Source organism: Streptomyces cirratus (genome assembly GCF_014650775.1).
Lineage (GTDB): Bacteria > Actinomycetota > Actinomycetes > Streptomycetales > Streptomycetaceae > Streptomyces > Streptomyces cirratus.
On record NZ_BMVP01000020.1, the window covers coordinates 1 to 55,272 of the forward strand.

Genomic DNA, 55,272 nt, shown 5'->3' on the forward strand with positions numbered 1-55,272 from the left:
CACCCCACCCATGCCCAGCCAACGCGCCAACTACCCCACCGGTTACGGGACAACCTCTAGGGACACAGTTCCAGGGTGACGTGCGGGGACAGCGCGCGCAGGAAGTCGGGGGCGTCGAACATCTGGCCCGCGGAAGCGACGCCGACCGCGTGGGTGCGACCGTCGAGGACGCGGGCGAGGGCTTCCACGACGAGGGGCGCGGTAACGGCGTAGATGTCCTGCCCGCGTGCGACGGCGCGCCGTACTGTCTCGCCCGATCGCACGACGGCGTCGATGAGGAAGGTCTGGTCGGACCGGCCGCTCCCGTCGGCCGCGGCCGGCGCGGGCGTGTCGGGCGATGCGACGTCGCGGGCCGCCTCGGCCGTCATGTACGTGGTCACGTCCGGGATGGACAGATGGCTGGGAATGGTCACCACGTCAGCCATGGTGAACTCCCCGATCACCGGACGCGACCCCATCGGCTCGGGGAAGGACCACTCCAGCATGGGCGGGGCATCGGTGCGGCGTTCCCACTGGCCGCCGGTGTACCGGAGGCGGTGGTCGCCGCGCCGCTCCCGGGAGACCGCGCCGGACAGGCGGGTGCCGGCGGTGGGGTGCCAGTGGCTCAGTCCGTAGGCGACGTCCGCCGAGTCGGCCTCGGTCCAGTCGCCCATCGCCGCTGTTGCCAGCAGGTCGCCCAGACCGCCGAAGAAGGCCATCGCCGGGACGATCAGCGCTCCCGCTTCGCGTGCCCGGTCGGCGAAGTGAGCGAAGGTGTCGAGGTTGGCCTCGATCTCGGCCGCGACGTCCAGGTACGGAATCCGGGCCCTCAAGGCGGCCTCGATGACGGGGGCCGTCGTGAACGCGAACGGCCCGGCGCAGTTGATCACGGCAGACGTACCGGCCAGGGCGCGGTCCAGTGCGCCCGGGTCGTCGGCCGACGCCACACGGGCCTCCAGGCCGGCCTCATGCGCCAGCGCCTTCAGCTTGTCCGCGTCACGGCCGCTCAGCACGGGGGTGTACCCGCGCTTGAGCAGTTCCGCCACGACGAACCGTCCGGTGTGCCCGTACGCGCCGAAAACCGCCACCTGCCGGTCAGACCCCATGAGTTGCTCCCCCGTACTCGGCTGATCTGCGGTTGCTCCGCTGTGATCCGTTGTGGACATCCTGTCGACCAACAGCACCACCCACGAGCGTCTGAAACGACATGCGTCATACACTTTCGGACATGCATACCGTCGCGCTGGCCGTCACCGACGGCATGCTGCATTTCGAACTCGCCTTGGCCATTGAGGTGTTCGGCTCGGACCTGACCCACATCGTGGACCCCTGGTACGACTTCTCCCTCTGCGGACCGGGCTCCGTGCGGATCGACCGCTACCGATTGGAAATGGACCACGGACTCGACCACCTTCCGCATGCCGACACCGTGATCGTTCCCGGCTGGGCCGACACGGACGTTGACCCGCCCGTGGAACTCATCGACGCGGTGCGCGCGGCCCACGCGGCGGGCGCACGCGTGGTCTCGCTGTGCACGGGGGCATTCGTCCTGGCCGCCGCCGGCCTGCTGAACGGCAAACGCGCCACCACGCACTGGGCGCACGCCGGGGAACTCGCCCGCCGCCACCCCGACGTCACGGTGGATCCGGACGTCCTCTACGTCGACAACGGCGACGTGCTCACCTCCGCCGGCAAGGCCGCCGCCATGGACCTGTGCCTGCACCTCGTCCGCCTCGACCACGGCTCGGCGAACGCCAACAAGATCGCCCGTCGGTTGGTCGTTCCACCACACCGCGACGGCGGGCAGGCCCAGTTCATCTCCACCCCGGTTCCCGACCCCGGCAACCATCCCCTCGCCGAGCTCTTCCCCTGGGCCCTCCAACGCCTGGGCGAGCCGCTCACCGTGGAAGACCTGGCCCGGCAGGCGCGGATGAGCTCGCGTCACCTGAGCCGCCACTTCAAATCACTCACCGGCACCACCCCGCTGCAGTGGCTCCACACCCAACGCATCCGCCACGCCCAGGAACTCCTCGAGACCACCGACGACACCATCGACACCATCGCCACGGCCACCGGCATGGGCACTTCCACCACCCTGCGCCGACACTTCCACCGGACGGTAGGCGTCCCCCCGGACACCTACCGCCGCACCTTCCGGTCCCACACCTGTGCCACGTACCGAGCAACTTGACCCACTCAGTAGTTAGCTGCCATATTACATTTCATGAATGACGAGGACGCGAGGGCTGGTGCTACACCCACGCTCGATCAGGCACGGAAGCAGATCGCGCGGTACGGGCTTGACGCCGACCCGCAGGCGGTACTCGTCGCCGTGCGCCTGATGGCGGCCGGGGCGCGCCTGGACCGGGCTTCGGAAGTGCACTTCTCGCGGTCGGGGCTGTCGACCGGACGCTACCGCCTGCTGGTGGACCTGGAGGACAGCGACGGCGAGAAGTCGCCGTCACACCTGGCGAGGAGCCTCGGCGTCTCGCGCGCTACGGTGACCGGCCTTGTCATCGGACTGGAGCGCGAGGGCCTGGTTGCTCGCCGCGCCTCCACGGAGGACGGGCGGGGCGCGGTGGTGGTACTCACTGCGCGCGGCGCCCAGCGGCTGCGCGACATGGCCGCGGACCACTTCGCCCGGCTCGAGGCACTGGTCGACGGATTGAGCGTCGAGGAGCGAGGGCTGTTCCTGGACCTCCTGGAGCGGATCACCCAGCGGATTGGCGCGCTGACCGCCGACTAGCACCCCCATGTTCCGCGAGAAGCAGGCGACTTGGTCGAGCAGTGCTCCAGCCATACCCTAATAGTTAGTTCCCTAATAATTAGCTCCCTAATTATCGTCAAGGAGACTCGTGAGCCCTCCCCATGGAATCTCTGCACCCGGTTCCGCCACGCGCCCCTTCGTCCTTCGGAACGAAGTCGCGGCCGCCTACCTCGCCCCCGCTCTCACCGCCGGGCTCGGCGGAGTACTGACCGGGCAGCCCGAACTCACCATGGCCGCCATCACCTCCATCGGCGCCACATCCGCCCTCGTGGCATGCGTCGTCGGCGCGTGGCTGCACCGACGTGGCCGACCGCGCCGCTGGACGACCTCGGCGTCGCGACCGGCGCTCGCCCTCGGACTCGCCGTCGCGGCGGCCGCAGTCGCCGGCCTGCTGGGGTGGTTCGCATCCGAGTGGCTGCCGTCGCACACGCCGGTGCCCGACGCCGGATGGCTGGAACGCTTGCGGATCGACCTGCCGCTCTCGGCCGCACTGGCCGCCGCCATCGTTACCTGCCGGTGGCACGGTGCTATCTCCCGGCGGCAGACGTGACCCGACCCTCCCCGCCCCTGCGCCAGACCTCCCGACCTTGAAAGGCTCACTGTGATCACCATCATGGGCGCAACCGGCGCCACCGGCGGCGCGCTGCTCCACCGGCTGACCGGACTCGACGTCCCCTGCCGGGCCATCAGCCGTACTCCCGGCACACTGCGCGCCGCCACTGACGCAAGGGCCCCGGTCGAGATCGTCGGCGCGGACGCCGCAGATCCCCGCACACTCCGCGACGCCCTCAAGGGATCCACACAGCTGTTCCTCGCCATGGCCAACAGCCCGCGTCAAGCCGAGCTGGAGATGAACGCCATAGACGCCGCGGCCCTGTGCGGGGTCGAGCACGTAGTCAAACTCTCCGCTCCGGCAGCCGAGCCCGCCTCACCAGTGGCCATCTCGCGCGGGCACTGGCAGGTGGAGGAACACCTGGCGGCAACAGGCATGACGGCTACGTTGCTCCGACCGTACGCCTTCATGCAAAAGCTGCTCCTGAACGCCCCTTCAGTTGCCCAGGGCGTACTCATTGGGGCGATGCGCGACGCGCCCTGCAACTACATCGACGTCCGGGACATTGCCGACGTGGCCGCCGAGACCCTTCTCGACCCCGGCCTCGCCGGTGCCACGTACACCCTGACCGGCCCGCAGGCATTCAGCCACTCCGCGCTCGCCCGTCTACTCGGCGAGCTGACCGGCCGCCCCGTCCGTCACATCGACCTGCCACCAAACGATTTCCACAGCCATCTGTTGTCGACCGCGCACATGCCGCCCTGGCTCGCGAGCCACGTCGTAGAGATCCAGCAACTGGCCGTTTCACGACCGGAATTCCCCAACGACACCACCGAGACCGTCCTCGGCCGCCCCGCCAGGACGCTCCCCGACTTCATCCGCGAGCACCTGCGCGTGTTCACCGCCACCACCTGACCGACCGTGCAACGGCCCGGCCCCCGGGCCCCCTGCCTTCTCGTGGAGGCGTTCCGGTCGGCCTTCCCGTGGGCACGCACCAGCGCGACGTCGGTTTCCTGCCAGCGAATACACGTGCACCGATCCAGCATGGGCACATGACCAAATACACCGTGTTGCCCGTGGACACAGCCGTACTCAAGGAACTCCGGGTTGCCGACGACGCGGGCCGTCCCTGCGCCCCGTACGACGCGACCCACGTCGACGTGGACTCCCCCCTGCGCTGCTGCCTGCGCCCCATCACGCTCGGCGAACGGATTGCCCTCGTTTCGTACGCCCCGTTGCGCCGTTGGGCCGCCGCGAGGGGGGCGGATCCAGGCGCCTACGACGAACAGGGCCCCGTCTTCATCCACGCCGATGAATGCGGCGGGTTCACCCCCGGCGAGTCCTACCCCTTCGCTCGGCCGGGCGCTCTGCGTACCGTGCGTCGCTATGACGCCCGGGGCCACATCGCGGGTGGTCGCCTTCTGGAGATTCCGGCCGACGCCGGCGCCGGCTTCGACGCGGCCTTCGACGATGCGTTCAACGATCCGAACGTGGTGCTCGTGCACGTCAGGGCACTTGAATACGGATGCTTCCACTTCGAGGTACGACGGCCCTCCGCCGCGGAGTGATGGCCCGCCGTGCCCGTGCCACCTGAATGAACGAATCGCGGAGAGGAGAACGACCGGCCCCCCTGCGCTGGTTCGGCGGATACGCCTCGCCGCCCCAAGCGCGGCCTCCGCCCTTGGGGCGATGCCCAGGAGGCGACTCGTGTGCCTTTTCACGATGCCGACGCCCGGTGGCGAGCGGATCACACGGACCCGCACCGCGTCGCGGTGGGGCGGTTCGGCGTGCCGCAGGCACCGGTCCCCGACCTCAGGATGACGCGCGGCGCGACCGCACAACGAGGCGCGAGGCGGGTGAACCGGCGTTGCGCACAACGCGAGAATGGTGACGAAGGACGACGACCCTCCGGATCAACCGGACCCCCGAGCAGTTGGCCAGGGAACTGAGGGGCGTAGAGCAAGTGGACTGGCCGGCCGTCTGGTCGGGCCCGCCGCCCCCGGCCGGCCGCTGGACGACTGGTGCGCGCGTTTCGGGTGAGGGCCCACGTCTGCGGAGCGGGTGCTGACCGCCTGGAGAACACGGATCCCTACGGCATGGCGGTATGGCGTGAGGACGGGCCAGAGGGTCACACCACCGTCTTCTCCGTCAACCCGGGATCCGTCCGGACACCCGGATGCCCTTCGCCGCACGATGATCAAAGTGACGTGCCACCGGCCGGAGGACGTGTGATCCAGGCACACGTGCCCGACCCCGTTCTCGAGGAGCCCCCGCCTGGCAGCAGTTCGTCAGCCCGGTGGCCGGTCCTGGGCCGTGCCCGCGGCCGGCCCCACCGTGGCGGTGCCGGATACCTCGGCTGGCCGCTGCCGCCGACCTCCGCTGGGGCCGAAAGAAGACTCCGGCGTACCGTCCAATCCTCGCCCGCGCCTATCCCCCTGGTGAGCCAACGCCCAGCGCAGCGTCGAGCATCCGGCGAGCGACTGCCGTCAGTTCCGCCGGGTCGGGCGCGGGCCGGGTGCGGGCCATCGCACCCACGAGGCGGTCGAAGAGCACCCCTTCGGTCCAGGCGACCAGCACATCGGCGGCCTCCGCCGGCCGGGCGGCTCCCAGTGCCGCGAGAGCGGCGGCTGCACGGGCGCGGGCCGCCAGGCCCGCCTGATGGAGAGCCGTCCCCAGTTCCGGCGTGCGGGCAGCCTCAAGGCTGAGCTCGTATCGGGCCAGCTGCCGGTCACGGCCGGTGGTCAACCAGCGGTGCAGCAGCGCCCCGATCGCGGCGGCGGCTTCCTCCCGCGCAACCGACTGCCCCGCGTCGGACGGTACCGGCTGCCCCGAGTCGAAGTCGTCCAGGTCCAGTTCCGCAATGCGCGCATAACAGGCGCCGATCAGCGCCGTACGCGTACGGAAGTAGTACGAGGTACTGCCCGCGGGCAGCCCCGCTGCGGTGTCAATGGCGCGGTGCGTGAGTCCGCGCAGGCCGGCCGTGGCCACGGTGGCGATCGCTGTGTCCGCGATGAGGGTGCGGCGGTCGGGGCTGGACATGCCCTTACTCTACAGCTGTAGAGTAAGGGCTCTACAACTGTAGAGGGTGCACGAAGGCCCGAACAGAACGGAGAACTGTTCCATGCCGAAACGTCATGCGGTGGTGGCCGGGGCCGGTATCGGAGGACTCACGGCCGCTATCGCACTCCACCGCCGGGGCTGGCGCGTCACCGTCTGCGAGCGCGCGCCCGAACTCCCCGGTACCGGCGCCGGCATCGGCCTGGCTCCCAACGCGTTGCGCGCACTCGATGCCATCGGTGTGGACGCCGCCCGCGCTGCCGGGAGCGCCGTACCCACGGTGATGGGTGTGCGCCGCTCCGACGGCCGGTGGCTCACCCGGACCCGGACCGCGGACATGGCGGCACGCTACGGCATGCCCCCGATCGCCGTCCCGCGCCCGGCCTTCACCGCGGCCTTGGCCGGCGCCCTCCCGCCGGAGTCCCTTCGCTACGGCACCGCCGTGACCGCCGTCGAGGACGCCGCGGACCGTCCGACCGTACGCACGGCGGTCGGCCCGGACCTTCCCGCCGATCTGGTGGTTGCCGCCGACGGCATCCACAGTCCGCTGCGCCGGGCGCACTTCCCCGCCCACCCCGGCCTGCACTACATCGGCGAGACGGCCTGGCGGACCATCGTGGACGCGCCGGACCTGCGGATACCGGCGATGAGCGAGACCTGGGGGCGGGGCGAGCGCTTCGGCGTGACCCCGCTCTCCGACGGTCGGTTCTACCTCTACGCCACCGCGGTCGTCCCGGCCGGCACCCGGTCGTCCGACCCCCGCGCCGAACTGCGACACCGCTTCGGCTCATGGCACCACCCGATTCCGGCCCTGCTGGACCGCGTCGGGCGCCTCGACCCGGGCCAGGTCCTCCAGAACGACCTCTACGACCTGGCCTCCCCACTGCCCAGCCTGCACCACGGCCGTATCGCCTGGATCGGCGACGCCGCGCACGCCATGGCCCCGAACCTCGGCCAAGGCGGCTGCCAGGCCATCGAGGACGCGGTGATCCTCGCCCGGTTGCTCCCCGCCGGAAACAGCCGGGACGGCGGGAACAGTGGGGACAGTGGGGACAGTGGGGACAGCACCGACTCCGTCCCGGCCGCCCTGGCCGCCTACACCGCCGCACGCCGCGACCGCACCGACGCCGTGCGCATCCGTGCCCGCCGGGTCGGCCGCCTGGGCGCCCTGCGCAACCCGTTCGCGGTGGCCGCCCGTGACCTCGCGCTCCGCACCACCCCCGCCCGCCTGGCCCTGCGCGGCATGGACGACCTCTTCAACGGCTTCCGCCTCCCCGGGTAGCAGCAGCGCTGCCCGCCCACCGACCGGCCGCGTGCGGGAGGCCAAGCCTGGGCAGGAGGTCAGGCCTGGGCACTGCCCGCAGGTGGCGCCGTGGCGCGCCGGACGGGAAAGATGGTCGGGCTGGGGTCCATGGTGAGGAAGTCGAGGATGAGCCGGTTGACTGCTTCCGGTTTCTCCACCGGAAGGGCGTGCGAGGCCCCCGGGACGACGGCCAGTTGGGAGTTCGGGACTGCGCGGTAGAGCGCGATCGTGTGCTCAAGCGTCACCAGGTCGTCGTCGCCGACGACGACCAGGGTGGGCGCGCTGATACGAGCGAGGTCCTCGGTGGGGATGTCGGGCTGGGTGCGGATCATCTCGATCACCTTGTCCACCACGACCGGCCAATGGGCGGCCCCGTCGGGTGAGGTGCCCTCGTACAGCTCGCGGAACAGCGCCATGTCGGGAGCGTCGGCCGACATGTGGTCCAGCGAGCTCGGTTCCGCGATGCTCTGTGGGCCGGGGAGGAAGTTGGCGCCGATGACCACGACCTTCCGGACCAGGTCGGGACGGGCGATGGCGACGAGCAGGGCGACGATTCCGCCGTCGCTCCACCCCACGAGATGGGCGGAGCCGCCGACGGTCGTTTCGAGGAAGGAGACGGTGTCATCGGCCATGTCCTGATATGAGAGCGGCCCCTCGACGTCGGGCGTGTGCCCGTGTCCACGGCGCTCCGGCAGGAACACGCGGTACGTCGCCGCCAGATCGGCCCGCTGACCGCCCCAGGTCTCGTTCGTACACAGGCCGCCGTGGAGCAGGATCAGGGGTTCGCCGTCGCCTTCCACCTCGTACCACGTCTGCACGCCTGGTAGCGAGACGTATGCACCCATGACACCGGCCTCCCTCGTGCCGCCGTTCCTCTTCGGTCGCCGCCTCCGGGTTCAGTCTCCCCTTCCGAGCGAAGGGCCGGCAACGCGACGACGGGACTTCGCGCCGGGTCGGCGGCACGGCGTCGGCAGCAGCCGCTGCTCTTCGACCGGATCGCCGGCGACGAGTCGGTCCGGCTGTCGCACCGGGGGATGACCGGCCTCGGAGTCGACGGGGCCTTCCGTGTCGGGGACGGGGATGCGGCCCGGTCCACCGGAACCGACCGGCGCCCCGGTCCGGGAAACGGAAGCCGGGACGAGGGGCGGCAGAGCCGCGCTGGAGCGGCTGCTCGGGTGGGCGGTTCCTGGGTAGGGCTCCGGGATGAGCTCTGCAAACCCCGGCAAGGGGTACTCCCGCGACAGCAATTACATAACCACCCGGATCACCGCCGACGGACAGGACGGTTTCCCGGTGGAGCCCGGCCGCTACCGTCTCGTGGTGAGCCTGGCCTGCCCCTGGGCCCACCGCGCGGTGATCGTACGGCGGCTCCTCGGACTGGAGGAGGCCCTGCCCATGGCCGTCGCCGGACCGACGCACGACAAGCGCAGCTGGACCTTCGACCTCGACCCCGGCGGCCGCGACCCGGTCCTCGGCATCGAGCGGCTCCAGGAGGCCTACTTCGCCCGCGACCCCGGCTACGACCGGGGCATCACCGTACCCGCGATCGTGGACGTGCCGACCGGCGAGGTCGTGACCAACGACTACGCGCAGATGACGCTCGACATGTCCCTGGAGTGGACCGCCCACCACCGGGCCGGGGCGCCCGCGCTCTACCCGCCCGACCTGCGAGCGGAGATCGACGCAGTGAACGAGGAGGTCTATACCGACGTCAACAACGGCGTCTACCGCACAGGTTTCGCCGGTTCCCAGGAGGCGTACGACGAAGCGTACGAGCGCCTCTTCACCCGCCTCGACCTGCTCTCCGAGCGGCTGGAGCGTTCCCGCTACCTCGTCGGCGACACCATCACCGAAGCGGACATACGACTGTTCACGACGCTCGTCCGCTTCGACGCCGTCTACCACGGCCACTTCAAGTGCAACCGGCAGAAGCTGTCGGAGATGCCGGTGCTCTGGGCGTACATGAGGGACCTGTTCCAGACGCCCGGCTTCGGCGACACGGTCGACTTCGACCACATCAAGAAGCACTTCTACCTCGTCCACAGCCACATCAACCCCTCCGGGATCGTCCCCCTCGGCCCCGACCCCTCGGGCTGGCTCGAACCACACGACCGGGCAGCCATGGGCGGTCGCCCCTTCGGGGACGGCACCCCGCCCGGGCCGCCCTCCGCAGCGGAGACCGTCCCGGCCCGGCCTGCTCCGGCGCAGGCCGCTTCACACTCCTGAGAACGGCCCGGCGGCGGGAGGCACGCGCGGATGGTGCCGGCGGTCGGCGGAGAGGGCCACGGGGTGCAAGGCGTCGCGACTCCCGCGCCCAGGCACCTGTTCACGGGCCGCCCGCCTGACCGCCCGCGACGACCCGCCAGAACCCGTCGGCCGACGCGCGGCGGGGCTGCCCCCGCCCCCGTCGAGGGAGCTGCCGGACCGTTCCCGTCCGGCCCGTCGCGCCTCTGTCCCGGCACCGCGAGCGGCGGCACGCCGCGAAACGCTTCGTCCCGGGCACCGTCCACGTCATCATGGGCGGTGCCCGGGTCGTGCCATCGGGGGACCACGGCCGGGCGGGAGAAGTCCGGGGGGAACCGTGTCCGCGTCCGCGCGCTCGCACGCACCGCACCAGCCGGCAGTGACCGGCACCGCAAGGGCATCCGCGGCCACGACCGCGGGGGCGGCCGCCGCCGGAAGCGGGTCCGGTGCCGGAGCGGGAACCGGGCCCGGCACCGGCACCGGCTCCGCCGTGGGCTCTTCGGGGCCGGTCCGGGGGCGCGGCGTGCTCGAAGGGGCCTTCGCCCTGCTGGAGGCCCTAAGCCGGCGGGAGGACGGAGCGGGGGTGACCGAACTGGCTCTCGCCTGCGGGGTGCCCAAAGCCTCCGTGCACCGCCTCCTCGACCAGCTGATTTCCCTGGGCGCCGTCGAACGGCACGGCGCCCGTTATCGGTTGGGGGCCCGGCTGTACCGGATCGGGCAGGCCTGGCAGCCCCACCCGGGGCTGCGGGAGGCCGCCCGGCTTCCGTTGCACCGGCTGCGGGCGGCGACGGGGGCGAGCGTCGTGCTGACCGTGCTGCACGAGGACCGCGCGCTGACGGTGAGTTCGGTGCCGGGGGTGCTGGAGCCGGTGCTCCCGGTGCGCAACGGCAGCGGTTTTCCGCTGGACACGGCGGCGGGGCGCGCCCTGCGCGGTCCCTCCCGGCCGGGCCCTGTTCTCGACCGGGAGGAGGTCCGGGCCGGGGTGTGCTGCGCCGCGCTTCCCGTGCGGGCCGCCGACGGCTCGGTGGTGGCGGCGCTCGCCGCGTTGGTCCCCGCGCCCGGCCCGGCCGGATCCGCCCCGGCGGGACAGCCTCTGGACCGCCTCGCGCAGGGCGTGGCCCAAGCCGGCGCCGCCATCACCCGGCGCCTCGCCCGCACTCCGCACCGCCCCTCCGCTCTCTCGCGGGGCCTGCTGCGCTGACGCCGCTGTCCTTGCCGGCGCCTCCCCTTCGCACCGCGGGTTCGCGCGCGTTCCACTCAGCGGAACGCGCGTAGATCCGGGGCCGTTCGATCACGCACAGTGGGGACGTGCCGGGGGGACGGCACACCGGGGTCACCGCAGAAGGTGACACGACACACGGGGGTAAACCATGAGCCGCAACACCGTACGCTTCGCAGCCGCCGGCCTGCTCGCGCTCGGCAGCCTCGCCGGCTTCGCCGGGACCGCGCAGGCCGAGCCGGTCGACTACGTCCGGATCGAGTTGCTGGAGCTGACCTGCCACCAGCAGAGCGAGGGTGACCACGACGAGGCGTACATCAAGATCACCGATGCGAACGGCAACCAGGTCAAGGTCTGGCCGGGGAGCGCCAAGTACCAGACGATGGGCACCGATTACCTGCGCTCGTTGAGCGACGCGAACGGCAACGCGGCACTGGTCCTGGGCAAGCAGCAGGCACGCACGCTCACGTTGTGGGACTACGACTCGACCAGCTCGGACGACAAGCTGGGTGCGACCCTGGTCACCGGCAGCGAGGCGAACGGCGAGGTGCAATACCGGTCGTTGGAGGGTTCCGGCGGCGTGTACACGATCGCCTACCGGGTGATCGACATCTGACCCGGCCCGCCGACGGCGGCGGGGCACACCACGTCAGCGGTAGTCGCCGGGGTGGCCCCGCATCCAGGTGTTGGTCTTGTCGCGGTTGGCGATCAGCTCGGTCGCCTTCACGGCGCGGTCCATGCGGTGGAGTTCGTCATGGACCCGCCCCGGGAAGTAGGCGCAGTCGCCCGGGGTGCACGCTTCGCCCAGGGTCGCCTGGAGCCCGGCGAACGCCTCGCGCACCTTCCCGGGCCCCGGGGTCCCGCGGCCCTCGGACGGCGCAGGGCCGCCGCTGACGCAGGGCCCGCTAAAGCCTCCGAGGGCGGTGCGGCCGTTCCGGCCCCGGCCATGGCTGCGCCGGAAGTGCCGGCGGGCTTGTCGTCCTTCGCGACCGTCGCCGGCGACCGAGGCCGCGACCTCGGCACGGCGCAGCGATGGGCGGAGCATGGTCCCCCTGATCACTCCGGCGCGCACGGTACTGCTCGACGAGGCGCGAGCCCTGCCCGACCACGCCGACCGCGTGTCTGACCGACCCGACGTGCGGACTGCGCGCCGGGCTGTTCGACGTCGCCCTCACCCGGGCGCCGTTCGGCCCGAGCGCCCTGACGGTGCATGCGCTGTGGAACGGCACGGTCGGCCTGGCCCCGCTCGGACACGACCTGCCCGGCGGAGTTCGCCGTGGTACCGCTGATCGCCGCAGACCCCACCGCCGACCAGCAGACGCGGAAGCACAGGGGAACGCGGAGTAGCGCGGGATCACGGAGTGCCTCCACATCCTCCCCGGCTCGCCGCTCGCCTGGCGGGCCGCGCCGCGGGACACGCCCAGTGGGGCGCTCACGCGTACGGGCGACCCGGGATGCGGGACGGGGCCCCGCAGTGAAACGTGGGGGCGTCCCTGGGGCGAGGCGGCTCGAAAGGCGGACCAGGCGTGGTGGCACCCGTTACACGGATTCCGCTGGAGGGCGGCGGCTTCGTCCTGGTCGAGGAGCCGGGCGCCCTGGGCGAGGAGGGGCCGGTGCAGACCGGGCTCATCGGCGGTGCCGTGCGTGGCCTTCCGGTGACACCGGAAGCCGCGTCGGCGCCAGTCACGGCGGTCGCGCCCGCCGCTCCGGAACAGCTGTGCAGAGCCGGTCCCGGCCAGATCGCCAAGAGCCAGGGCGGCTGCCACCTGGGGGTGACGGTGGCCTGGGCCGGCCACGATCGCATCGACCGGGGCACAGAGGCGACAGGGAGCTGATCCGGATGGCCGGTTCGAGGCAGGAAGCCGGCGGCGGTGCGGGTTCGGACCTGCCCGCTGCGGTGGCCCAGATCCTCGCCGAGGACGGTGCGGTGGTCGGGGTCGGTTTCCTCGTCGCCGAGACGGTCGTGGTCACGTGTGCGCACGTGGTCGAGGCGGCCGGGAGCGGCCCCGATGGCACGGTTCTGCTGGCCTTTCCCCACCTAGGCAGCGGGGAAAGCATGCGGGGCAACGTCCCGGCCGAGCTGTGGCGCCAGGCCGCACACGAGGACGTGGCGTTCATCCGGCTCGCCCGCACTCCGGCCGGTGCACGGGCGCTGCCGCTCGGCTCCGCGGAGGGGTGCGCGGGGCACAGGGTCCGCTCGTACGGGTTCCCCACGCAGGCCCCGTCGGAAGGACACTTCGGCTTCGGCGTGGCCGGCGATCTGCTGCCGGCCACGGGAAGCCGCAGCGCCCTCCTGCAGCTGACCGCTGCCAACGACCTGACCACCGGCTTCAGCGGCGGCCCCGTGCTCGACGAGATGACCGGCCTGGTCGTCGGCATGCTGAGCGCGATCACCGCGCCCGACCCGCTCGCCCGGGGCCAGAACATCGCGTACGCCACCCCGACGCAGGTCCTGCGGGAGGTGTTGCCGGAGCTGGCGGAGACGGAGGTGTGCCCGTACAGGGGGCTGGAGCCGTTCACCGAGGAGCACGCACGGTGGTTCCGTGGCCGCGAGAACGCCGTACGGCAGGTCGTGACCCACTTGGCCCGCCAGCAGCGGCTGACGCTGTTGCTGGGGCCCTCGGGATCGGGCAAGTCCTCGCTGATCCGGGCGGGCGTGCTGCGTGCCCTGGCGGACGGGGAAGTGCCCGGCAGTGACCGGTGGCTGACCGTGCTGGCGCGGCCGCGACAGGATCTGGCGGTGGAGATCGAACGTGCGGGACTGCCGGGGGCGGGCACGGAGGGGATCAGTGCGGCGGTCTCCCGACGGCTCGCTGCCGGACCGGGCCCGCAGCGCCTCCTGCTGGTCATCGACCAGTTCGAGGAGCTGTTCACCCATACGCTGGACGGCCACGGGCCGGTTGACGGCGGGTCGGGGGGTGCCGGCCGGCCTGGATCCGGCGGCGGACGCAGCGACCCCTCGGCCCTCGCCGACCAGATCGTCGAAGCGGTCGACGCGCACACCGCCCTCAGCGTGATCCTGGTCATGCGCGACGACTTCTATCCCCAGCTGGCCGCTCTCGCGCCCGGTCTGCTGGAAGCGGCGACGCCAGGGCTGCTCAACGTTCCGGGCACGCTGAGCAACCGGGACCTCGACGACATCATCACGCTCCCCGCCCGGGACGTGGGTTTGCGCTTCCAGCTCGGGCTGCCGGAGCAGATCGTCTCCGATGTCCTCGCCGCCACTCCCGAGGAGGCGCACACCCGGCAGGCGCCCGCGACCGTACTGCCCCTGCTGGAGCTGACCCTCCACCAACTGTGGCTCAGGCGGTCGGACGGATTCCTCACCCATGAGGCCTACCGGCAGATCGGAGCGGTCAGCGGCAGCCTGACGACGTGGTGCGACAGCGCCCTTGACGAGCTCTCGCCCGGGCAACGGCGCAGCGCCCGCCGCATCCTGACCTCGCTGGTGCACCCCGCCGATACCGCCCGGCGCATCCCGGCCGTCCGCGCCCAGGTCCCCGTGCGCGAACTGCGCGAGCTGGCGGTGGAGCCGGGCGAGACCCCCGACGGTGACGTCGACACCGTCATCGCCGTGCTCACGCGCCACCGGATCATCACCACCCAGACGCTGCGCGGCCCCCGGGACGCCGAGGGGCTTCCGGGTGAGCCGGTCGCCGAGCTGATCCATGACGCGCTCATCCGCGACTGGGGCACGCTGCGCGCGTGGGCGGCGCAGGACCGCCGTTTCCATGAATGGCTCGACAGCACGAGGGAACGGCGGGCCCGCTGGGCGGAGAAGGGCGACCAAGGGGACCTGCTCGGGGGTACCGCACTCGCCGAAGGTCTCGAATGGTCGGAGAAACGCCGTCTCCCGGGCGACATCGCGGCCTTCCTCACCGCCAGCCGGGACCGTCAGCGGGCCGTCGTCCGACGCAGCAGACGGCTCAATACGGTCCTCGCCGCCCTGCTCGTCCTCGCTCTCGTCGCGGCGGGCGGCGCCTTGTTGCAGTGGCGGTCGGCGGTCACCGAGCGCCAGGCAGCCCAGTCCCGTCAGCTCGCCGCCGAGGCGGGCACCCTCATCACCTCGAACCCCGAACTGGCCTCGCTGCTGGCCGTCCAGGCGTACCGCACCAGCCACACGTCCGAAGCGCGGGAAAGCCTGAACAACGCTGCCACGCTCCCCCAGCACCGGCGCTTGTCCGGCCATTCCGGCGAAGTGCACGCGGTGGCGTTCAGCCCCGACGGACACACCCTCGCGAGCGGGGGCTCCGACAGCACCGTACGACTGTGGGACACGAAGACCGGGAAGCCCCGCACGACATTGGACCACGGTCCCCTCGCGGTGGCATCGGTGGCGTTCAGCCCCGACGGCAGCATCCTGGCCACGGGTAGCAACGAAGGGCCGGTGCGCCTGTGGAACACGGCCACCCGCAAGTCCATCGCCACGCTGACCGGGCACACCAGTCAGGTGGGTTCATTGGCTTTCAACGCCGACGGGAAGATCCTCGCCACCGGCAGCAACGACAAGACGGTGCGGCTGTGGGACGTGGCCACCCGCAAGACCCGGGACGTCCTGCGCGAGCACGACGACATCGTGCACGCGGTGTCGTTCAGTCCCGACGGACGCACCCTCGCCACGAGCAGCGGCACGACCGTGAGGCTCTGGGGCGTGGACGGCGCAGAAGTCCTCAGGAAGCTGCCCGAGCAGGAAGGCATCGTGGGGCCGGTGCTGTTCAGTCCCGACGGACGCACCCTCGCCACGGAGAACGGCGACGGGTCGGTGGGGCTGTGGGACGCGGAGACCGGGAAGTCCCGCACCACGCTGTACGGAAAGGTCAATTCCATGGCGTTCAGCCCGGACGGGCGCATGCTGGTCATCGGAAGTTCCGACCACAGCGTGCAGGTCTGGGACGTGGCCACCGGGGCGGTCCGCGCGACCCTCCTCGGACACACCAACGAGGTGACGTCAGTGGGGTTCAGTCCCGACGGACGCACCGTCGCCTCCGGCAGCCTGGACTACAGCGTGCGGCTGTGGGACGTGGCCGACCGCACCGTCCTGACGGGTCACACCGGCGCGGTACTGGCCGTGGCGTTCCGGCCCCCCAGCAGCGATCTCGCCACCGGCGATGCCGAGGGGGCGGTCAAGCTGTGGGACGCGGTCGGCGGCAAGCCCCGCGGCACGCTCGACCACCACGGCGCCGTCCTCTCCGCGGCTTTCAGCCCCGACGGCAGCACCCTCGCCACCGGTCGCTGGGACAGCGAGGTGCAGCTGTGGGACGTTGCCGGCCGCAAGGTCCGCAGCACCCTCGACGTGCCCGCGGACAAGGTGGACGCGGTGGCGTTCAGCTCCGACGGGAAGACCCTTGCGACCGGGGATGACAACGGGGTCACAGCGCTGTGGGACGTGGCGACCCGCAAGCCCCACACCGTCATGGGCGAGCACACCGCTTTCGTGAGTTCTCTGGCGTTCAGTCCCGACAAGCGCACCCTGGCCACCGGCAGCGGCGACCGCACCGCGCGGCTGTGGGACCTGGCCACCGGCAGAACCCGCACCGTCCTGTCGGGACACACCGACCGGGTGACGTCCGTGACCTTCAGCCCGGACGGACGCACCGTCGCCACCGGCAGTTACGACCGCACGGTCCGTCTCTGGGACGCGGCGACGGGCAAGACCCGCAGCACGCTGATCGGACACACCAGCGAAGTCAACGCGGTGGCGTTCAGCCCCGACGGCCGCACCATCGCCAGCGGGAGCGCGGACGGCACCGTAAGGCTGTGGGACGCCGCCTCGGCCACGACCCGCACCACACTGCTCGGACACTCCGACTCCGTGTTCTCGTTGGCGTTCAGCCCCGACGGCAGCGTCATCGCCACCGGCAGTGTCGACAAGACCGCTCGGCTGTGGAAAGTCGCCTCACTACCGCCCGCCGCAGCGATCGAGAAGATCTGCCGGTCCGTCGACCGTGACCTCAGGCCGGAAGAGCGGACGGCGTACCTACGGGGCCGATCGGCCGGCCCCGTGTGTCCGTGAGCCGCACGCTGCGGGTCCCCTCTGCTGCCGCGCCCTCCGGCGGGGTGCCCCCGTCGCCGTCACCCGCTCGGTGGGCGGGGCCGGCGCCGGCCTGTGGGGCTGTCACCTCTACGGCGAGGCCGCTGGGACGAGCCGCAGGAAGCGCGCCCGGATCTGTTCCTTGCCATAGGGGCCGCTGTCGTGCTGAGCACGCCGGCTCCCGTAATTCGGCCAGGTTGCGGACACCCATGCCATGGGGAACCGGACAATCGTTTTTGCGGTGAACCGTATCCGCCGCCTGGGCGAGCGTCGGCCAGGTTCTCCGTCCGCCCGCAGCTCGTGGTTGCTAGAACCAGGGCGTGGTCAACGACCTGTCTTTCCATTGCGTCCGGGCCACCCGCAGACATCTACCAGCTCCAGCGTCGCCCGCGAACCGGTCCAACCGCAAATGACGAACGCCCGCTCCCCCGACGGGGCGAGCGGGCGTTCGTGGTGCGCCTAGTGGTAGGTACCGCTGGCTGCTTCGCCGGAAAGCGAGAGGCAATGACCGCAGACCCGCCCCCGAAGTCGGGGTCGCAGCCAGCATCGGAGCCGCGTGTTCCCTGGTGGCGCCGGCATTGGAAGGCTCTGGTGGCCGCCTTCTCGGCCGCTGTGCTCGCGGCCGTCGCTTCGCTCGTAGTCGATGCGGTCAAGTCCGGTCTGGAACGTGCCATCAAGGGAAAGGAGCTTCCCTTCACGCTGGACGTGCAACGGGAATCGGCCGGGGACTGCCCGCTCTTTCTGGTGCAGGGCGACAGAGCGAGGGTCCAGCCCCCACGTGCCGGTGAGAACCTCCAAGCCTGGGCACGCACATACGACGCCACCCCCATGGACCAGGAGGCCGTCACCCTGACCGTGCAGGGCCGCTCGCCGGCGAGCGTCGTTTTGAAGGACGCCCGCCTGAGAATCACCGAACGGTCCTCGCCCGTGAAGGGAACGGTCTTCGCACCCGGCGCGTTCGGCTGCGGAGGCACTCTGGAGGTCAGGACATTCCGCGCCGACCTCGACACGTCGCGCATCACCCCAGTCGAGAACACGCCGAACTTCCCGTACAAGACCTCCGAGAACGATCCCGAGGTCTTCGCGTTCGTCAGCTCCACGAACCATTGTGTGTGTTCCTGGTACCTGGACATCGACTGGGAAAGCGGAACCAACGCGGGCACCGTGACAGTCGACGACCACGGCCGCCCCTTCCGTCTCGTGCCCGCTGCCCCCTCGGCGACGATCTATCGGCTGGGGCAAAACCGCCGCTGGACCACGGGCTCAGACGTGCCGTCGAACTGAACGCCCGAACCTTCCCGCAGCAGCAGCAGCAGCGGAACCATGCCTGAGCAGCGGAAACTCAACGGTGGCGTCCGGAAGGATCGGCGGGCAGCACGATGATGTCGTGGAGGTCCCCCTGCTCAGCGTGCCGGGCACGTTGAGCAGGCCGGGGTGGCGGCCTCCAGCAACGTAGGCGCCAGTGCAGTCAGTTGGGGACGGAAGTCGTCGCGCATGATCAGGATCACGCTGAGCTCTGTGAACGTACCAGCGACCTGGGTGATGTCGTCGATCGCGCCCGAGAACTCCTCCAGCCGGCCGTCGGCCCCCTGCAGCAGCAGCTCCTCGAACTGATCGACGCCGCCCACCTTCCAGAAGCCCAGATGCCCCTCGCGCTGCGCCTGCACCGGAAAGCCGAACGACCGCGCCTCATGGCCGCGGCAGCCCTTCCGCGGAGCCCAGCGGCAGCACCTCACGCTTTCCGGCATACCAAGCACCCGGACGAAGGCGACGTCCTCGTCCTCCGGCGCTAGTCATGGCCGTTGCGCCAGGACACGGTCACCTGTAGATGGCAGGTGGCCCTGCCCTTTGTGATCACCGCGCCGGCCTCGACCGCGAGGTCCACCCCGAACTCGATCGTGATCTCGTCGGGCCGCGCCTTGCGCAACTGGTCGAGGGCGGCCTGCGCTGCCTGGGTGACTGGCTCCAGAGCCTCCTGGAACGTGCCCGGAACCTCACGAATGAGATCCCCGGCCCGCCCGGCCTTCACCGGCCCCTCTAGGCCGGCCGCCCCCTCCACCAGCACGCAGTCCCCGCCCTCCAGCCGGATCTGGGTCAGAGGTGCCACGGTGCCTCCTCCGTTGCTCGCGCGCTCACCAGGGATCGCAGCCAGCATCCGACACGCCCGTCCATGGCGCGCCGCAGAGTGGGCCGTACGAAGGAAGTGTCACAACCACCCGAACCCGCACTCCCGGCCGCGCCGCGCCCAGGGTCACCATCGGGAGCTCCGTTGCCGGTGGCCGCACAGGGAGCGAGGAGACTGGCCGGTCCGGCTCGGGCCTGGGCTGAGACACGTCCGGGGACCGGGGCGACGCTGTCGCCCGATTGGAAAGGCCCGGGTGGAGCCGAGCCTCACGGGCGCTCCTGCGGCGTGCCGCGCAGAGCGCACCCGGCGGGGTACGGCAGGGCTCGGTGCGATGCGGTGGGGGCGATTCGCAGCGTGAGGGCGAACAGCTCGGCTCGGAGCTCTGGCGGACCCTCCGTCGGCTGGCGGCCGTGGCGTGGCGCCTGCGGTGCGGGGCCAGGCCGGCTGGAGGGCGATCAGTCCGGCGGGGAAGCCCGTGGCCGTCTCCGGGCCCGCCGGGTCGGGAGTCATGCCGCCTTCGCCCACCCGCGGGCCCGTGCCTGTCGGCGCAGCTCTGGCCGGCCCGTCCGCGGACAGCCGGGAACGGCCCGGTTCGGGTGCGCGTGCAGCTGGCAAGGCAGGTTGAGCAGGCGGCGTCGGAGTGCCGCCGTACCGCGGCCGGCGGGCTCCGGCCGTGCCATAGCCGCACGGCAGGGCCTGCCGCGCTCGGGGGGCTGGCCCCGCGGGCCCTCGCGCCCCTCCGTCACCCTGTGTCGCCTGGCCGGCGAAGCACCCGCTGCCCCCACCGGGTTCGTGCCGCGTTCAGCCGGGCAGCAGGCTGGTGCCGATCAGGCACCAGCGTGTTCGACGGTGGAGAGCACCCTCACCAGGGCGGGCGTCGCGGGGGCCGATCCGAAGCCGAAACGGACGGGCGGGACGACGGGTGCGAGCGGACCGAGGTCGGTGCCGTCGAAGGACGCGTCGGCGGCGATGATCGGCCACAGGCCGCCGGCCGAGTACCACTGGCGGTACCCGGGGCGCGAGCTGCCCCGGGTCCGTGCGCCGGTTATCAGGCGTGCGGGCACGTCGGCCACGGCCGCCCACAGCGGCCGTCGGGCGAGAGGGCGGGGGACGGCCCGCAGCGCCATGCCGAGGGCTCCCGGACGTCCGACGCGGAAGCGGAGCTCCAGGGGCCCCGCCGCGACGTCCCACACGCTCTCGCGCCGGTGCACACGTACGGGAGCCGTCCGGACCTCGTCGAAGTGGTAGACGCCGGCGACGTACTGCGTGGTGCGGGCGGTGGGCGCCAGCAGCAGGCGCCGGCCGTCGGCGCGCTCCAGCATCACGTCGCTGAACGGCCCGAAAGGCGAACGGGGCCAGTGACCCACGACCACGCGCGTCCCGGATCCCGTCCCGACGGCCGCGATCCAGCCGTCGAATGTCAGCCGTTCCCGTCCCACTCCCCAGGGGTACCCCGTGACGCGGCCGCGCATACCGCGCGCCTGTCACGGTGCGGTCTGCATGCCGGACGACGGTGCCAGGCCGGTCGAAGACGCCGGTCTTCCACTGGCGTAAAGCGGGCCCGCTCACCGAGGCCGGCAAGCTGCTGGTGTGCATGACGATCTACGCATCCGCCATGGCCCAGGAGGCGGCGATCGCCGGTCTGCGAGGGGCGCTGTACTGGCGCAGCGCACACGTCCTGGAGACCGGAGCCGAGCTCGACCGGTTCCGCTCGCTCATGGCCCGGGCTCCCGGCGATTTCCAACTACAGGGCTCGGGTGCCTTCTTCGGCGGGTCCGGCACCGTTCGCGGCATCCTCCAACGAGGTGGTGCGCGCCGTGGTGAAAAAAAGGGGCCCGGCCCGCCCTCCCGAGTGGTCCCGGGAGGGCCGGGCCCGTGTCATGCGCGGCCGATCGCCGCCGTTCTCACCAAGGGCTCCGCACGCTGACGCCGAGGGCCCGGACGTAGTCCTGGGCCTGCGGGTCGAGCCTCAGCAGCAGGTCCTCGCCGACGACTCCTTCGCGCCGCCAGATGGTCCAGAGGGTCTCCAGACTCGCTTCGGCGACCTCCGGCTCCGCGTCGGCCGAGCTCTGCACGAGGGCTTCGACGACCGGCCTGCCCCGCAGTCCCGCGACCGCTCGTGCGATCCGGGCCCGCTGCTCGGCGGGGACGGCCCGGTCGGCGAGCGAGCGCAGCACGTCCGCCGTGTCGCGGGCGTCCTGGCGGGGCAGCACCCACACCGGGTACACGAGCTGCGCGCCGAGCACGATCAGGTACTGCAGTGGCCCGAGCAGGGCCACGGGCAGCATCAGGACCAGGGGCAGCACGATCAGCCAGCCGCCCCGGATCCGCGAGGGACCGCCGGCCGGCGGCTCGAACCGCCGGCCGGCGCTCCGAGGTGGTTTTGTGGTCCTGGAGGACGACGTTCTTGCAGGGATGCCACGTCCACCTCCATAGGGGCGCCGCCGGTCGCGTCCTGGCCCGGAGTCGCCTCACCGGCCGGACGGCACCGGCGCCGCTTGCCGCGTCTACCAGCATCGGGCCGTTGTCAGTGCCTGCTGGCAGGATCGTCGGCATGACACCGTTGCTTCTCACCGACGTCGAACGAGCCGTTCGCAGCAGTTGGAGTGCCGAAACGTGCACGCCTGAGTTCCGATCGCGCTGGACCAAGGACAACCCGGCCCGGGACCAGTGCGGAGTTACCGCCATGGTGCTCAATGACCTGCTGGGCGGCGAGTTGATCCGGGGAGAGGTCCACGTCAACGGAGAGCGTGTGGACTACCACTGGTGGAATCGCCTGGGCATGGGCATAGAGATCGACCTCACCCGCGAGCAGTTCGGGCCAGAGGAGGTCGTCACCGGAGGCGTCGTGATCCCCCGCCCGCCCGTCACTGAATGGCGCAGGCTCCGTCAGGAGTACGAGCTTCTCCGCGACCGCGTCTTGGAGAAGCTCGATCGGCAACAGGCGACGGCCTCTGCGGCCGTGTCCCGTCAGCCGGCTTGAACGTGTTCGGCTCGTGCGCGGATGGCAGGTGAACCGCGTGGGCTGTGGGGGTTTTACCGGGTGGGCCGGAGAGCTGGTCGTTGTGCGGGGGCGCGCCCGGGCCGCTTGGTGCAAGGTCGGCGATCGTTGGGAGCGTCGTCGTGGGGCGGCTGTTTTCGCGGGCGTCCAGTTCCGCGAGGCAAGCCGCCCGCTTCACCGACACCACCAGCGCGCTGCGCAGCTCACCGGGGCGGTCGTGCTGGTGTTCCAGGACGGCGCCCTCGCCGGCCTCATGGGCATCGGCGCCGGGGCCGGGGCGGTCGGCGCGTGCGTGCTCCTGCTCGCCCTGTGCGTGGCCTTCGCCCTGTCGATGGACTACGAGATGTTCCTCCCATGCGTGCCCCCTCAGGTTCCGGCGGCCCGGATCCCGGCCGTGGGCTTCCGCCACCTGGGTGTGCGAAGGGCCCGCAGGGTGTTCCGGTGTGCCCGGTGCGGTGGGTCCCTGTTCCTGGGTGCTTGTGGCCCGATGCACCGTCAGCGACCGTGAGCGAGCATTCGTAGAGGCCTCGGGCACTTCGGCCCGGGAGCGGATCAGGCCCGAGGGCGGCTCTACGAACGGACGCGGCTGATCTGTGCGAGGACTTCCTGAAGTCGGCGGACGGCATCCTCCGCCTGTGTGTACTCCTCAGGGCTCGGCAGGACAGTGCCGAAGGTGCCACCACGGTCGGCAGGCAGGGCACGCCAGCGCAGGACCGGCTCGAGCGCGTTCAGAGCCCCGGAGAGGAACCAGGCCAGGCGGCCGTGCGTACGCGCGAGGGAAATGGCCAGGGCGGCGAGCGTCTCCCGCAGGTGTTCGAGCCGTGCGATCTGCGGCAACGCCTCCTGGACGTCCGGCGGCCCGACGGCGTCACGCAGGCCGGCCTCGGCCTCAAGAGCGAGTGCGCGCTCGGCCGGCGTCACCTGCCACACCCGGTCTTGGATCTGCTGCTCGGCTTCCTCCGCCAGCACGTCGACAATCCTCCGCATGTCCATGCAGATCACTCTAATGAACGCGACCCACCGTCCACCACGACCCTCATTCGACTCCCGACCGGACCGCGCCCGACCCGACGTGACCTGAGCAGGCCTATGGGACGTCGCCGCGCCACACGAACCGGCCGCTGAGGGTATTACCGGCCGTTCGCGGCTTTACGGGCTGCGGGGGTGCCTGCGGGGGTGCCTGCGGTGACGCCCCCGCAGCCGTACCGGCACGCCCGGTGGACTGCCCCGGTACGAACGAGTGGGGGCCTCGGCCGGCTTCCGGTCGAGGCCCCCACAGGTGACGGATCAGGTCAGTGCTTGAAGACGTCCTTCACCTTTTCCTTGGCCTGGCGGGCATCGCCCTTCGCCTGGTCGGCGCGGCCTTCGGCGGTGAGGCGCTCGTTGCCGACGACGCGGCCTACGGCCTCCTTGACCTTGCCCTTGGCCTGCTCACCCTTGGCCTGGCTCTTCTCGTCAGCCGACACAACCATCACTCCCCATATATAGGAAATCGCTTTGCTCACGGACTCATATGGCCCGTCTGCGGGCTGTGAAACGTCGTCACGAAAGAATCTTGTCCGAAAGGCCGGCGCATGGTGGGCACGTACGGCTGCCCGTCCACGCCGATAAGAACCCGTAAAACTGTGCGCATGAGCCGACCGGTTTCGGACAGAAGACGCCCCGGAGGTAATAACTATGGTTCCCCTGCTTCTCGTTCTTCTGCTCGCCCTGATCCTCTTCGGTGCCGGATTCGCGGTGAAGATCCTCTGGTGGGTCGCCATCGCCGTCCTCGTCCTGTGGCTGATCGGGTTCGTCGCCCGCCCGAAGGGGAGCAGCGGCCGCTGGTACCGCTGGTAGACGGGCCGTCTTCGCCGGCGACTGTCGGCGCGCGCCTTCTTGGTGGCCCCGCAGTCCCGTCCACGCCTCCTTCCCGGTAGATCCCGGTTTTGCGGGTAAGGGAGGCCGACGGGGCGGTTTCCGTGACGCAGTCGGGAACAGGTTGCCTCCCCAGGATCGGCAACCGCCCCGCCTGTCGTCGCATCCGAGAAAGCCGATCCTGATTTGTGTGGCATGAATTTTGCGGGGCAACCGGGTTCTTGACGCTGCTGCACCCTCTTGGGCTGTTCACGGCCACTCGGGAAACGGCAGATGCCGAAATCGATGAAGGGACGGGTCATATGACGCAGAACGTGTGGGGCTATCGCGAGACTGCCGGCCACCTGGCAGGCAGCGACCTGACGGGCTACAAGGTCGAGGCCACCGACGGTTCCATCGGCAAGGTCGACAAGCACTCCGAGGACGTCGGCTCCGCGTACATCGTCGTCGACACCGGCCCGTGGATCTTCGGCAAGGAAGTCCTCCTCCCCGCGGGCACCATCAGCCGTGTCGATGCGGACGACCGGACGATCCACGTGGACCGGACCAAGGAGCAGATCAAGAACGCTCCTGAGTTCGACAAGGAAAAGCACCTCGGCAACGAGGACTACCACCGGCAGGTCGGCGGCTACTACGACGGTCCGCACCGCCTCTGACCGGCAGCCCAGAAGCTCACGGGCCGGGCCGGCAACCACACGGTTGCCGGCCCGGCCCGCCCTCGTGGTCGTAGGTGATCAGTGATCGTGTGATGAGCCGGCCGGTCTTGCGGTTGTGCCGGAGCCGCCCTGCGGGTGGTAGAGCTCTTGGGCACGGGCCACGTCGACAGGCATGTCCTGGTGCAGGTGCAGGAAGAAGTCCAGCTGCCACGCTTGCGCACTGCCGGCCTGGCGGTTGGCAGTGGTCACCCAGGGCGGGTAGACGCGGAAGGCTCGTTTCCCACCAGAACCGTTCGCTGATACGACACCGTGCCGGCGAAGCGCGTCCATGGGAAAGACGAACTGGCCGAAGTGGTGACGGTCGCGGGTGCTGATGACAAAGAGGTCGACGGGGTCCGCGGCGTCGAAGGGCTGGATGGGCCCGGCCGGGGACCTCTTCCAGACGGTGACGAACTGGCCGACCTTGGTGGGGGTCGTCTTGGCTGCACGGAACCGGATGGAGAGGCCGTCGAGGGTGAACTCGTGGGCGGCGTAAGCGGCACCTTCGGCTTCGGGCACGGGCTGCGAGCAGGTGAACCCGCAGGGGCCGTAGACGAGTGCCTTCGCCGCAACGAGATCTCCATGGGCCGCGGCGGTGTTCAACCACGGTCTGGCATGGAGATCGGATGAGTATTCGCGGCTCGTCGTCATTCGCCCACCCTGTCACGACATGTGTTCCCGGCTGAAAGCGACGTTCTCGTACGTCCCGAACAGCCGGGCTGGAACAAGCGACTTCGAGCCTCGTTGCCACTGGTCAAGCGCGTGATGCGCGCGATGCGCGTGCCGGCGGCGGACACGGACCGGTCGCCGCCCGCTCCTGGCGGGCGGCCGGGGGCTGCTCCGAGAGGCCGGCGGGGACGCACCGGCTCGGGGGGCCGCCGCGACGGATGGACGCGCCGGATACGAAGACCACGACCGGCCGGATCCATCGCGGTCGCGCGGTTCAGCCGTCCGCCGGGTGGACCACCTCGACCCCCTGGTCCCGCAGCGCCTCGACCGCAGGGGAGTCGGCGGGGGCGTCCGTGACGACGAGGGCGATCTCCTCCATGGAGCAGATGCGGCCGAGCGCGGTGCGGCCGATCTTGTCGGCGGTGGCCACGAGGATCACGCGCTGCGCCGCGGCCACCGCGGCCCGCTTCACCTGTACGTCGTCGAGGTTGTAGGCGGTGGCGCCCTGGACCGGGTCGACGCCGCAGCAGCCCAGGACGAACGTGTCGAAGCACAGGTCCTTGAAGGTGCGCACGGGGGCCTCGCCGTAGAACGACAGCTCCTCGGGCCTCACCTGCCCGCCCGGCATCACCAGGTGGATGCCGGATTGCGCGGAGAGGTCGAAGGCGGCGTGCAGGGAGAGGGGGGCGACGGTGAACTGCCGGCCGGCCATGGCCTTTGCGACGGCCACCGCCGTGGTGCCGGTGTCCAGGGCGACGGTCTCACCGTCGGTGAGTAGATCGACCACGGCGCGGGCCAGCCGCTCCTTGACCTGCGCCCCGGACATGGCCCGTACGGCATAGGGCGGCTCGACGCCACCGGGCAGGCTGCTCACGGCGCCGCCGCGGACCCGGCGCAGGGCCCCGCGGGATTCCAGCACCTCAAGGTCCCTCCGGATGGTCATCTCTGACGCCCCGGTGGCCTGGGCCAGCTCGGCGACCGTCGCGCGGTTCTGCTGCATGAGCAGCCCCACGACGAACTTGTGCCTCTCCATCACGTTCATGTGTCTGCTTCTAGCACAGACTGAGCGCCGGAACACATCCATGTTCAATCCAACCATCCAATCCGTTGAAACAAACATAGAAGATGAGTACTATGAACAATATGGTGTGAGATTCACGCCGCTGTGAACGTGTGAGACGTTCATTCGCCTGTGAACAACGAGGAGTGCGATGCCCGCCGCCAGTGAGGTCGACCCGCCGGAAGCGGCAAGCCCCTTCCTCACCACCGTCGCGATCATCGCCTCGTGCGTGGCGTTCGTGGTGATCGGCGCCCTGCAGGCGCTCTACGGCCCGGCGATCCCCGCCTTGCGGGCGGAGTACGGCCTCAGTCCCGCCGTCGCCGGGCTGAGCCTCAGCGCTCACTTCGTCGGCGCCCTGGCGGGTGTGCTGGTCTACCACCTGCTGCGGGGCCGGCTGAACAACCGCGTGCTCCTCGGCGGCTCGTACGTACTGATGGCCGCCGGTGCAGCCGTCTTCGCCTTCTCCCCCGACTGGGCACTGGCCCTCGCCGGCACGTTCGTCATCGGCCTCGGCTTCGGCGGCATCGACTACGGCCTCAACCGGCTCTTCGCCGTCGGGTTCGGCCGGCGCAGCACCGCCATGCTCAACCTGCTCAACGGCCACTTCGGCGTCGGCGCCATCGCCGGCCCGGCCCTCATCGGCCGGCTCGGCGCGGACCACTACCCGGAGATCTTCCTCGGCATCGGCGTCGTCAGCCTGCTGATCCTCCTGACCCTGGGCGGGGTGGCCCCCCGCGAGCCGCAGTCGGCAACCGCCGAGGGCGCCTCGGCCGGCGGCGCTCGAGTACTCCCGATCATCGCGGCGTTCATCGGCCTCTACGTCCTGCACGTGGCCATCGAGACCGGCGTCGGCGGCTGGGAACCCACGCACCTCGAAGCCGTCGGGTACGGCGCCGCCACCGCCGCCACCGCGACCTCCGCGTACTGGGCGGCCATGACCATCGGCCGGTTCGTGGCCGTTCCCCTCAGCCTCCGCTGGTCCGCGACCTCGATCCTGATCGTCTGCTGCGCGGGCATGGCCGGCTTCCTGCTCCTGGCCACGGTGCCGGTCCTCGCCCCGTACGCCTACTTCGGTGTCGGCCTGATGATCGCTCCGATCTTCCCGACCTGCCTGCCGTGGCTGAACCGCGCCGTCCCCAGCGTGGCCGCGGCCGGCGCCTACGTGATCGCCGCCTCGATGATCGGCGGAGTGGCCTTCCCACCGCTGTTGGGCGGCGTCATCGGCACAATGGACGTGAGGACGCTGCCTCTGCTGCTGTTCGTGCTCGCCGTGCTCTGCGGCGTCTTCAGCCTGTGGTTGCGGCGCCATGCCCACGACCCAGTCGGGGTGGACCGCCCCAGCGAGAGCGGTCGCACCGACGCCGTCCCCGCCCCCTGAGTCCGATCCGCCGCATTCCCTTGCCCTGCGAAAAGACGAGGAACATGAGGAAGTCACACCCATGAAAGCCGTTCTCTTCGACCTGTTCGGCGTCATCGCCCGGGTCCAGTCGGCCGAGTCGCAGGGCGTCCTGGAGCGCACGGCCGGCTGCGACCCGGACCGCTTCTGGGAGGCGTACTGGTCGCAGCGCCCGCCGTACGACCGCGGCGAACTGGACGGTCCCGCCTACTGGCAGAAGGTCTGCGCGCGGCCGGGCGTCCCGCTCGACGCCCGCCTCACCGCGGATCTGATCGCCGCCGACCTCGCCAGCTGGAGCGGGATCGACCAGCGCATGGTGGAGCTGCTCGGCCTCCTCGACGACCAGGGGTTCGTCCTCGGGCTGCTCTCCAACATCCCGGAGGAGCTGGCCGCCCGGTTCGAGGCGACCCAGCCCTGGATGGGGAGGTTCGCGGTCCGCGGCCTCTCCTGCCGGATCGGCAGCGCCAAACCCGAGGCCGCCGCCTACCAATGGTGCCTGCGCGCCCTCGGACTGCCTCCCCAGGACGTCCTGTTCGTCGACGATCGGGCCGAGAACGTGCGGGCAGCCCGCGAACTCGGCATGCAGGGACACGTCTTCACCTCGCCGGAAGGGCTGCGTGCCGTGCTGGAGGCCCCGTCGCCGTGACGGCGACGACGCAGCTCTACGGTTCGTCGGCCAGCCCCAGCCCGGTCGGCCGGACCCGGGCGGGCGCGTCGGGCGGGGGCGGGACCTGCCGTCGGCCTCAGTTGGGAATGGAGCAGTTGGGGTCGGGGGCGCGGCCCGCGGGCCAGGCGATGCCGTCGAAGGCGGCCGTCTTGCTCGCCGGGTCGAGATGGACGATGGAGACGGCCTTGTTGTACGGGTTGCCGTACTGGTCGAGGCAGATCCAGCCGCTGGCGCCCTCGACCCGGTTGTTGCCGTGCAGCCGCAGCCAGCTGTCGGCGACCTCGGAGAGGGACGGCATCTTCACGCTGCCCACGGCGTCGTTGCGGATGCCCGCGATGGCGGTGGAGACCGCGTCGTAGGTGATGATGACGCGGCCGTCGGAGAGGTTGGCGGGGCCGATCGAGTCGGGCTCCTTGGTGCCGAACTTCTGGACCAGGTCGGTCAGCTCCTGCAGCGCGGCCTTGGAGCCGCCGGTCGGCGTCGTGCTTCGCTCCCCCCAGGCTTCGGGGTGGGCAAGGCCCGGGTAGCGAAGGGTGATGCCGGCGCCATTGGTGAGGGCGCCCCACTGGTCGGCGAACTTCTCGTCGACCGTCAGGGTCGAGGCGTGCGAACCGCTGATGACGGTGTAGTGCTTGTTGCACTTGCGGTTGCTCAACTCGACGAGGAAGAGACGCAGTTGTACCGGCCGGCCGGCGAAGTAGAGGGTCTTCGCATCGGAGGAGCAGATGTCCGGCACCATCTGGTGGAAGTCGTTCGCGAGGTTGCCCTCGTCGTTGAAGTCGGGCGGCGACCGGAACGTCTCCGGGGCGTTGGGCGCGCCCTTGGCCAGCTTCTCGAAGGTCTGGCGCAGGCTGGCCAGGTAGTTGTCGCCCTCGCGGATGTCCTCGACCACCAGCGTCTCTGCGGGCTTGATGTCCGACCCGTACGCGGCGAGGGCGTCGGCCTGGTCGGTGTTGCCGGGGGCGATCCGGGCCAGGCCCGGGTAGCGGTGCGGGTCGGCTGCGGTGTTCTTGATGTCGTCCGCGGTCATGGGACCCGCGACGACCGGGATCCCCTTGTCCTTCGTGAGGTAGCGGACGGCCTCTTCGGTCTCGGTGATGCTGATGTTGATGCCGGCGACGGCGCGCAGGTTCTCCTTCTTGTCGGCCGCGGCCCGCGCGAGCTGGTCGGCGACGGTACGCCACTGCTCGTAACCCCGGCCGGGGTTGGCGAGCACCAGCCGGATGGGCGGCTGCTTGCCGTTGGCCTGGTGGTTGGCGCGGTACTGGGCCAGATAGGCGCCCTGCACCTGCTCGACGTACTCCTGCTGCTCCGCTTGGGTGTCGGAGATCATGGGGATCATCAGGGCGACCGTGGCTGGTGACTTCCCTGCGACGCTGTCGTTCTCCGCCTTGATGCGGCCGGTGACCTGCTTCAACGACGGGGCGAATAAGAAACCGCCGTCGGTGACGCCGACGCACTCGTGCCGGGGGCCCCGCTTCGCCACGCCGGGGGCGCAGGCCGGGTCCTCGGCGAGCCACCGGTCGTAGGAGACGTAGCCGCCGGTTCCCAGGACGACGGCGACGGCGGCGATCAGCAGGGCGCGGTTCAGCGGTCCGGCGGGCCAGAGTGTCATGGGCGGGGCTCTCCGTAGGTCGGCAGATCGGGTGCCTGGATCCAGCGGTTCAGCAACCGGGGCCACTGCTCGTAGGCCTGGTAGAAGACCTCCTGGGGGCCGACGGTGCTGTTCTGGGCCAGGGTGAGCAGCTGCAGCCGGACTGCGCCGACTTTCCTCGGGTCGGGGTGTGCGAGGGGGTGCGACTGCCGCCACAGGTTGAGGACGAGGAGCTGCACGGCTTGGCGCACGGGGTCGTTGTCGGCCGGGAGCCGGTCTTCCACGGGATCCGCAGCCGGGACGGCCGGATGCTCCGGGGGATGCGGTGCGGCGCAGACCAGGTTGAGAGTGGCGAGCCACCCCGGCGCGTCCTGCTCGGCCAGGCGGCTGTGCAGGGCGCGCACGACGACGTCGGTGTCACCGATCGCGAGCGAGTGGTGCAAGTAGCAGGCCTCGCGCGGGTCGGCGGCGCCCGGCGCGTACAGGAGGCGCAGCCGCCGGTGGCTGCTCCGCCAGTCCCCGCCCCCGGGCGCCGCGCCGGTGCGGGTGCGGAGGTCGTGTACGAGCAGGGCCCGCAGGGTGGGATCACCGACGAAGGGGCCGCCGGTGCCGGGCCAGGGGTGATGGCTCCAGCAGTCCTTCCGCAACAGGCGCTTGGTTTGCGCGACCGGCACTCTGGCGGTCGCCGCCGCGGGCTGTCCGTCAGCTCCGTGCGGCACGTGGTCGGCGTCGAGCGCGTGGGCGGCCGCGTCGTCGAGAGCCGGGGTGTAGGAGGCGAGGCGGGCCCGGGTCTCGGCGTCGGGGATCAGGAGCCGGAGCAGCCGCTCGTACACGGGCAGCGTCGGCCCGTCTTCGAGCGGCAGCTCGAGCGGCAAGTCGAGCAGCGCGCCGTGGTCGACGGGCTCATGGAGACCGATCTTCTGCCGGACGGACAGCACCAGGGCGTGGGCCATCCCGGCGCGCCCGGCGCTGAGCCGGTGGATCACGTGGGCGGTGTCGGGCCCCGGCCGGTTGTCGCCGAACATCTCCTTGACCTCGTCGAGGTCGAGCTGTGCCATCGGCAGCCTCAGCACCCAGCCGGCCGCCGTCTGGGGCCTTTCCTGCCGCCAGTACGGGCCCGCCGCACTCCTCGTCGACGGGGCGGTGCCCTCGGAGTCGGGCACGGCGGACTCCTGGGCGAGGGCCGCCGCGACGACGCCGGGGCGCGTACGCGTGGGCTCGTCGTGCCAGGCGCGGGTCAGCGCGTCCAGGACCGTCACACCCAGCGGGGTGTGGACGTTGTCCAGGAGCAGCAGCGGGCGCGGCACCCGGTTCTTGAGGCGCATCCAGGTGTAGTGGTCGGCCATGTCCTCCAGGAGCGCGGCCACCAAGTGGTGCTCCGCCCGCCGCCGGTCGCCCCCGTCGCCGCGGAAACACAGGGCGAGATCCGTCAACTGGGCGTGTCCGTCCCCCTGCGGGCCGACCCGACGGCCGGCCCACCACCCCAGGCCCTGCTTGTTGGCGCGCGGACCGAGCAGTTCGGTGGTGACGATGTCGGTGAGCGGCCCCACGAGTTCGCTCACCCCGGGTCCCAGCCCCGCTGCGGCGGTGACGCCTTGGGTGACCTGTCCGATCCAGCCCGCCACCCGCTGGTTGCGCGCCTGGAGGTCGGGCTGGCTCTCCCGCAACAGGCCCGCGAGGCGGCGACGGGCGGCCTGGAGCTCGGCGGGCTGGACGTCCTCGGACTGCCAGCTGGTGACCGCGAGCAGCCCCTGGGTGAGCCGGGGGAAGGACAACTTCCCGGCGAACTCGTTCGGCTTCCGGCTCAACCCGTCCATGAGGTAGAAGAGCAGGTCCGAGGTGCGCGAGGCGTTCGCCGTGGTCTCGTCGGCCAGGGAGGCGAGCCCCGGCTGGCCGAAGTCCGCCGCCCCGAGGTCTGCGTACGCCTGCGGTATGCGCTGCGCGTATCGCTTCGAGAGCTCCTTCAGCAGCGCGGTCTTGCCGGTGAGCCGCCCGCCGCCGCACTCGATCAGCAGCGGAGTCCCGCCCGGTATCCGCAGCCGGGCGGCTCCTTGCGATTCCAGCCCCACCAGTGAAGGCACGATGGCATCGAGCACTGCCGCCCGTCCGTACAGCGTCACCCTGACCCCCAGTCATGCGGCTCGATGGCGCACCGCCGCCGCATGGAAAGGAGCGTAAGGGGACGGCTACACGTCGCAACCGGCATTCGACGAAGCCGCACCTCGCGGTTACGTTTTCGTGACCCACAGTGGGCGGAACACTCCTTTGGCCCCTTGTGTCGCTGTCATCGCCACGTCCCCACAGGCACACCGGTCCAGACCCCGGAACCGTATGCCGTTGTCGAACCGCGTAGTGCGCACCCGTCTGGCGTGGTGGGAACGCCTCGCGGAGCGAGGTGAAACCGCACCGCGCCCACGTCGGCCGGTCACGATGGTGGCGAGGTCCCGGATGGAGCGTCCGAGGGCGGCGGGAGGCCGCGTGCTCCTTTGAGCTTGGCGCAGCTGGGCTTCACAGCCGTAAGAGTGGCGCAGGTGAGATCCGCGTCCGTGAGGTCGGCCTTCGACAGGTCGGCATTGGTCAGGTCCGCCCCAGACAGACCGGCATGCGCCAGGTCCACTCCCGAGAGATTCGCATCGCTGAGGTCTGCTCCCGTGAAAATCGTTCCGGGCGGGAGGATGGCCCCCCTCTTCGTACGGATGCGCGGGCTTCCGGCCCCGGAGATCTGGCCGGCGAAGCGACGAGGACCAGCAACCGGCTGCGGGCCTGCTCACACAAATCCACCCATCACTGGAACGGGTGCTGGGCCCGCGAGTGCAGCACCCGGCGGTGCTCAAGCTCCTCGACCAGTTCGGCTCCCCGGCCCAGATCCGCACAGCCGGACGCCGTCGGCTCGTGACCTTGATACGACCAAAAGCACCGCGAACGGCCGGGCGACTGGTCGAGCACATCTTCACCGTGCTCGACGAGCAGACCGTCGTCGTCCCGGGCACGGATGCGGCCGCACTGATCGTCCCCAGCCTCGCCGGCTCGCTCCAAGCCGTGCTTGACCAGCGAAGACTCCTCGACCGCCCACCTCGCCGCCTACGCCGGCCTCGCCCCAGCGACCCGCAGTCCCGGCTCGTCAATCCGCGGCGAGCAACCGTCCCGCCGCGGAAACAAGCAGCTCAAAGGGGTTTTCTTCCGTGCTCTTCGCGATGCTCCGCGACGGCACCTTCTACGAACCCCAACCCGCCCCCACGGGTTGACGAAACCCATAGGGCCTCCCGAACACCCCGTCTGCCAGGCCGTCGCCGCCGCTGCGCTCCCCCGTGGTCATGCCTATTCCTCCGGCGGTGTGGGCTGCTGTTCGGCACCCTCGAACAGGTAGGCGTAGAGCGCCTGAAGATAGGCCCGCAGGCTCTCCACATCCGGAAATTCGATGTTGGTCAGCCGCTCATATTCCGGCGGACCGAACGATTCGTCCTGAAGCACATGCTTGAGGCCTTCACGAACTGCCTCCACATAGGATTCGTTGAACGACATCAACGTGCGACGGAGGTAGCCGCTCGTGTCGTATCCCTGCTCGGAATCCAGGTATGTGCTGAGGAAACCCTCGAAGCGCTTGTCCATACACCTGCTCCTCTACGGATGACGTCCTCTTACCGGGTTGGCGAACATGGTGTGGAGCACCTTTCCGCCCTCCGGACTCTCGTGATACACCGGCTTGATGGTCCCACCCTCGAAGTCGACCGGCTTGAACTGGGTCGGATCCGCCGGATCCCGGTAGAAGCCGGTGAAGTTCGCTTCGGCGCCCGGTCCCAGTACGTCTTCGATCGGAGTCTCGACCGCGTTCTCTCCCGTACGCTCCATCTCGGCCCGGAAATAGGCGTCCGCCCGCACCATGTCCTCCGGATTGTCGAAGCGGGTGGCGTAGGCGCCGACGCGGTGCGCACCGTTGGTCACCGCGTCGGTCGTCTCGCCGTTCAGCGGGTCCACATTGTTCTGCGACTTGAGCAGGCCGGGGTAGAAGGAACCGGGGCCGTATTCCTTGGGGTTCCCGTTCTCATCGGGGACGACCTCGCCCAGCCGCGCCTGCAAGGCCTCGTCCGAGACATCGAGGTGACGGCCCGGCGCATGTCCTTCACTCCTCAGTTCCGCCATCCGGGTATCGACCTGCTCGGGCGACAGCGTGTCCTCCCCCGGCTGCCGGGCAGGGTCGTCGGAAACCTCCTCCGCACCGTCCGCGGCGGTGTCCCCCTCGGCCCGAGGACGGTCGGAACCCTCCACTGCGGCAGTCGCATCGTCGGAGTGCGCGTTGAGCGAAGCGGTCTCGGCGCGCTCTTCGAGATGATCCATGGCGCCTTCGACCAGGGCCACGCCGGCTCCGGCCAGGGCTGCTCCGGTCTTAACCGCGCCTTCGGCCACGGTGCCTATGGTTTGGGCGAGTTCGGTACCGGGGGCCGGCTCGCCGTCGGTCTCCGCGGCCTGTCGGTCGGGCGGAGTGTCGGTGCCCGTCGGGCCGTCGGGTGAGGGCCCGGAGTCGGGCGGAGGCGCCGCCTGCCCAACCGTGTCCTGAACCGCGTCGGGCTCGGCCTCGGAGCGCTGATCCGGTTCCGGGTCGGACCCGGGTTCGGGGTCGCGTTCGAGTTCCGGCTCCGCCTCGACCGTAGGCTCTGACTCCGGATCCGGTTGGGGTTCCGGCTCGGGCTCCGCCTCCGGTTCGGGGTCAGCCTCGGGCTCGGGCTCACGCTCGGGTTCCGGTTCGGGTTTTGGTTCGGGCTCGGGCTCACGCTCGGGTTCCGGTTCGGGTTTTGGTTCGGGTTCGGGTTCGGGTTCGGGTTCGGGTTCGGGTTCTGGTTCTGGTTCTGGTTCTGGTTCTGGTTCTGGTTCTGGTTCGGGGTCTGGTTCCGGTTCTGACTCGTGTTTTGGGGGGTCCGGCTGTTCCGGGGATTGCTCCTCGGGGGTCGGCTCTTGCGGTGGGGTGTCGGTCGGCTCCGGGGAGGGGGGTTCCGGCTGGTCGTGGGTGGGGCCGTCCGTTTCGGGCGGGGGCGGGTCCTTGGGGGTGCCGGGCGTGGTGGGTTCCTGGTGGGCCGCGGGCGGCTTCGCTTCGGACGGGTTCTCGGGCTCGGCCTCCTGCGGTGCGTCCATCGGCGGCGGGTCCGGGACGTGGTCGCCGTCCAACTGCTGCTCGGCGGCGTGCGGGACGGGGTCCGTCTCCGAGTCCGTGTTCGTGTCCGTGGCCGCTTCGGCGTCCGCCGCCCCCGCCTCCGCCTCCGGTTCGTCGCCGTCCCGGGGCGCGTCCGTCGGCGGCTCCGGGGGCGGAGGGGGCGGGGGTGGGGGCGGGGCGTCGGTCAGGCCGCCGAGTTCGCTCATGGACGAGTCCCCTTCTCGCGGGCGCACTCCAGCGCCACCCGTACCGCCGTCTCCGCCACCACCGCGCGCAGGCTCGGTCCCGCCGCGCAGGCCATCGCGAAGGCCCGCGTCACGTGCTCCTCCGTCGTACCGCCCGACACCGCCGCCACCGCGTCGCGCAGCCCGCTGCGTTCTACGTCCCCGATCCGGGCGTGGACCCGCTCCTGCCGGTACCCCGGCAGGGCGTGGATCTGGAGGCGGTGGTCCGCCCCCGAGGTGCCGGTCAGGACCAGGCCCCGGGAGGCCCACTCGGCCTCGTGGTCCGGGTAGGTGTGCGGGCCGTCCGGAACGAGGGTCCTGGTCCGGTGGATGACCCGGATCACGTCCCGGAAGCGGTAGTTCGCGTACGTGTAGCGCCGCGGGTCGCCGCCCGGCGGGTCGGTGCCCAGCAGTTCGGCGCGAAGCACGGCGTGCAGGCGCCGGGCGAAGTCGCCCGGGTCGACCTCGTCGCGCATCAGGGACTCGCGGGCGGACACCGCACGTTCCACCCCGTACACCAGGGTGCATTCCAGGTCGCGGTCCGGGAGCGCCGTCAACGCGGTCCGGACCCGGCCGGACGGGCCCGGCGCGTCCTTGCCCATCGCCTGGGCCGAGGCCGCCACGTCCGTCCAGATCAGCTGGAGGGGCTCCACGGAGCGGTGATGGGAGTCGTTCATCGTGCGCAGGGTGCACGGCTCGCGGCGGCAGGAGGTCCCGCACAGCGGGCTGCGGCTGCCGAGCAGCGGCGGCTTCGTCGACGCGTCCTCGGCGCTCTCGGCGTGCTCCCCGTGCGGGACGGCCGTCAGGACGGGCCGGTCCATGCCGTCGGCGGCGATGGCGGCCCGTCCGGGCGGCAGGGCGACGACGTTCTCGCTCTGCTCGGGCTGGAGGTTCATCGTCGCGCCGACCGCGCGCCGGTCGTCCTCGGCGGGCAGCCGGTGCATGATCTTCAGCGCGCTGTTCTTGATGACGTCGGGCAGGATCTTGCTGGGGATCTGCTCGACGATCACGACGCCCTCGCCGTACGCCCGGATCTCCGCGAGCAGGGAGGCGAAGAGCTCGACTGCGGCGGCCGCCGGCCCGTCCTCCACGTTCTTCAGGAGCCGGTGCGCCTCCTCCACCACCAGGACGTGGCGCAGCGGGACCCCGCCGGCGCCGTGGTGCACCCGCAGGTGTTCGACCAGGCGGATGAGCACCGCGCCGATGAGGAAGGCCTTGTCCTGGTCGTTGGTGATCGTCTCCAGTTCGAGGACCACGTTCCCGGCGAGCAGCCCGGCGATGTCCAGGGGATGGCCGCCCTCGAAGAACCGGCCCGGCGCGCCCTCCCGCAGCGAGCCCATCCGGACGTCGACGAAGCCCCGCACGTCCGCGGTGACCTCCTTGCCGTACCCGATCATCTCGACGACCTGCCGGGCGGTGGCCTGGAGTTCGCCCAGGGTCGGGTAGCGGGCCGTCCGCGGCTCGTCCGGCTCGTCCAGTACGTACTTGGGCTTGTGGGCCGGGCGCGGTTCGCCGGTGACGAGGTCCCATCCGGCGGCCGTGTAGCACTGGGACAGGGCCCGCGACAGCACCTGCGGGAAGGGCTCGTGCCCTTCGAACGCCGCGAGGAACAGGGCCCGTACGAGGTCCACGTGGCTCTGCAGCGGAAAGCCCGGCTCCGGCTCCAGCGGGTTGAGCGAGGCGGGGGCCACGTCCACGTCACCGGGCCGGATCACGGTGACGCGCCGGGCGCGCTCGGGTCCCCCCGCCGCGGCGAGGCGGCCGGCTATACGCGCGTACTCGGCCTTCGCCGGCTCGACCGCCAGCCAGGGGATCGGCCGGTCGTGCGTGGACAGGGCGGTGAGCAGGCTCCGTACCGTCTGGGACTTGCCCGAGCCGGTCGCCCCGCAGACGAATGCGTGCCGGTTGAGGGTGGAGCGGGAGACGTGGAGCCGGTCGGCGGGCATGAGGGCCTCGTCGAGGATGTCGCCGATCAGGAAGGCGTCGGCGTCGTGTCCCGTGTCGTCGGAGGTGACGTCGAACCGGTTCGGGGCCACCGTACGGATGCCCGGGAGCTCCCGCGCGGGCGGCCGGGCCAGCGCCGCGACCAGTTCGGCGGGGGCGACGAAGGGCACGCTGCCCGGCGGTCCGGCGGCGCCCGCGGCCGGGGCCGCCGCCGGTTGCGGCGTGACGGTGGTCAGCGCCTCGGCGAAGGGCATCGGCCGCCGCGCCGGTACGAGCACGTACGGCAGCTCGTCGAGGTCGCCGGCGCCGCACAGCAGGGCCGCCGAGGCGAGCGCCGACTCGGGCCGCTCGGCGCCGACCAGCACGCGCACGTTCCACACCCCGGTGGCCAGGGCCCGGGTCAGCTCTCGGTAGCGGGCCTCGGCCCGGTCGGCAGCCACCCGGTCGGCGGCGGAGTTCTCGCGCTGGCGCAGCCGGGGCAGCTGGACGGCGAGTGCCGTGCGCTCCTGGTCCAGTCGCTCGTACGGGACGGGCTCGGCCAGCACGAGCCAGGCGAAGGCGTCCGGCAGGTGGGCGACCGCGTCGTCGAAGGAGCCGCGGCGTTCGCCCGGGAGGGCGCGCTCGTCGTCGCCCAGGCGCAGGGCGTCGTGGGAGCCGGGGCAGGGGATCCAGAACGGCAGCCGTTCCAGCAGGGCGACCGTCTCGCCCGCCGGGACGTCGCGGGCGGTGGAGCCGGGCGGGTAGCGCAGGGGGCGCTGCGCACCGTCCGCGGCGGGCTCGTCGCCCGCGGGCGGGAAGCCGGGCGCTCCGCCCACCAGGAAGTGCAGCGGCCGGTGCCGGCCCGGGCGTATCCATGCCGCGGCCAGACCCGCCGGGCGGCGCTCCCCACCGGCCGAGGGCGCGGAGAGCACGGCGTGGGCCGCCGTGACGGCGGCGGCGAGCTGGGCGGCCGTACGGTCCTGCGTACGGCCGTCCTCGGGCCGCCGGGGCACGGTGATCAGGCGGTGGAAGCGGTACGCGCCGAGTCCGGCGGGCCGGGCCGCGCCCCCGGGCCCGGCACCGGGGCTCACGTCAGGCTCGCGCGGGGGAGGGTGGAGAGCCGGGGCAGGAAGTTGATGCCGGGATTGCAGTCCCCGAACACGACGCGGCGGCCCGCCGGTCCGGTTTCGACGAGGACCAGGCCGGTCGCCGGGAAGGCCTGGAGCTGGGTGGGCTCGACCGCGAACTCGTAGACGCGGCTGAGGTTCTCGCCGGTCGTCGTGGACCGGGCGGTGGAGGTGTTGGTCGAGTCCTGCCAGCTGCGCGAGAGGGAGGTCGAGAAGGACCTGGAGCTCCCCCAGCTGCTGCCGGAGGTGCCGCCGCCCCGGTTGGAGCCGTCCGTGTCCGAGACGCCCCGCTGCCCGCCGTAGCTGCTGCCGCGGCCCTCGGTAAGGGTCTCCCCGACCTGCCGGGTCAGCTGGTTGACGAGGAACTTGTGCTCCTGCCCGATGAACTGCGCGGCCGCCTTGGCCTCCTCGCCGTTGCCCATGCGCATGAACACCGTCGCGCTGTCCGATCCGCCGGCGACCTGGACGGTGCCCTCCCGCAGGTGTTCGAGCAGGAACACGAGCCGGACACCGGCCGCGCGGGCCTCGCGCGCCATCGATTCCAGGGCGTCACGGCCGAGGTGGTCGGCTCCGGCGACGACGAGGGTCCCCGAGCCGTGCGCCACGGCGCGGGTGCGCAGTGCGTGGACCAGCCGGAAGAAGACGAACCGGTCGGTGAGGTCCTTGCGGCGGCGCACGGAGTCCTCGGTCGTGACGATCGTCAGTCCGCCGGGCCTCCACCAGTCCGCGGCGCGGCCGCCGCCGGGGACGGCGGCCTCCTGCCCCCTGGGCGTGAGCAGCTCCGTCTGCGCCCGGACGTAGCGCAGTTCGTTCTGGACGCGCTCGCCCTGGCCCAGGAGGTCGACGGCCCGGGTGATCGACTCGACCTCGGTGGGGCCGAGCGGTCCGGGCGCGCCGGGGGCGGGATCGTAGACGCGGAGCAGGACGCGCAGCCCGGCGGCGAGCCGGGCGAAGGTGACGGGCCCTTCGAGCAGTTCCGCGACGGTGCGGACGAGGTCCACGTCGATGGTGTGGAGGTCCACGTCCGCGCCGGGCGGCCGCATGGTGCCCAGCGCCTCTGCCATGGTCTCGGCCAGCTCCTCGGGAGTGAACTCCGCGCTCAGGTCGGCGTCGAGCAGGGCCCCGGGCATGGGTACGTGGGCGACGGCGATGTCGCGGCGCGCGGCGAGGCCGGCGAGTTCGAGGGCGACGGCCTGCTGGGTGAGGTCCAGGACGACGAGCGGGGCGCCACCGCCGAGGAGCGGCCCGCCGACCGTGGCGAGCAGGCTGGCCCAGCCGTTGCCCGTGCCGCCGAACACGTCGATCCGGCTGGGACCGGAGACGAGGGAGAGCGGGAACCAGGTGTCCAGCGTGTCGTTGTGCCGCAGGTGCTCCGCGTGGTGGGCGTCGATCCGGCTCTGCCAGGCGCGCCGGCGCTGCTCGTAGTCCCGCTGGGCGCTGGTGCGGGCGGCTTCCAGGCGCCGGCGGGCGGCCCTCAGCCTGGCGGCCGGGGAGGTCGCGGCCATGAGGACGATGAGGAGGACGACGACGACCACGACGGCGGACGGGCCGCCGGCCGCGTAGGCGACGATGCCCGCGAGCAGGAGGAGACAGCCCGTGCCCCTGTTCTTCCGGGCGGTCATGGCACGCTCCTCCATGGCGCGGACCTCGTCGCCGGAGGGTTCGGAGTAGACGGGCGGATGCTGGGCGTCCCGGTGTGCGGGGGGCGCGGACGGCTGGACGAACTCCCAGCCCCAGCGCTCCTGACCGGTGAAGACCCGCCGCGCCAGTTCCGCTCCGGCGTCCGGCTCCTCCCCGCCCCGAGGTTCGGTTGCCGGTGCGCTCTCGGCAGTGCTCATGACGCCCCCCTGTGGCTGTCGGAGCATCCTGACCTTCCGGAGCGCCCCTGTCAGCTCCCGGGAGCCGTGCGGGAGACCTCTTTGACCAGAAGTCACCTACGAATGACCGAAGTTGATGCACCGTCACACATCCGCACCAGCGCACTCCGCCGCGAGGTCCGCGATTCGGGCCGGGCCGGGCCGATTCGGCAGCAGCCGCCGATGAGGCGGGCGCCCAGGCGGCGCGGCGCCAGGCGGCGACGGGCCGGCGGGGCCCGGTCCGCGGGGTGCTGTCCGCTCCTCGCGGCGATCGATCGCGCTTTGCCGGCGTCCGTCCTCGCTGGCGACACAACGGCGATCGACCTGTCGATCTGGGCCACCCTGCACGGGCTCGTGACTCTCGAACTGGCCGGGGCCTTCGACGCCACCACGGCTGAGGACGCATTCCGCTCGTCGATTCACGCCACGCTGCACGGATGGACGACTCCGGAAGTGTTCCGCAGTCTTCGCCAAGCCGAACTCGCTCGGTGACAGGATCAGAGCCGATATCTGGGCTCTCCCGATCCTGGTTGAAGCAGTGGTGCGTGGTCGGTAAAGACCGGCACGCCAAGGCCGACCAGCCGCGGCCGGCCATCGGTCGGAGCCCGTTTGAGGCTGTTGAGCTTGGCCATCGCGGCGTCAAAGCTGACTTGAAGTCCCTCGACCTCGCCGGAAGTGTCCTGCGGCGGAACTCCGTATCGAGGCCGGCAAGTAGCCGTCCCAGTTCGGTGCGTGCTGGGTGCGGCAGTTTGCCCGTTATGCGCCCCCAGGGCGTCCCTGGCCACCGCGACGTCGTCGTACTGGCACCCCGGCCGCGGAGGACCGGTAGCTGTAGAGGAACTGAGAGGTCCGCCCGGGTCGGACCTCGTAGCTGTCAGAGGGCGGTAAGTGACGTGGCGTCCGTTTCGCGGCTTCAGTTGGGGTAGGCGGCCTGGTCGCGAACTCGCCGGCTTCCTATGGCCGCGGCGGGGTGAGCAGCCTCTGCCGGGTTCGACCATCGATCGCCTCGCATGCCGCCCTGGCCCCGCAGCGGAACTCCCGGTCGTGCGGCCGGTGCCGCGCCGGGCGACGGGCCGAACGGCTCCCGATACCCACCGTCCACTCACCGCCGGAGACCGGCTGACCGGTCGTCGGCTGCGTTTCGCCCTCGGCTGCCCCGGCCGCCCGGCCCGACGACGTGATCGCCAGCCGGCGCTCGGTGCCTGAAAAAAATCTTCGCGGACCGGGGCAACCTTTCCGGGGGCGGTGACAACTGGATGGTGTGTCCGGACAGGCGGTCTGGTCACAGGCAACGGCTGAAAGAGAGCATCGACATGTTCCCTCGCCCATCCACGTCGTCGGAGGCGTCGCCCGGCGGCCGCGCCCGCCGTGGTCGCAGGTCGTCCCGCCCGGCCGCTCCGGGGCGGCGGCCGACGCATCGTGGCCGTCGGCTGTACCAGCGTCGGAGTTTCTGGGCGTCCGTCAGCCTGGCGGTCGTGGGCGGCTCCGTGGTCGTGGTCAACACGGCCTCGGCGGCAACCGTGGACACGAGCGCCTGGTACGTGCTGGTCAACCGCGACACCGGCAAGGCACTGGACAACCTCGGCTACGCCACGAACGACGGTGCTCCGCTGGTGCAGTGGAGCCGCACCGGCGCGGCGAACCAGCAGTGGAAGTTCATCGACGCGGGTGACGGGAACTACCGGCTGCAGAACCGGAACTCCGGCAAGGTGCTGGACGACTACAACTGGTCGAAGACCGAGGGCTCCGAGCTGGTCCAGTGGAGCGACCTGAACGGCGCCAACCAGCAGTTCCACGTGGAGAAGTCGTCGGACGGCTACGTGCGTCTGATCAACCGCTTCAGCGGCAAGGCCGTTGAGGTCCCGGGCGGCACCAAGGCCGACGGGGCTCACATCGCCCAGTACCACGACTGGAACGGCCCCCAGCAGCAGTGGCGGCTCGTCCCGGCCGGTAGCGCCGGCGGCACCGGGAACGCGGGGAGCTCCGGCAGCAGCGCCACGCCCACCGCCCCCGCCACGCCCGGCGGCAGCGGGCCGGCGAGCCAGGCTCCGAGCGGTACCCACCCGACGTCGGCGCCGCCTGCCACCGGCGGCAGCGGCACCTCGACGAAGAGTTTCATGGGCAGCAAGACGGTGCTCGTCGGCGGCTCGATGGACGACGCCTCGGCGAACGCCGCGCCGTTCGACGTGCAGTATGCCTATGTGCACAGCCAGCCCGCGCCCTCGTCGGACTACTACACGGCGGCCCGCTGCAAGGACGCGTGGACGGGCTGGTGGGGCTGCTGGAACGGCAGCACCACGGCACCGGGCACGTACGTGACCTGGCGGGACGCCAAGGCGGCCCAGGCGACCTATCAGGGCAAGCCGCGCCCGCAGAAGTTCCTCTGGACCTGGTACTCGCTGCGCGACCTCGGCGACGCGGTGGGCCAGGGCGACGGTCCGGGGGAGGTTCAAGCCATCAACAGGGCCGACCTGCTCACCCGCTACATGAACGACTACCGCTTCTTCCTCCAGAAGATCGGCACCTCGCACGACATGATCGACATCGAGCCCGACTTCTGGGGCTACGTCCGGTCGCTCGGCAACCCGCACCAGGTCCCCGCGCAGGTCACGGCCGCGAATCCGACGGACTGCGGATCGCAGGAGAACAGCGCTGCCGGCCTGGCCCAGTGCCTGATATCGATGGCGCACAAGTACGCGCCGAACACGGGCGCCGGGCTCCACCTCACCTGCTGGGACTGGCAGAACAACACGCAGGCCTGCGTCAAGGACTACGCGGCCCTCGGGGCGAAGAACGCCGACTTCCTGGCCACCGACGTGGTGGACCGCGACGCGGGCTGGTACGCGCTGCCGGCGAACGGTGGCCGTGACACCTTCTGGAACGACCAGAGGGCCACCGCCCAACTGGCGTTCTACAAGACGATGGCCGAGTCGGTGGGCAAGCCGGTGGTCCTGTGGCAGATCCCCCTGGGTAACATGGCGCAGAACAACACCCGCAACCACTACAAGGACGACAAGGTCGACTGGCTCCTGTCGCACATGGACCAGGTGGCGAACGCGCACATCGCCGGTCTGCTGTTCGGTGCCGGGCAGCAGGAGCAGACCGCGGTCGAGTCCGACGGCGGGAACCTGATCAAAAAGACGATCGCGTACCGCAACTCGGGCGGCACGCCGCTCAAGTAGCCCCACGCAGCCGGTCGGCCCACCCATCGACGGGGCCGCGTTCAACCCGCCCCCGTCGTCCCGCCGAGCACTTCTCGGCCGGTGCCGACCGGCTGTCGCCGGCCGTAGCGCGCCGCCCGCGCGCCGGCAATCTCAGTTCATGGCGCGAAAGCGGGAACCGGGCGCACAAGAGGCAAGCCCCAGGCCTCTGGCCTGGGGCTTTCACACGTGTCGGTGATGACAGAAGCGACATCATGCGCGACGCGCGCCGTTTCATTGTCCTGCCCTCGCCCTGAGGTTGGCAGGAAGACGTTCTGGCCCACTGAATCCTGTCGATGGCAGATGAACCCCATGATGATCGCTGATCATCCATGGGCAGACCGTACTTGGGACCGCTGACATCGAACCTCGCGGGCCTCCAACTGCTGTGGCGGCAGAGCCCGCGGCAGGCTCCGGTCAGACTCAGTACGCGGCAGTCAGGGTTATGCCCAGCAGGTCCTCAAGCTGGGAAATCGTTTCCTCAGGTTGCAGCGCATGCACTCCGGTGAAGCCGAGCTTCTCGGCCGCCCGGACGTACTCCTCGGTATCGTCAACGAATACGCACTCGTCAGCCGACAGCCCCAGGAGCTTCAGCATGGCTTCGAAGAGTTCCGTCTCGGGCTTGCGCATCCCGTGGCACTCGGAGATGACCACGCCGTGATACAGGGTCTCGAGCTCGTAGCCGTCGTAAAGGTTCCAGGGGGTGAGCCCCACCGAGTTGGACAGGATGCCGACCTTGATCCCGGCTCGCACTGCTGCGGCGGCCGCATCGATCATGGTCCGTTCAGGTCGCAGGTCGGCGAAGATACGGCCCATCAGGTTTTCCGGAGAGACCCCGAGCTTGGGGGCAGCGGCCTCATTCCATTCCGTCTGGCTGATCGCGCCGCGCTCCAGCTCGTGGGTGAGTCGAACACCATCTGCGTCCATGTACAGCGCCTTGGTACAAGCCCCCTGGGCCAACCCCTCCCGCTGCTCGAAGGCCAGTACCGCCGGCAGCAGCGGCGTGGTGAGCACCCCGCCGAAATCGAGGACGAGGCCGGTGCGGTGCGACATGGGAAAACTCCAGCAGGGTGAGGATCAGGTAGGGGGATCGACGACGCGCGCCGGCGGTGAGTCCAGCCCGTCGTCACCGGGGCGGCCAGCAGCCGTCCAAAGCCGTGTCGGCAGAGGGACCGAATGAATCCACCGCCGATTGGTGCGCAGGCCACCGATCTTGACCGTACGGTACCAACGTTCCGGCACAGGCGGGGCGGAGCGGCCCAGATGGGAGCGCTGGACGCACCGTGTACTACGACGCCGGGCAGCCGGTCACGCCGGGGGCCCGAGGTTCGCGTGGGAGCTCACGGGTCGCCTCTGGGGTTCGCTCTTGTCGAGCACGATCACTCCTGTTCGTCGGCGAGAAGGAAGGCGAGGCCTTCGGTGAAGGCGTCCACGGCCTCCTCGCGGATCCGGTAGCCCTGGACCTTGCCGTAGCCGGGTCCGATACCGAGGACGGGCTCCTTGACGCCGTGCGGCAACAGTCCCTTGGCGGCGGTTGGGCAGGGTGGTCTTGAGGCCGTTGGCGTGGCCGTTGCGCCCGTGACGTCGTCGGAGCGCAGAGCGTCGGCCGGCACGCGGCCGCCGCGCCGCGGTGCCTCGCGAACGATGACCTGGGCGCGCGGGGGAAGTTCGTTCGAGGCCCGTCCTGTTCGGGGTTCATCCACGTTCACCCGGGTGGCGAGGCCCAATGTCGTTGCATCAACCGGAACGTGCACCACTGAACGTAGAGATGCATTGACTCTGAGTACACTTGGCAGCTCCGGCGGGTACGGTGCCGCCCGCGACACTGGAAGAGGTGTTCGATGCGACAGGTGGCTTGGGTTCTAGGAGCCCTGACGGTGGCTGCAACTCTCGCGCTTGCGGTCCCGACTTCCGCATACGCGGCCCAGGGAGTCCTGATCATCGACGGTGTTGGCCACCAGGATCCCAGCGGCTGTTTTCCGCTTGGGGACTTCGTCCCGTCCGTGGTCACCAACCACACGGACGCGATCGCCGAGGTGCGGTCGGGCCCCGACTGCACAGGCCAGGTCGACTGGCTGGTCTACCCCGGTGAGACCTATCACCCAAACGGAAGCCGTAGCGTCTTCGTCCTGTGAACCGCCCGCGCACCCAGGACGCGCCGCAAGGGGCGGCAGGTTCGCGTTGTCGGCGTGGTCGAAGGCCTTGAGGGAGACTCAAAGGCAGCCTTCCGCAAGGGCTGCCCCCGACGATTCTCAGGGCTGAGATGCCGGGCGGGTCCCGGGAAAGCCGCTGCGCTGACCCTCGTCCTGGTTTTCCAGGTGGCGGCTCATGTCGAGCAGGTGATGGCGCAGCTCGTGCACGGTGTGGACGGCGACCCAGCGAAGAGAGCGTTCCTTGGGCTCGGGGTAGGTGTATACCAAGGTGCGCTCCCAATCGGCGGGAGACAGCCGGTCGAGAACGTCGCCGAAGAGCAGGGCCGCGTCTTGGAGCTGGCGCGCGACGTCGGCCGGATCCTGCCGGGCGTAGCCGTCGTGGTCGACCCGCTCGTCACGCCCCATGGACTCCGCGACCGGCGTATCACGGCGCCGCGCGGCCAGCACCCGCTCCCTCTGGACGAGCAGCACGTCACGCATGTGACAGGCGTACTCGAGAGGTGACCACACCTGCGGCGAGGAACGCTGTCGCAGCGCCGACGGTGCGGCTCGCAACAGGCCCGCGCATTCGCTCGCGTGGCCCTTGACGAGCATCGAGGCACTGGGGGCCAGGGCGAGGTCGTACTCGAAACCGCATCCGCGCAAGCCGTCATGTACTCACGCTAGCAACCGCCCACAGCGCGTAGTCGAGCCGCTTTCCGCGTCGTCCGGGATCGGCGACGGGGTGTGGCGGAGCGGGCTGTCGGTCTGTGCATGTGGCGTACTTGGCGGTGTACTGCTGGGCGATCTCCAGTTGATCGCGCCATCCAGGGCGCCGCCACGAGTACGCCGGGCAGCATCGTCCGCGCTGTGGTCACCGCGCGGAACAGGCGGGACACGGTCACGTCGTGGTCCGGGCGGTGCACGACGGCGATGTGGTCGCCCGCCCTGATGTCGCCCCCTCGGTGACGCGGAGCATCGCTCCGGGGGACCCGGCGCGAGTGAAGCGGCGTACCCAGCGCTTCTCGTCGAGCCAGCGCGCCCGGACCATCGAACCGAACGCGGGTGTTGCCGCACCCGTCAGCGCCGCGCTCGTCTCCTCGTTCACTTTCCGGTTGGCCTGCTGCAGTGCTCGCACCACTGTCTCGTGTGACTGGTGGTGGTGCGCTGGTGGTCGGGCAGCGCCGTCGTCCCGTGGCGGGGTGCTTGGTCGCGAGTTCTCGTAGCTTGGCCAGCAGCGGGGCCTGGGCGTCGCCATAAAGGAAGGTCGGGAGACCCCCGCCCTTGGAGCGACACCGGCGACGGTCACCGCTACGCCGTCGCGTTCCAGGGCCCCGAGGACGGCTTGGACGCGCTCGATGTAGGCCAGGCGGCGCTGCCGTGCAGCCTCGGCCAGGTGGGACGAGTTGTCAGCCCGCATCCACTTCCCCCTTCGGCTCGACTGGGCCGCCGGGAAAGTCGTCTGGCGCCGGGGCGACTCCGTCGTTCTCCTGCGGTCCTCCGCTCACCGGTGTCCCTCACCTGGAGGTCGTCGCCGACCAGTGGCACCAGTGTGAAGTCCGCGAGACGATGACATCTGAGGGTTCAGAGCGCCTGGGGATACAAAGCACTCGCGCCTTGGAGCGTTGCCATGACCACCAACCACAATTGCGGGCCGCAAGCCGACCCCGAGTTCTTCGACGCACTGAACAAGCTGTTCGAGCAGTACCCCGAAGCAGCGGACAGGTACATGATCAAATCCATGACCTTGGAACTCGAATACCTGAAGATCGACTTTAGGAAGCAAGTAGGCGTGTCCCGCATCGAAGACGGCCGCATCATCACGGAGTTCGTCGACCGAGACCCCACACGCCATCGCCAATGCTGCGGATATCACCACGGCGAATGCATCCTCGTCTGTGACCCCCCGCCGGTATGAGAACCGCTTAAAGCCGCGCACGTTCTTGTCGTTCGGCTGCGCGGGAAAGTCAGCTTGAGCTCGGCCCCTCGCGCCGCCGTCAGGAGCGCGCGAGCCGGGCCGCGAGGTAGGGCGCGGTGGCGCTGCGGCGGGCCCTCGCCACCTTGGCCGGCGGGCCCGTCGCGACCACCCGCCCGCCCGCGTCGCCGCCTCCCGGCCCGAGGTCGATGACCCAGTCGGCGGTGGCGATCGTGTCCAGGTCGTGCTCGACGAGGACGACCGTGTTGCCGGCGTCGACGAGCCGGTGCAGCTGTCGCAGCAGCAGCGCGATGTCCGAGGGGTGCAGCCCCGCCGTCGGCTCGTCGAGCAGGTAGAGCGCGTGCCCGCGGCGGGCCCGCTGCAGTTCGGTGGCCAGTTTGATGCGTTGCGCCTCACCACCGCTGAGTTCCGTCGCCGGCTGGCCCAGTCGCAGGTACCCCAGTCCCACCTCGCGCAACGTCTCCAGGCTGCGGGAGGCGGCGGGGACGGCGGACAGGAACGTGGCAGCGGTGTCGACGGACAGCGCCAGCACTTCCGCGATGTTCTTGCCGCGGTAGGTGACCTCCAGCGTTTCGGCGTTGTACCGGGCGCCGTGGCACGTCGGGCACGGCGCGTAGGTGCCGGGCAGGAACAGCAGTTCCACCGCGACGAATCCTTCGCCCTGGCAGGTCTCGCACCGCCCTTCGGGCACGTTGAAGGAGAACCTCCCGGCCGAGTAGCCGCGCGCCCTGGCCTCGTCCGTCGCCGCGTACAGCTTGCGCACCGCGTCGAACATGCCCGTGTACGTGGCCAGGTTGGACCGGGGAGTCCGGCCGATGGGCCGTTGGTCGACCCGGACCAGCCGGTCGAACGACTCGACCCCCGACGCGTCCTGGACGTCGACCTCCAGCCGCGCCTCCTCGGGCTCCTCGGGTACGAGTCCGAGGTGGCCGCGGACGACCTCGGCGAGCACCTGCGTCACCAGCGTCGACTTCCCGGAACCGGACACGCCCGTCACCGCCGTCAGTACGCAGAGCGGTACGTCGACGGACACGTCGCGCAGGTTGTGGCGGGAGACGCCGCGCAGGCGCAGCCAGCCGTGCGGTGTGCGCGGGCGGTGATCGAGCGGCTGGGCGCGCCCGAACAGGTACTGGCTCGTGGCCGACTCCCCGACCCGCTCAAGACCGGCGACCGGGCCGCTGTACAGCACGCGTCCGCCGCCCTCGCCCGCGCCGGGGCCGATGTCGACCACCCAGTCCGCCCGGCGTACGACGTCCATGTCGTGCTCCACGACGAACAGCGAGTTGCCCGCCGCCTTGAGGCGGTCGAGCACGTCCAGCAGCGGTTCCGCGTCGGCCGGGTGCAGGCCCGCGGAGGGTTCGTCGAGGACGTAGACGACGCCGAACAGCCCCGAGCGCAACTGGGTGGCGATCCGCAGGCGTTGCGCCTCGCCCGGCGACAGGGTCGTCGAGCGGCGCCCGAGGCTGAGGTATCCGAGGCCCAGGTCGAGCAGTACGTCGACGCGCGCGACCAGATCGCCGCAGATCCGGACCGCGACCTCGGTCGTCTCCCCGGATCGGGCGGTCGACGTGGTGGCGTCGGCCTCGGGCCGCCGCGCGACGGGCCCCAGCAGCGCCACGACCTCGGTGAGCGGCATCGCGTTGATCTCGGCGATGGAACGTCCGGCGAAGGTCACGGCGAGCGCCTCGGGCCGCAGTCCGCTGCCGTGACACTCGGGGCAGGGCACACTCCGGACGAACCGGAGCGCCCGTTCGCGCATCTTCTCGCTCTTGGAGTCGGCGAGGACGTGCATGACGTGCTTGCGGGCGCTCCAGAACTTGCCCTGGTAGCCGTAGTCGACGCGGTCCTCCTCCGGCTCGATGTACACGGAGGGCTGTTCGTCCGTGTACAGCAGCCAGTCCCGGTCCTTCTTCCTGAGCTTGCGCCACGGCCGGTCGATGTCGATCCCCAGGCCGTTCACGACACTGCGCAGGTTGGCGCCTTGCCATGCGCCCGGCCAGGCGGCGATCGCCCCCTCGCGGATGGTCAGCGAGGGGTCCGGGACGAGCAGGTCCTCGGCGACGTCGTGCACGACGCCCAGTCCGTGGCACTCCGGGCAGGCGCCGGCCGCGGTGTTGGGTGAGAACGACTCGGCTTCCAGCCGTGCGGCCCCGGGCGGATAGGTGCCGGCGCGGGAGTACAGCATGCGCAGCAGGTTGGACAGCGTGGTGATGGTGCCGACCGTCGAGCGCGAGCTGGGCGACCCGCGTCGCTGCTGCAGGGCGACGGCGGGTGGCAGTCCGGTGATTTCCTGCACGTGCGGTGCGCCGACCTGTTGCAGCAGCCTTCGGGCGTACGGCGCTACGGACTCGAAGTAGCGGCGCTGGGCTTCCGCGTAGAGCGTGCCGAACGCGAGCGAGGACTTGCCCGAACCGGAGACGCCGGTGAAGGCGACCATCGCGTCCCGCGGAACGTCGACGTCGACGTTCCGCAGGTTGTTCTCACTGGCGCCCCGGACGTGCACGAAGGGGTCGCTCACGTCCTTGTTCACCGTTCCTGATTACCTGATCGCGCCGGGAACCGCGCGGCAGGCGCCGTCACCGGGCCCCGCTCCCACGAGAAGCCGGAGAGTCCCGGTAGAAGCCGCTTCCAGGGACAGTCGATCCGACGTCCTCCGGCGAACGCGGTGGTGCACCCTCCCGGCGGCGCACTCTCCCAGTCGCCCCGGCGGCTCAGCCCCGGTAGCCCGGCTCGGCACCGGCACCGGCACCGGCACGGCCGCCGGCTTTCGGCGGATCGCACAGTTGAAGACCGTGACCTGCGGAGATGCCGCTCCTTACCGGTCGGCCTTGAGGGGGTTATCGTCGTCCGGACACGGACGGCAACCGGTCGTCTGTCCAACCCAGGGGAACCGACATGACCGATCTGGACTCGCTGCGGGCAAGCCTTGCGTCAGGTGAGCACGAGTTCGCCGACACCCTGTCCTTCGTCGCTGCGCATTACGCCTACCAGCCGCAGGCATTCCGCAACGGGGAACTGCAAAATGCCGCAGGTGAGAACGAGGGTTCCTGCAAGGCGCTGGGATTGGCCCTGCTGGAGGGGCTGAGCGACCAGGAAGCGCTGCTGGCATTCGGTGAGCACTATCGCAGCGTGCTGGCGACGCCGAACGGCACTGATCACGCCAACATCCGCAACCTCATGACCCACGGCCTGGCAGGGGTGGGTTTCGCCGGGCAACCACTGACCCGCAAGAGCTGAACAGCGACGCACCAGTGCTCCGCCGGACGGGTACGTCCGCAGGACCGAGCTGACGGGCCGCTCCGCCGAGACGCTGCCGCGCCGGCCCCACCGGCTGCGGTGCGCCTGCGGCACCTGCTCAGGTGTGTCGTCGGCCCCTGCTCACGGGCGGGCGCGCAGAGCTTGCCCGTCCGGTGGCGGGGTGCCGGTGATGTTGGTGACGAGGCCGGTACACAGGTCGCGGAGTTTGACGTTGCGGTGCTGGGAAGCGGTGCGCAGGATCGCGAAGGCTTCCTCCGCGCTGCAGCGCTGCTGGCCCATGATGATTCCGGTGGCCTGGTCGATGACGCTGCGGGATGTGAGGGCCGTCTGTAGGTCGGCGGTGAAGGCGCGGGCGTCGGCGATGCGCTGGGCCAGTGCGATGCCTCCGGTGGCCTGGGCTGCGAGGCTGCGCAGGTCCGTGAGGTCGGCGTCGGTGACGGCGTCCGGCTTGGCCGCGTAGATGTTCAGGGCGCCGGCGGTGTCGGTGTGTGCGGCGATCGGCAACGACATCGAGGACCGTGTGCCGAGGGCGGCGGCGTAGGCGGGGTAGGGGCCCCAGCGCGCTTCGCCGAGCATGTCGGCCACGGGCACCTCCTCGCCCGTGCGCAGGGCCTGCAAGCAGGGCCCGTCGTCCTGTCCGTACTGCGCTTCGTCCAGTTCGGGGGCGTTCTGGCCCGCGCTGACGACGGTGATGGGGCGGCCCTGGCGCTCCAGCGTGATACCGCAGCCCTCAGCCGCCGGCATCAGTTTCAGAGCAGCGTCGGCCAGGCCCTGGAGGAAGCCGTCGAGGGAATCGGTGTCCAGCAGGATCGAGGTCACATCCGGCAGACCGGGTGCGGGAGCGACGGACATGATCGTTTTCCCTTCGGGGCAGAGCACGCAGATGGTCGACGTCGGGTGCCACTGGGGCCTGTGGGGTCCGACCCGAAGGGACGCCTCCAGCGCGGTCGGCCGCCAGCGGCCCGAGGGGGGCGGAAGGTGACAGCCCCTGCCTTCCACTATGCGCCTCGAAATCGGGCCCGTGCCCCGCCTTCTCCCCCGGAGACGGCGCGCGGCCTGCCGGGGCGCGACCGATCCGGCTCGGCTTACTGGCAGAATGAGCGGTGGGTCAGGAAGCGGCCTCTCGCTTTGCGCTGCTTCCACGGAGACACTGTTGCCCGTTTCGCCCCTCTGCCGCCGTCTCGACGGCCACTGCTCGGCCATCGAGCACCAGGCGGTCCTCGGCTTCGACACCGGAACCTCAGACGGCGAGGCCGCCGAATGAGCGTTCCTGGCGAGCTGCCCGTTTTGTCGCTGGCGACCAGGCCGCTTCCGCTGGGCGCCGACGGCATGGAGACCGGCGTCTCCTTGGCCGTCGTCACCGTATCCGGCCGTCTGGACCACACCGTCGGCTGGAAGCTGCGCAGTGTGATCAGCGATTGCCTCTTACAGGACGTGACCGTGCTCGTGCTGGATCTGGCCGCCCTGGATACCTGCGACGACGCGGGCCTGAACGTCCTCAGTGGGGCCGCCACCAGCACCGCTGCCATCGGCGGCGTCCTGTACCTGGCTGCCGTACCCGAGTACCTGCGACCCCGGCTTGCGGACATACTTCCCCCGGAGTCGTTGCCCCTGTACGCCGATGTGGATGCGGCTGTGACCGCCGCCCTGGCGAAGGACGCGGACGGTCCACGGTAGATGACCCGGCCGAGCCACTCCGCCACTCGACGCTCGGCGCTCGGCGCTCGAACCGGACCCCGTGCGCGGACCGCCCGCGCATGCGCCGGGGAGCGGAACACCGCCTCGCTCACGCGGGGTTGTCACGCACGGGCGGCACGCGGATAGTGAGGGCCCGGGGCCTTGTCGCAACCGCCAGCGACTCGTTGCCCAGAGTGAAACCTGCGGTCAGGAGCCACGGATGAAGCGCGTCGGATCCTTATTGACCTCGCTGGCCCTGGGCGCCGGACTGCTGGTGGCCGGGGCGAGTCCTGCGGCAGCTGACGCGTATGACTGCCGCACCTGGTACAAGTCCTCCACGACCGCTGCCGGTACATGCGTCAGCGGCACCGGCGAGTTCCGCGTGTACACGCGATGCAACCGGCCCTGGGCCCAGGACTACACCGTCTACGACCCCACGTGGCGGCGGGTCGGCACCACCAGCACCGCCATCTGCTACAGCGGTGGCAAGCCGTACGGAGCGGGCATCCAGGTCCACTAGTCCACCGGATGGTCCATACGGACGCTCCCCGCGCCGGGACTTCAAGGCGTTCACGCGCTGGGCATCCTGCTCCCAGAGCACCTTGGACTCGGTCTCCTCCTGTGCGGACGGCGCGCCCGGCCGCGCCTCCGGGCGGAAGCGCCGCGAACTCCTCGGGGCTTGGCGAAGCGGAACTCCGGCCCGTGCTCCGACGGTCGGCCACCTCTCGGGTCGTAGACGCGCGGCGGCTTCGGCAGCCGCATCGCACGGTCGCCGCGGACGCGGCCGACCAGCTCCACAGGCAGGTCCTGCAGGACCCGGGCCAGGCGCGTGACGTCGTAGCCGGCGTCGGTCACGATGGTGATGTCCGGCTCGCCCGGCGCCCGTCCGGGAAGCGGGCAGCGGCAGGCCGGCCAGCAACGACAGCAGCCGGGTGCTGTCGATCCGGCCCTGGTTGAGGCCGTCGTACACAGCTCCATACCCACGCCGGTGCCCGGGCAGCAATGTCCGCTCCACCGCCGAGCGCACCGCACCCGGAGCACACAGCACCGCGTCCGCCGGCTCGAACAGATCATCGCCCCGCAGGGTCAGACACGCGTACAACTCATCCCGGAATCGTGACGGTCCTTGAAGCAGCACCAGGCAGCAGACGAAGGCCGCCCCAGCACCCGCGAATGCCCAGCCGGCTACCCAGTTCGATACGCCGTTCGAAGTCAGTCAGGCAGCGCCACGGTGAGATCCACCTCGACGAGCTGTCCCGGGAAGCCCAGCTGGGCCACACCCAGGAGCGTGCTGGCGGTGGTGAACGCCGGCCTGAGGGCAGACTCGGTCAGCCGACGCCATGCGGCTCCGAGAACGTCCCGCTCATCGCTACGCACGTAGATCACTGACCGCACCACATGTTCAGGCTGGGCACTCACCGCGGCCAGGGCAGTGAGCGCGTTCACGACCACCTGGTCGACCTGCGTCTCGAGGGAACCGACACCGACGAGGTCACCGTTCCGATCAAGCGGGCACTGTCCTGCCAGATAGGCCGTACGCCCTGCCTCTACCACCGTGATGTGGTGGTAGCCCGGCGTCTCGTGCAGCTGCTCGGGGTTGATGCGGGTGATCTTCTCGGTCATGTCCGCAAGTCTGCCCAGCATGGTGCCGGCACGCACCGCAATTTCCCCACCGGCAAGCACCCCGCAGCAACCTGAGATTGAAGAACGAGTTCAGCGCCTGCCACGAAAGCGAGCGCTGAGGTCGCGCCGGCTACGGAACGGGCTGAGCCATCGGTTGCGCCCCTGCTGCCCGGAGGATCTCGGCAGCGTCAGGGTGAGGGCCGTTGTTCGCCCGGTCCAGCGGGGACTTTCCTGTGGGCGGGACGCAACACCATGTCCCTGGGTATGCCCTTGTGCCCGGTGCGGTGCCGGACACGGTGCGCTGGGGTGTCCACATGCCGGTGACCTTCCTGCCCGACCCGAAGTCCTACTCGCGCACTGCCGGCCGGGCACTGGCACTGCACGCGCGGAGTCCGCCACACCCTGCCCATGGCGGCAGTGGACCGACTTCACGCCGAACCCAGTGCGGGATCCGCAGGAGTACCGGCGCGTCGCGGAAACCAGGCACTGAGCCCTCCGACCTGGCCGCTGGACGCCGACTGCTTCGGCCCCTCGGTAGAGTCTGGGCAATGACAGGAAACCGGGGCCGTTGGCCAAAGACCGACCAGGATGTCGGCATCGAGGATGTAACGCTCCTCATCCTGGAATGGCTGGGCGAGCAGGGCGTGAACGCCATGATCAGAGTGGATGCCGAGAGGGTGGCGGACAACGCTCCGGCGTGGACGTTCGCCGCCAGTGGCGGTCCCTTGGAGCACGGCATGCGTGCTGACGGGAGGACCGTGCAGCAATGCATGTCCACAGCCCTGTCCCAGCTGCGCGAGGCCGGGCTGTCGGTACCGTTTTGATCTTCATCTTCGCTCGCCTCTGACTTCGATCATGACGTCGGCCTCGGCGTCCCAGCGGTTCCTTCGAACGGGCTGATGCCCGGCGTTCCGAGCGGCGCCTTCGCGCCGAAGCGTTACATCACAGCCTGA

At 70.7% G+C, this 55,272-nt stretch carries 55 protein-coding genes and 3 pseudogenes (1 of these 58 only partly in view); 30 read left to right on the forward strand and 28 right to left on the reverse strand.

What is annotated here, in order from left to right; genetic code table 11:
- Nucleotides 1-56: 56 nt before the first annotated feature.
- Nucleotides 57-1,085, reverse strand: coding sequence for a saccharopine dehydrogenase family protein (locus tag IE207_RS29655; RefSeq protein ID WP_190187414.1), 1,029 nt, complete (start codon nt 1,083-1,085; stop codon nt 57-59).
- A 122-nt stretch (nt 1,086-1,207) separates the two neighbouring features.
- On the opposite strand from IE207_RS29655, the gene IE207_RS29660 reads away from it, so the two are divergent.
- The 5 genes from IE207_RS29660 (at nt 1,208) to IE207_RS29680 (ending at nt 4,867) form a co-directional block, all read left to right on the forward strand.
- Nucleotides 1,208-2,170 carry a helix-turn-helix domain-containing protein gene (locus IE207_RS29660; protein ID WP_190187415.1) on the forward strand — a complete coding sequence of 321 codons (963 nt, stop codon included), beginning with the start codon at nt 1,208-1,210 and terminating at the stop codon, nt 2,168-2,170.
- A gap of 33 nt (nt 2,171-2,203) precedes the next feature.
- Nucleotides 2,204-2,725 (forward strand): MarR family winged helix-turn-helix transcriptional regulator, encoded by a 522-nt coding sequence (locus tag IE207_RS29665; RefSeq protein WP_190187416.1) that lies wholly within the window; start codon nt 2,204-2,206, stop codon nt 2,723-2,725.
- 109 nt (nt 2,726-2,834) lie between these two features.
- On the forward strand, nt 2,835-3,296 hold the full coding sequence (locus tag IE207_RS29670) for a hypothetical protein (RefSeq protein ID WP_190187417.1): 462 nt from the start codon (nt 2,835-2,837) through the stop codon (nt 3,294-3,296).
- A gap of 63 nt (nt 3,297-3,359) precedes the next feature.
- Nucleotides 3,360-4,214: an NmrA family NAD(P)-binding protein gene (locus IE207_RS29675; RefSeq protein ID WP_308433685.1), complete on the forward strand. Its 855-nt coding sequence runs from the start codon at nt 3,360-3,362 to the stop codon at nt 4,212-4,214.
- A gap of 137 nt (nt 4,215-4,351) precedes the next feature.
- Complete coding sequence (locus IE207_RS29680) at nt 4,352-4,867, forward strand: DUF1203 domain-containing protein (RefSeq protein WP_190187419.1); 516 nt, start codon at nt 4,352-4,354, stop codon at nt 4,865-4,867.
- An 859-nt stretch (nt 4,868-5,726) separates the two neighbouring features.
- On the opposite strand, the gene IE207_RS29685 is transcribed toward IE207_RS29680, so the two are convergent.
- Nucleotides 5,727-6,338, reverse strand: coding sequence for a TetR/AcrR family transcriptional regulator (locus IE207_RS29685; RefSeq protein WP_190187420.1), 612 nt, complete (start codon nt 6,336-6,338; stop codon nt 5,727-5,729).
- 82 nt (nt 6,339-6,420) lie between these two features.
- On the opposite strand from IE207_RS29685, the gene IE207_RS29690 reads away from it, so the two are divergent.
- Nucleotides 6,421-7,638: an FAD-dependent monooxygenase gene (locus IE207_RS29690; RefSeq protein WP_190187421.1), complete on the forward strand. Its 1,218-nt coding sequence runs from the start codon at nt 6,421-6,423 to the stop codon at nt 7,636-7,638.
- 59 nt (nt 7,639-7,697) lie between these two features.
- Here IE207_RS29690 and IE207_RS29695 read toward each other — a convergent pair whose 3' ends face one another.
- Nucleotides 7,698-8,504, reverse strand: coding sequence for an alpha/beta fold hydrolase (locus tag IE207_RS29695; RefSeq protein WP_190187422.1), 807 nt, complete (start codon nt 8,502-8,504; stop codon nt 7,698-7,700).
- A 358-nt stretch (nt 8,505-8,862) separates the two neighbouring features.
- On the opposite strand from IE207_RS29695, the gene IE207_RS29700 reads away from it, so the two are divergent.
- From IE207_RS29700 to IE207_RS29710, 3 genes are all read left to right on the forward strand, one after another.
- Nucleotides 8,863-9,885, forward strand: coding sequence for a glutathione S-transferase family protein (locus IE207_RS29700; RefSeq protein WP_190187423.1), 1,023 nt, complete (start codon nt 8,863-8,865; stop codon nt 9,883-9,885).
- Nucleotides 9,886-10,426: 541 nt separating this feature from the next.
- Entirely contained in the window at nt 10,427-11,104 is a 678-nt protein-coding gene (locus IE207_RS29705) for an IclR family transcriptional regulator (protein WP_190187424.1), read from the forward strand.
- A gap of 169 nt (nt 11,105-11,273) precedes the next feature.
- Nucleotides 11,274-11,738, forward strand: a complete 465-nt coding sequence (locus IE207_RS29710; RefSeq protein WP_190187425.1) for a hypothetical protein — start codon at nt 11,274-11,276, stop codon at nt 11,736-11,738.
- A 33-nt stretch (nt 11,739-11,771) separates the two neighbouring features.
- Here the strand turns inward: IE207_RS29710 and IE207_RS29715 are convergent, their stop codons facing one another.
- Nucleotides 11,772-11,963: a hypothetical protein gene (locus IE207_RS29715; RefSeq protein ID WP_190187426.1), complete on the reverse strand. Its 192-nt coding sequence runs from the start codon at nt 11,961-11,963 to the stop codon at nt 11,772-11,774.
- Nucleotides 11,964-12,244: 281 nt separating this feature from the next.
- On the opposite strand from IE207_RS29715, the pseudogene IE207_RS33520 reads away from it, so the two are divergent.
- The 4 genes and pseudogenes from IE207_RS33520 to IE207_RS29730 form a co-directional block, all read left to right on the forward strand.
- Nucleotides 12,245-12,428: pseudogene (locus tag IE207_RS33520) on the forward strand (hypothetical protein); the annotation flags it as partial.
- 220 nt (nt 12,429-12,648) lie between these two features.
- Nucleotides 12,649-12,957, forward strand: a complete 309-nt coding sequence (locus tag IE207_RS29720; protein ID WP_229874146.1) for a hypothetical protein — start codon at nt 12,649-12,651, stop codon at nt 12,955-12,957.
- Nucleotides 12,958-12,962: 5 nt separating this feature from the next.
- Complete coding sequence (locus tag IE207_RS29725; RefSeq protein WP_190187427.1) at nt 12,963-17,135, forward strand: nSTAND1 domain-containing NTPase; 4,173 nt, start codon at nt 12,963-12,965, stop codon at nt 17,133-17,135.
- A gap of 609 nt (nt 17,136-17,744) precedes the next feature.
- Nucleotides 17,745-18,437 (forward strand): hypothetical protein, encoded by a 693-nt coding sequence (locus IE207_RS29730; RefSeq protein ID WP_190187428.1) that lies wholly within the window; start codon nt 17,745-17,747, stop codon nt 18,435-18,437.
- A 119-nt stretch (nt 18,438-18,556) separates the two neighbouring features.
- On the opposite strand, the gene IE207_RS29735 is transcribed toward IE207_RS29730, so the two are convergent.
- The 3 genes from IE207_RS29735 to IE207_RS29745 form a co-directional block, all read right to left on the reverse strand.
- The gene (locus tag IE207_RS29735) at nt 18,557-18,820 is read right to left on the reverse strand and encodes a hypothetical protein (RefSeq protein WP_190187429.1); all 264 of its coding nucleotides are present in this window, start codon (nt 18,818-18,820) and stop codon (nt 18,557-18,559) included.
- A gap of 122 nt (nt 18,821-18,942) precedes the next feature.
- Complete coding sequence (locus IE207_RS29740) at nt 18,943-19,260, reverse strand: CU044_2847 family protein (protein WP_190187430.1); 318 nt, start codon at nt 19,258-19,260, stop codon at nt 18,943-18,945.
- 845 nt (nt 19,261-20,105) lie between these two features.
- Nucleotides 20,106-20,717, reverse strand: coding sequence for a hypothetical protein (locus tag IE207_RS29745; protein ID WP_190187431.1), 612 nt, complete (start codon nt 20,715-20,717; stop codon nt 20,106-20,108).
- Between the two features lie 155 nt (nt 20,718-20,872).
- Between IE207_RS29745 and IE207_RS29750 the strand changes: the two genes are divergently transcribed.
- Nucleotides 20,873-21,205, forward strand: coding sequence for a hypothetical protein (locus tag IE207_RS29750; RefSeq protein ID WP_190187432.1), 333 nt, complete (start codon nt 20,873-20,875; stop codon nt 21,203-21,205).
- Here IE207_RS29750 and IE207_RS29755 read toward each other — a convergent pair.
- Nucleotides 21,183-21,584 (reverse strand): hypothetical protein, encoded by a 402-nt coding sequence (locus IE207_RS29755; RefSeq protein WP_190187433.1) that lies wholly within the window; start codon nt 21,582-21,584, stop codon nt 21,183-21,185. The two genes, IE207_RS29750 and IE207_RS29755, sit on opposite strands and share 23 nt — an antisense overlap.
- Nucleotides 21,585-21,832: 248 nt before the next feature.
- On the opposite strand from IE207_RS29755, the gene IE207_RS29760 reads away from it, so the two are divergent.
- Nucleotides 21,833-22,261 (forward strand): YunG family protein, encoded by a 429-nt coding sequence (locus IE207_RS29760; protein ID WP_190187434.1) that lies wholly within the window; start codon nt 21,833-21,835, stop codon nt 22,259-22,261.
- Nucleotides 22,262-22,496: 235 nt separating this feature from the next.
- On the forward strand, nt 22,497-22,787 hold the full coding sequence (locus tag IE207_RS29765) for a hypothetical protein (RefSeq protein WP_190187435.1): 291 nt from the start codon (nt 22,497-22,499) through the stop codon (nt 22,785-22,787).
- A 62-nt stretch (nt 22,788-22,849) separates the two neighbouring features.
- On the opposite strand, the gene IE207_RS29770 is transcribed toward IE207_RS29765, so the two are convergent.
- Both IE207_RS29770 and IE207_RS29775 read right to left on the reverse strand, forming a co-directional pair.
- Complete coding sequence (locus IE207_RS29770) at nt 22,850-23,272, reverse strand: hypothetical protein (RefSeq protein ID WP_229874139.1); 423 nt, start codon at nt 23,270-23,272, stop codon at nt 22,850-22,852.
- Nucleotides 23,273-23,571: 299 nt separating this feature from the next.
- Nucleotides 23,572-23,751 (reverse strand): CsbD family protein, encoded by a 180-nt coding sequence (locus tag IE207_RS29775; protein ID WP_373304791.1) that lies wholly within the window; start codon nt 23,749-23,751, stop codon nt 23,572-23,574.
- Nucleotides 23,752-23,956: 205 nt separating this feature from the next.
- Between IE207_RS29775 and IE207_RS29780 the strand changes: the two genes are divergently transcribed.
- Both IE207_RS29780 and IE207_RS29785 read left to right on the forward strand, forming a co-directional pair.
- Nucleotides 23,957-24,118, forward strand: a complete 162-nt coding sequence (locus IE207_RS29780; RefSeq protein ID WP_069924257.1) for a hydrophobic protein — start codon at nt 23,957-23,959, stop codon at nt 24,116-24,118.
- A 320-nt stretch (nt 24,119-24,438) separates the two neighbouring features.
- Nucleotides 24,439-24,792 (forward strand): PRC-barrel domain-containing protein, encoded by a 354-nt coding sequence (locus IE207_RS29785; RefSeq protein WP_190187438.1) that lies wholly within the window; start codon nt 24,439-24,441, stop codon nt 24,790-24,792.
- 78 nt (nt 24,793-24,870) lie between these two features.
- Here IE207_RS29785 and IE207_RS29790 read toward each other — a convergent pair whose 3' ends face one another.
- Nucleotides 24,871-25,482: a MepB family protein gene (locus IE207_RS29790; RefSeq protein WP_190187439.1), complete on the reverse strand. Its 612-nt coding sequence runs from the start codon at nt 25,480-25,482 to the stop codon at nt 24,871-24,873.
- A 292-nt stretch (nt 25,483-25,774) separates the two neighbouring features.
- Nucleotides 25,775-26,542 carry a DeoR/GlpR family DNA-binding transcription regulator gene (locus IE207_RS29795; RefSeq protein WP_190187440.1) on the reverse strand — a complete coding sequence of 256 codons (768 nt, stop codon included), beginning with the start codon at nt 26,540-26,542 and terminating at the stop codon, nt 25,775-25,777.
- Nucleotides 26,543-26,711: 169 nt separating this feature from the next.
- Between IE207_RS29795 and IE207_RS29800 the strand changes: the two genes are divergently transcribed.
- Together IE207_RS29800 and IE207_RS29805 are read left to right on the forward strand one after the other, a co-directional pair.
- Nucleotides 26,712-27,938 carry an MFS transporter gene (locus IE207_RS29800; protein ID WP_190187441.1) on the forward strand — a complete coding sequence of 409 codons (1,227 nt, stop codon included), beginning with the start codon at nt 26,712-26,714 and terminating at the stop codon, nt 27,936-27,938.
- 61 nt (nt 27,939-27,999) lie between these two features.
- Nucleotides 28,000-28,602, forward strand: a complete 603-nt coding sequence (locus IE207_RS29805) for an HAD family hydrolase (RefSeq protein WP_190187442.1) — start codon at nt 28,000-28,002, stop codon at nt 28,600-28,602.
- 97 nt (nt 28,603-28,699) lie between these two features.
- Here IE207_RS29805 and IE207_RS29810 read toward each other — a convergent pair whose 3' ends face one another.
- From IE207_RS29810 to IE207_RS34230, 3 genes are all read right to left on the reverse strand, one after another.
- Nucleotides 28,700-30,238, reverse strand: coding sequence for a type 1 periplasmic-binding domain-containing protein (locus IE207_RS29810; protein ID WP_190187443.1), 1,539 nt, complete (start codon nt 30,236-30,238; stop codon nt 28,700-28,702).
- Nucleotides 30,235-32,337: a hypothetical protein gene (locus IE207_RS29815; protein ID WP_190187444.1), complete on the reverse strand. Its 2,103-nt coding sequence runs from the start codon at nt 32,335-32,337 to the stop codon at nt 30,235-30,237. The genes IE207_RS29810 and IE207_RS29815 overlap by 4 nt, the downstream gene beginning before the upstream one ends.
- Nucleotides 32,338-32,642: 305 nt before the next feature.
- Nucleotides 32,643-32,939, reverse strand: a complete 297-nt coding sequence (locus IE207_RS34230) for a pentapeptide repeat-containing protein (protein WP_190187484.1) — start codon at nt 32,937-32,939, stop codon at nt 32,643-32,645.
- Between IE207_RS34230 and IE207_RS29825 the strand changes: the two are divergent.
- Nucleotides 32,937-33,462 (forward strand): annotated as a pseudogene (locus IE207_RS29825) (transposase); the annotation flags it as partial. The gene IE207_RS34230 and the pseudogene IE207_RS29825 sit on opposite strands and share 3 nt — an antisense overlap.
- A gap of 73 nt (nt 33,463-33,535) precedes the next feature.
- On the opposite strand, the gene IE207_RS29830 reads toward IE207_RS29825, so the two are convergent.
- Both IE207_RS29830 and IE207_RS29835 read right to left on the reverse strand, forming a co-directional pair.
- On the reverse strand, nt 33,536-33,826 hold the full coding sequence (locus IE207_RS29830; protein ID WP_190187445.1) for a hypothetical protein: 291 nt from the start codon (nt 33,824-33,826) through the stop codon (nt 33,536-33,538).
- A 12-nt stretch (nt 33,827-33,838) separates the two neighbouring features.
- Nucleotides 33,839-34,621: a hypothetical protein gene (locus tag IE207_RS29835; protein ID WP_190187446.1), complete on the reverse strand. Its 783-nt coding sequence runs from the start codon at nt 34,619-34,621 to the stop codon at nt 33,839-33,841.
- 264 nt (nt 34,622-34,885) lie between these two features.
- Between IE207_RS29835 and IE207_RS29840 the strand changes: the two genes are divergently transcribed.
- Nucleotides 34,886-35,113, forward strand: a complete 228-nt coding sequence (locus IE207_RS29840) for a hypothetical protein (RefSeq protein ID WP_190187447.1) — start codon at nt 34,886-34,888, stop codon at nt 35,111-35,113.
- 452 nt (nt 35,114-35,565) lie between these two features.
- Here IE207_RS29840 and IE207_RS29845 read toward each other — a convergent pair whose 3' ends face one another.
- Together IE207_RS29845 and IE207_RS29850 are read right to left on the reverse strand one after the other, a co-directional pair.
- Nucleotides 35,566-38,601, reverse strand: coding sequence for an ATPase (locus tag IE207_RS29845; protein WP_190187448.1), 3,036 nt, complete (start codon nt 38,599-38,601; stop codon nt 35,566-35,568).
- Entirely contained in the window at nt 38,598-40,475 is a 1,878-nt protein-coding gene (locus tag IE207_RS29850) for a hypothetical protein (RefSeq protein WP_190187449.1), read from the reverse strand. The genes IE207_RS29845 and IE207_RS29850 overlap by 4 nt, the downstream gene beginning before the upstream one ends.
- A gap of 102 nt (nt 40,476-40,577) precedes the next feature.
- Here IE207_RS29850 and IE207_RS34025 point away from each other — a divergent pair, with 102 nt between their 5' ends.
- Complete coding sequence (locus IE207_RS34025) at nt 40,578-40,985, forward strand: TetR-like C-terminal domain-containing protein (protein WP_308433686.1); 408 nt, start codon at nt 40,578-40,580, stop codon at nt 40,983-40,985.
- Nucleotides 40,986-41,959: 974 nt separating this feature from the next.
- The gene (locus IE207_RS29860) at nt 41,960-43,675 is read left to right on the forward strand and encodes an RICIN domain-containing protein (RefSeq protein ID WP_229874148.1); all 1,716 of its coding nucleotides are present in this window, start codon (nt 41,960-41,962) and stop codon (nt 43,673-43,675) included.
- A 441-nt stretch (nt 43,676-44,116) separates the two neighbouring features.
- On the opposite strand, the gene IE207_RS29865 is transcribed toward IE207_RS29860, so the two are convergent.
- Together IE207_RS29865 and IE207_RS29870 are read right to left on the reverse strand one after the other, a co-directional pair.
- Nucleotides 44,117-44,746 (reverse strand): HAD-IA family hydrolase, encoded by a 630-nt coding sequence (locus IE207_RS29865; RefSeq protein ID WP_190187451.1) that lies wholly within the window; start codon nt 44,744-44,746, stop codon nt 44,117-44,119.
- Between the two features lie 326 nt (nt 44,747-45,072).
- Complete coding sequence (locus IE207_RS29870) at nt 45,073-45,210, reverse strand: hypothetical protein (RefSeq protein WP_190187452.1); 138 nt, start codon at nt 45,208-45,210, stop codon at nt 45,073-45,075.
- A gap of 360 nt (nt 45,211-45,570) precedes the next feature.
- Here IE207_RS29870 and IE207_RS29875 point away from each other — a divergent pair, with 360 nt between their 5' ends.
- On the forward strand, nt 45,571-45,828 hold the full coding sequence (locus tag IE207_RS29875; protein WP_190187453.1) for a hypothetical protein: 258 nt from the start codon (nt 45,571-45,573) through the stop codon (nt 45,826-45,828).
- A gap of 117 nt (nt 45,829-45,945) precedes the next feature.
- Here the strand turns inward: IE207_RS29875 and IE207_RS29880 are convergent, their stop codons facing one another.
- Entirely contained in the window at nt 45,946-46,491 is a 546-nt protein-coding gene (locus IE207_RS29880) for a DinB family protein (protein ID WP_229874140.1), read from the reverse strand.
- Nucleotides 46,492-46,726: 235 nt separating this feature from the next.
- Nucleotides 46,727-46,963, reverse strand: coding sequence for a hypothetical protein (locus IE207_RS34030; RefSeq protein WP_308433687.1), 237 nt, complete (start codon nt 46,961-46,963; stop codon nt 46,727-46,729).
- Nucleotides 46,964-47,455: 492 nt separating this feature from the next.
- Between IE207_RS34030 and IE207_RS29890 the strand changes: the two genes are divergently transcribed.
- Nucleotides 47,456-47,743, forward strand: a complete 288-nt coding sequence (locus IE207_RS29890) for a hypothetical protein (RefSeq protein ID WP_190187454.1) — start codon at nt 47,456-47,458, stop codon at nt 47,741-47,743.
- A 79-nt stretch (nt 47,744-47,822) separates the two neighbouring features.
- On the opposite strand, the gene uvrA is transcribed toward IE207_RS29890, so the two are convergent.
- A complete protein-coding gene (gene uvrA / locus IE207_RS29895) occupies nt 47,823-50,291 on the reverse strand; it encodes an excinuclease ABC subunit UvrA (RefSeq protein WP_190187455.1) in 2,469 nt (822 codons plus the stop codon).
- A 365-nt stretch (nt 50,292-50,656) separates the two neighbouring features.
- Here uvrA and IE207_RS29900 point away from each other — a divergent pair, with 365 nt between their 5' ends.
- Nucleotides 50,657-50,998, forward strand: coding sequence for a HopJ type III effector protein (locus IE207_RS29900; protein WP_190187456.1), 342 nt, complete (start codon nt 50,657-50,659; stop codon nt 50,996-50,998).
- 141 nt (nt 50,999-51,139) lie between these two features.
- On the opposite strand, the gene IE207_RS29905 is transcribed toward IE207_RS29900, so the two are convergent.
- Nucleotides 51,140-51,871 (reverse strand): GAF and ANTAR domain-containing protein, encoded by a 732-nt coding sequence (locus IE207_RS29905; RefSeq protein ID WP_190187457.1) that lies wholly within the window; start codon nt 51,869-51,871, stop codon nt 51,140-51,142.
- A gap of 408 nt (nt 51,872-52,279) precedes the next feature.
- On the opposite strand from IE207_RS29905, the gene IE207_RS29910 reads away from it, so the two are divergent.
- Nucleotides 52,280-52,696 (forward strand): STAS domain-containing protein, encoded by a 417-nt coding sequence (locus tag IE207_RS29910; protein WP_190187458.1) that lies wholly within the window; start codon nt 52,280-52,282, stop codon nt 52,694-52,696.
- 220 nt (nt 52,697-52,916) lie between these two features.
- Complete coding sequence (locus IE207_RS29915) at nt 52,917-53,216, forward strand: hypothetical protein (RefSeq protein WP_190187459.1); 300 nt, start codon at nt 52,917-52,919, stop codon at nt 53,214-53,216.
- Nucleotides 53,217-53,371: 155 nt separating this feature from the next.
- Here IE207_RS29915 and IE207_RS29920 read toward each other — a convergent pair.
- Nucleotides 53,372-53,837: pseudogene (locus tag IE207_RS29920) on the reverse strand (transposase); the annotation flags it as partial.
- A gap of 71 nt (nt 53,838-53,908) precedes the next feature.
- Nucleotides 53,909-54,319, reverse strand: coding sequence for a RidA family protein (locus IE207_RS29925; RefSeq protein ID WP_190187460.1), 411 nt, complete (start codon nt 54,317-54,319; stop codon nt 53,909-53,911).
- A 548-nt stretch (nt 54,320-54,867) separates the two neighbouring features.
- Between IE207_RS29925 and IE207_RS29930 the strand changes: the two genes are divergently transcribed.
- On the forward strand, nt 54,868-55,143 hold the full coding sequence (locus IE207_RS29930; protein WP_190187461.1) for a hypothetical protein: 276 nt from the start codon (nt 54,868-54,870) through the stop codon (nt 55,141-55,143).
- 118 nt (nt 55,144-55,261) lie between these two features.
- Here IE207_RS29930 and IE207_RS29935 read toward each other — a convergent pair whose 3' ends face one another.
- Nucleotides 55,262-55,272, reverse strand: partial view of a hypothetical protein gene (locus IE207_RS29935; protein ID WP_190187462.1) — the final stretch only. 451 nt of this gene lie beyond the right edge of the window; the window shows 11 of its 462 coding nt (coding positions 452-462); its start codon lies off the right edge, out of view; it ends in the stop codon at nt 55,262-55,264.

What these genes read in the sequence shown, in the direction of transcription:
- IE207_RS29810 (WP_190187443.1), bottom strand. Translation starts at nt 30,238, where the DNA reads ATGACACTCTGGCCCGCCGGACCGCTGAACCGCGCCCTGCTGATCGCC.
- IE207_RS29790 (WP_190187439.1), bottom strand. Translation starts at nt 25,482, where the DNA reads ATGACGACGAGCCGCGAATACTCATCCGATCTCCATGCCAGACCGTGG.
- IE207_RS29865 (WP_190187451.1), bottom strand. Translation starts at nt 44,746, where the DNA reads ATGTCGCACCGCACCGGCCTCGTCCTCGATTTCGGCGGGGTGCTCACC.
- IE207_RS29905 (WP_190187457.1), bottom strand. Translation starts at nt 51,871, where the DNA reads ATGTCCGTCGCTCCCGCACCCGGTCTGCCGGATGTGACCTCGATCCTG.
- IE207_RS29900 (WP_190187456.1), top strand. Translation starts at nt 50,657, where the DNA reads ATGACCGATCTGGACTCGCTGCGGGCAAGCCTTGCGTCAGGTGAGCAC.
- IE207_RS29710 (WP_190187425.1), top strand. Translation starts at nt 11,274, where the DNA reads ATGAGCCGCAACACCGTACGCTTCGCAGCCGCCGGCCTGCTCGCGCTC.
- IE207_RS29690 (WP_190187421.1), top strand. Translation starts at nt 6,421, where the DNA reads ATGCCGAAACGTCATGCGGTGGTGGCCGGGGCCGGTATCGGAGGACTC.
- IE207_RS29665 (WP_190187416.1), top strand. Translation starts at nt 2,204, where the DNA reads ATGAATGACGAGGACGCGAGGGCTGGTGCTACACCCACGCTCGATCAG.
- IE207_RS29800 (WP_190187441.1), top strand. Translation starts at nt 26,712, where the DNA reads ATGCCCGCCGCCAGTGAGGTCGACCCGCCGGAAGCGGCAAGCCCCTTC.
- IE207_RS34025 (WP_308433686.1), top strand. Translation starts at nt 40,578, where the DNA reads ATGACCGAAGTTGATGCACCGTCACACATCCGCACCAGCGCACTCCGC.
- IE207_RS29750 (WP_190187432.1), top strand. Translation starts at nt 20,873, where the DNA reads ATGACGATCTACGCATCCGCCATGGCCCAGGAGGCGGCGATCGCCGGT.
- IE207_RS29760 (WP_190187434.1), top strand. Translation starts at nt 21,833, where the DNA reads ATGACACCGTTGCTTCTCACCGACGTCGAACGAGCCGTTCGCAGCAGT.
- IE207_RS29915 (WP_190187459.1), top strand. Translation starts at nt 52,917, where the DNA reads ATGAAGCGCGTCGGATCCTTATTGACCTCGCTGGCCCTGGGCGCCGGA.
- IE207_RS29655 (WP_190187414.1), bottom strand. Translation starts at nt 1,085, where the DNA reads ATGGGGTCTGACCGGCAGGTGGCGGTTTTCGGCGCGTACGGGCACACC.
- IE207_RS29775 (WP_373304791.1), bottom strand. Translation starts at nt 23,751, where the DNA reads ATGGTTGTGTCGGCTGACGAGAAGAGCCAGGCCAAGGGTGAGCAGGCC.
- IE207_RS29675 (WP_308433685.1), top strand. Translation starts at nt 3,360, where the DNA reads ATGGGCGCAACCGGCGCCACCGGCGGCGCGCTGCTCCACCGGCTGACC.
- IE207_RS29770 (WP_229874139.1), bottom strand. Translation starts at nt 23,272, where the DNA reads ATGGACATGCGGAGGATTGTCGACGTGCTGGCGGAGGAAGCCGAGCAG.
- IE207_RS29780 (WP_069924257.1), top strand. Translation starts at nt 23,957, where the DNA reads ATGGTTCCCCTGCTTCTCGTTCTTCTGCTCGCCCTGATCCTCTTCGGT.
- IE207_RS29785 (WP_190187438.1), top strand. Translation starts at nt 24,439, where the DNA reads ATGACGCAGAACGTGTGGGGCTATCGCGAGACTGCCGGCCACCTGGCA.
- IE207_RS29725 (WP_190187427.1), top strand. Translation starts at nt 12,963, where the DNA reads ATGGCCGGTTCGAGGCAGGAAGCCGGCGGCGGTGCGGGTTCGGACCTG.
- IE207_RS29795 (WP_190187440.1), bottom strand. Translation starts at nt 26,542, where the DNA reads ATGAACGTGATGGAGAGGCACAAGTTCGTCGTGGGGCTGCTCATGCAG.
- IE207_RS29890 (WP_190187454.1), top strand. Translation starts at nt 47,456, where the DNA reads ATGACCACCAACCACAATTGCGGGCCGCAAGCCGACCCCGAGTTCTTC.
- IE207_RS29930 (WP_190187461.1), top strand. Translation starts at nt 54,868, where the DNA reads ATGACAGGAAACCGGGGCCGTTGGCCAAAGACCGACCAGGATGTCGGC.
- IE207_RS29680 (WP_190187419.1), top strand. Translation starts at nt 4,352, where the DNA reads ATGACCAAATACACCGTGTTGCCCGTGGACACAGCCGTACTCAAGGAA.
- IE207_RS29850 (WP_190187449.1), bottom strand. Translation starts at nt 40,475, where the DNA reads ATGAGCACTGCCGAGAGCGCACCGGCAACCGAACCTCGGGGCGGGGAG.
- IE207_RS29685 (WP_190187420.1), bottom strand. Translation starts at nt 6,338, where the DNA reads ATGTCCAGCCCCGACCGCCGCACCCTCATCGCGGACACAGCGATCGCC.
- IE207_RS29700 (WP_190187423.1), top strand. Translation starts at nt 8,863, where the DNA reads ATGAGCTCTGCAAACCCCGGCAAGGGGTACTCCCGCGACAGCAATTAC.
- IE207_RS29925 (WP_190187460.1), bottom strand. Translation starts at nt 54,319, where the DNA reads ATGACCGAGAAGATCACCCGCATCAACCCCGAGCAGCTGCACGAGACG.
- IE207_RS29910 (WP_190187458.1), top strand. Translation starts at nt 52,280, where the DNA reads ATGAGCGTTCCTGGCGAGCTGCCCGTTTTGTCGCTGGCGACCAGGCCG.
- IE207_RS29805 (WP_190187442.1), top strand. Translation starts at nt 28,000, where the DNA reads ATGAAAGCCGTTCTCTTCGACCTGTTCGGCGTCATCGCCCGGGTCCAG.
- IE207_RS29660 (WP_190187415.1), top strand. Translation starts at nt 1,208, where the DNA reads ATGCATACCGTCGCGCTGGCCGTCACCGACGGCATGCTGCATTTCGAA.
- IE207_RS29830 (WP_190187445.1), bottom strand. Translation starts at nt 33,826, where the DNA reads ATGGACAAGCGCTTCGAGGGTTTCCTCAGCACATACCTGGATTCCGAG.
- IE207_RS29695 (WP_190187422.1), bottom strand. Translation starts at nt 8,504, where the DNA reads ATGGGTGCATACGTCTCGCTACCAGGCGTGCAGACGTGGTACGAGGTG.